At 52.6% G+C, this 57671-nt stretch carries 50 protein-coding genes, 1 tRNA gene and 2 pseudogenes (1 of these 53 running past the window's edge); 32 read left to right on the plus strand and 21 right to left on the minus strand.

Going from position 1 to position 57671, the window contains the following annotated elements; translation table 11 throughout:
- Both QZ303_RS01930 and QZ303_RS01935 read right to left on the minus strand, forming a co-directional pair.
- A partial coding sequence (locus QZ303_RS01930) for a MotA/TolQ/ExbB proton channel family protein (RefSeq protein ID WP_295728337.1) occupies positions 1 to 741 on the minus strand: 741 nt, incomplete at its 3' end.
- Positions 742 to 1147: 406 nt separating this feature from the next.
- Entirely contained in the window at positions 1148 to 2626 is a 1479-nt protein-coding gene (locus tag QZ303_RS01935; protein ID WP_295728338.1) for a potassium/proton antiporter, read from the minus strand.
- A 172-nt stretch (positions 2627 to 2798) separates the two neighbouring features.
- Here QZ303_RS01935 and QZ303_RS01940 point away from each other — a divergent pair, with 172 nt between their 5' ends.
- The 9 genes from QZ303_RS01940 to QZ303_RS01980 all read left to right on the plus strand — a co-directional run bounded on the left by QZ303_RS01940 (position 2799) and on the right by QZ303_RS01980 (position 11083).
- Entirely contained in the window at positions 2799 to 4145 is a 1347-nt protein-coding gene (locus QZ303_RS01940; RefSeq protein WP_295728340.1) for a Na(+)-translocating NADH-quinone reductase subunit A, read from the plus strand.
- An 8-nt stretch (positions 4146 to 4153) separates the two neighbouring features.
- Positions 4154 to 5362 carry an NADH:ubiquinone reductase (Na(+)-transporting) subunit B gene (locus tag QZ303_RS01945; protein WP_295728342.1) on the plus strand — a complete coding sequence of 403 codons (1209 nt, stop codon included), beginning with the start codon at positions 4154 to 4156 and terminating at the stop codon, positions 5360 to 5362.
- A 5-nt stretch (positions 5363 to 5367) separates the two neighbouring features.
- Positions 5368 to 6081: an NADH:ubiquinone reductase (Na(+)-transporting) subunit C gene (gene nqrC / locus QZ303_RS01950; RefSeq protein ID WP_295728343.1), complete on the plus strand. Its 714-nt coding sequence runs from the start codon at positions 5368 to 5370 to the stop codon at positions 6079 to 6081.
- 3 nt (positions 6082 to 6084) lie between these two features.
- Positions 6085 to 6708 carry an NADH:ubiquinone reductase (Na(+)-transporting) subunit D gene (locus QZ303_RS01955; protein WP_295728345.1) on the plus strand — a complete coding sequence of 208 codons (624 nt, stop codon included), beginning with the start codon at positions 6085 to 6087 and terminating at the stop codon, positions 6706 to 6708.
- A gap of 27 nt (positions 6709 to 6735) precedes the next feature.
- Positions 6736 to 7353, plus strand: a complete 618-nt coding sequence (nqrE, locus tag QZ303_RS01960) for an NADH:ubiquinone reductase (Na(+)-transporting) subunit E (RefSeq protein ID WP_295728347.1) — start codon at positions 6736 to 6738, stop codon at positions 7351 to 7353.
- Between the two features lie 7 nt (positions 7354 to 7360).
- Entirely contained in the window at positions 7361 to 8665 is a 1305-nt protein-coding gene (gene nqrF / locus QZ303_RS01965) for an NADH:ubiquinone reductase (Na(+)-transporting) subunit F (RefSeq protein WP_295728349.1), read from the plus strand.
- A gap of 243 nt (positions 8666 to 8908) precedes the next feature.
- Positions 8909 to 9229 carry a hypothetical protein gene (locus QZ303_RS01970; protein WP_295728350.1) on the plus strand — a complete coding sequence of 107 codons (321 nt, stop codon included), beginning with the start codon at positions 8909 to 8911 and terminating at the stop codon, positions 9227 to 9229.
- A 4-nt stretch (positions 9230 to 9233) separates the two neighbouring features.
- A complete protein-coding gene (locus tag QZ303_RS01975) occupies positions 9234 to 9986 on the plus strand; it encodes an OmpA family protein (RefSeq protein WP_295728351.1) in 753 nt (250 codons plus the stop codon).
- A gap of 38 nt (positions 9987 to 10024) precedes the next feature.
- On the plus strand, positions 10025 to 11083 hold the full coding sequence (locus tag QZ303_RS01980) for a TlpA disulfide reductase family protein (RefSeq protein ID WP_295728353.1): 1059 nt from the start codon (positions 10025 to 10027) through the stop codon (positions 11081 to 11083).
- Here QZ303_RS01980 and QZ303_RS01985 read toward each other — a convergent pair.
- The 6 genes from QZ303_RS01985 to QZ303_RS02010 all read right to left on the minus strand — a co-directional run bounded on the left by QZ303_RS01985 (position 11049) and on the right by QZ303_RS02010 (position 14838).
- Positions 11049 to 11486, minus strand: a complete 438-nt coding sequence (locus tag QZ303_RS01985) for a VanZ family protein (RefSeq protein WP_295728355.1) — start codon at positions 11484 to 11486, stop codon at positions 11049 to 11051. The genes QZ303_RS01980 and QZ303_RS01985 overlap by 35 nt on opposite strands.
- Entirely contained in the window at positions 11471 to 12028 is a 558-nt protein-coding gene (locus QZ303_RS01990; RefSeq protein WP_295728356.1) for an NUDIX domain-containing protein, read from the minus strand. The genes QZ303_RS01985 and QZ303_RS01990 overlap by 16 nt, the downstream gene beginning before the upstream one ends.
- A 128-nt stretch (positions 12029 to 12156) precedes the next feature.
- Positions 12157 to 13116, minus strand: coding sequence for a TIGR01212 family radical SAM protein (locus QZ303_RS01995; protein WP_295728358.1), 960 nt, complete (start codon positions 13114 to 13116; stop codon positions 12157 to 12159).
- Positions 13082 to 14173 (minus strand): chorismate synthase, encoded by a 1092-nt coding sequence (aroC, locus tag QZ303_RS02000; RefSeq protein ID WP_295728359.1) that lies wholly within the window; start codon positions 14171 to 14173, stop codon positions 13082 to 13084. The genes QZ303_RS01995 and aroC overlap by 35 nt, the downstream gene beginning before the upstream one ends.
- Positions 14174 to 14185: 12 nt before the next feature.
- Positions 14186 to 14686 carry a Cys-tRNA(Pro) deacylase gene (ybaK, locus tag QZ303_RS02005; RefSeq protein ID WP_295728361.1) on the minus strand — a complete coding sequence of 167 codons (501 nt, stop codon included), beginning with the start codon at positions 14684 to 14686 and terminating at the stop codon, positions 14186 to 14188.
- A gap of 81 nt (positions 14687 to 14767) precedes the next feature.
- Positions 14768 to 14838: transfer RNA gene (locus tag QZ303_RS02010), tRNA-Cys, on the minus strand.
- A 243-nt stretch (positions 14839 to 15081) separates the two neighbouring features.
- Here QZ303_RS02010 and QZ303_RS02015 point away from each other — a divergent pair.
- Genes QZ303_RS02015 through QZ303_RS02025 form a run of 3 tightly spaced genes read left to right on the plus strand, consistent with a single transcriptional unit; the run spans position 15082 to position 19476 of the window.
- A complete protein-coding gene (locus QZ303_RS02015; protein WP_295728503.1) occupies positions 15082 to 17013 on the plus strand; it encodes a glycoside hydrolase family 97 protein in 1932 nt (643 codons plus the stop codon).
- A 60-nt stretch (positions 17014 to 17073) separates the two neighbouring features.
- The gene (locus tag QZ303_RS02020) at positions 17074 to 18243 is read left to right on the plus strand and encodes a glycoside hydrolase family 88 protein (protein ID WP_295728506.1); all 1170 of its coding nucleotides are present in this window, start codon (positions 17074 to 17076) and stop codon (positions 18241 to 18243) included.
- A gap of 12 nt (positions 18244 to 18255) precedes the next feature.
- Complete coding sequence (locus QZ303_RS02025) at positions 18256 to 19476, plus strand: hypothetical protein (RefSeq protein ID WP_295728363.1); 1221 nt, start codon at positions 18256 to 18258, stop codon at positions 19474 to 19476.
- Between the two features lie 89 nt (positions 19477 to 19565).
- Here QZ303_RS02025 and QZ303_RS02030 read toward each other — a convergent pair whose 3' ends face one another.
- Positions 19566 to 20372, minus strand: a complete 807-nt coding sequence (locus QZ303_RS02030) for a M48 family metallopeptidase (RefSeq protein ID WP_295728366.1) — start codon at positions 20370 to 20372, stop codon at positions 19566 to 19568.
- A gap of 184 nt (positions 20373 to 20556) precedes the next feature.
- Here QZ303_RS02030 and QZ303_RS02035 point away from each other — a divergent pair, with 184 nt between their 5' ends.
- The 16 genes from QZ303_RS02035 (at position 20557) to QZ303_RS02110 (ending at position 32655) form a co-directional block, all read left to right on the plus strand.
- Entirely contained in the window at positions 20557 to 21189 is a 633-nt protein-coding gene (locus QZ303_RS02035) for a hypothetical protein (RefSeq protein WP_295728369.1), read from the plus strand.
- Positions 21190 to 21375: 186 nt separating this feature from the next.
- Positions 21376 to 22020: a 50S ribosomal protein L25 gene (locus QZ303_RS02040; protein WP_295728371.1), complete on the plus strand. Its 645-nt coding sequence runs from the start codon at positions 21376 to 21378 to the stop codon at positions 22018 to 22020.
- A gap of 17 nt (positions 22021 to 22037) precedes the next feature.
- On the plus strand, positions 22038 to 22655 hold the full coding sequence (pth, locus tag QZ303_RS02045) for an aminoacyl-tRNA hydrolase (RefSeq protein ID WP_295728375.1): 618 nt from the start codon (positions 22038 to 22040) through the stop codon (positions 22653 to 22655).
- On the plus strand, positions 22636 to 23058 hold the full coding sequence (locus tag QZ303_RS02050) for an RNA-binding S4 domain-containing protein (protein ID WP_295728509.1): 423 nt from the start codon (positions 22636 to 22638) through the stop codon (positions 23056 to 23058). The genes pth and QZ303_RS02050 overlap by 20 nt, the downstream gene beginning before the upstream one ends.
- 6 nt (positions 23059 to 23064) lie before the next feature.
- A complete protein-coding gene (locus QZ303_RS02055; RefSeq protein WP_295728377.1) occupies positions 23065 to 23730 on the plus strand; it encodes a SprT-like domain-containing protein in 666 nt (221 codons plus the stop codon).
- A gap of 50 nt (positions 23731 to 23780) precedes the next feature.
- On the plus strand, positions 23781 to 24809 hold the full coding sequence (locus QZ303_RS02060; RefSeq protein WP_295728379.1) for a hypothetical protein: 1029 nt from the start codon (positions 23781 to 23783) through the stop codon (positions 24807 to 24809).
- Between the two features lie 75 nt (positions 24810 to 24884).
- The gene (locus tag QZ303_RS02065; RefSeq protein ID WP_295728382.1) at positions 24885 to 25421 is read left to right on the plus strand and encodes a nitroreductase family protein; all 537 of its coding nucleotides are present in this window, start codon (positions 24885 to 24887) and stop codon (positions 25419 to 25421) included.
- Positions 25406 to 26197 carry a DUF2520 domain-containing protein gene (locus QZ303_RS02070; RefSeq protein WP_295728384.1) on the plus strand — a complete coding sequence of 264 codons (792 nt, stop codon included), beginning with the start codon at positions 25406 to 25408 and terminating at the stop codon, positions 26195 to 26197. Before QZ303_RS02065 ends, QZ303_RS02070 begins: the two co-directional genes overlap by 16 nt.
- Positions 26194 to 26718 carry an HAD family hydrolase gene (locus QZ303_RS02075; RefSeq protein ID WP_295728386.1) on the plus strand — a complete coding sequence of 175 codons (525 nt, stop codon included), beginning with the start codon at positions 26194 to 26196 and terminating at the stop codon, positions 26716 to 26718. Before QZ303_RS02070 ends, QZ303_RS02075 begins: the two co-directional genes overlap by 4 nt.
- A gap of 66 nt (positions 26719 to 26784) precedes the next feature.
- A complete protein-coding gene (locus QZ303_RS02080; RefSeq protein ID WP_295728388.1) occupies positions 26785 to 29337 on the plus strand; it encodes a beta-N-acetylglucosaminidase domain-containing protein in 2553 nt (850 codons plus the stop codon).
- Between the two features lie 349 nt (positions 29338 to 29686).
- Positions 29687 to 30331, plus strand: a complete 645-nt coding sequence (locus QZ303_RS02085; protein WP_295728390.1) for an HAD family hydrolase — start codon at positions 29687 to 29689, stop codon at positions 30329 to 30331.
- 244 nt (positions 30332 to 30575) lie between these two features.
- On the plus strand, positions 30576 to 30878 hold the full coding sequence (locus tag QZ303_RS02090) for a nucleotidyltransferase domain-containing protein (protein WP_295728393.1): 303 nt from the start codon (positions 30576 to 30578) through the stop codon (positions 30876 to 30878).
- The gene (locus tag QZ303_RS02095) at positions 30871 to 31212 is read left to right on the plus strand and encodes a HepT-like ribonuclease domain-containing protein (RefSeq protein WP_295728396.1); all 342 of its coding nucleotides are present in this window, start codon (positions 30871 to 30873) and stop codon (positions 31210 to 31212) included. The genes QZ303_RS02090 and QZ303_RS02095 overlap by 8 nt, the downstream gene beginning before the upstream one ends.
- A gap of 129 nt (positions 31213 to 31341) precedes the next feature.
- Positions 31342 to 31650 carry a nucleotidyltransferase domain-containing protein gene (locus QZ303_RS02100; RefSeq protein WP_295728399.1) on the plus strand — a complete coding sequence of 103 codons (309 nt, stop codon included), beginning with the start codon at positions 31342 to 31344 and terminating at the stop codon, positions 31648 to 31650.
- On the plus strand, positions 31640 to 32023 hold the full coding sequence (locus QZ303_RS02105; RefSeq protein ID WP_295728402.1) for a HepT-like ribonuclease domain-containing protein: 384 nt from the start codon (positions 31640 to 31642) through the stop codon (positions 32021 to 32023). The genes QZ303_RS02100 and QZ303_RS02105 overlap by 11 nt, the downstream gene beginning before the upstream one ends.
- Before the next feature lie 23 nt (positions 32024 to 32046).
- Entirely contained in the window at positions 32047 to 32655 is a 609-nt protein-coding gene (locus QZ303_RS02110) for a Maf family nucleotide pyrophosphatase (protein WP_295728405.1), read from the plus strand.
- Between the two features lie 218 nt (positions 32656 to 32873).
- On the opposite strand, the gene QZ303_RS02115 is transcribed toward QZ303_RS02110, so the two are convergent.
- The 11 genes and pseudogenes from QZ303_RS02115 to QZ303_RS02165 all read right to left on the minus strand — a co-directional run bounded on the left by QZ303_RS02115 (position 32874) and on the right by QZ303_RS02165 (position 52125).
- The gene (locus tag QZ303_RS02115; RefSeq protein WP_295728408.1) at positions 32874 to 35378 is read right to left on the minus strand and encodes a glycoside hydrolase family 2 TIM barrel-domain containing protein; all 2505 of its coding nucleotides are present in this window, start codon (positions 35376 to 35378) and stop codon (positions 32874 to 32876) included.
- Between the two features lie 44 nt (positions 35379 to 35422).
- Positions 35423 to 37303 carry a hypothetical protein gene (locus QZ303_RS02120; RefSeq protein WP_295728411.1) on the minus strand — a complete coding sequence of 627 codons (1881 nt, stop codon included), beginning with the start codon at positions 37301 to 37303 and terminating at the stop codon, positions 35423 to 35425.
- 142 nt (positions 37304 to 37445) lie between these two features.
- Positions 37446 to 39899 (minus strand): glycoside hydrolase family 3 C-terminal domain-containing protein, encoded by a 2454-nt coding sequence (locus tag QZ303_RS02125; RefSeq protein WP_295728414.1) that lies wholly within the window; start codon positions 39897 to 39899, stop codon positions 37446 to 37448.
- 21 nt (positions 39900 to 39920) lie between these two features.
- Positions 39921 to 42038: pseudogene (locus QZ303_RS02130) on the minus strand (glycoside hydrolase family 3 N-terminal domain-containing protein); the annotation flags it as partial.
- Between the two features lie 66 nt (positions 42039 to 42104).
- Positions 42105 to 42893, minus strand: a pseudogene (locus QZ303_RS02135) (DUF4886 domain-containing protein); the annotation flags it as partial.
- A gap of 53 nt (positions 42894 to 42946) precedes the next feature.
- The gene (locus tag QZ303_RS02140) at positions 42947 to 44752 is read right to left on the minus strand and encodes a glycoside hydrolase family 2 protein (RefSeq protein WP_295728417.1); all 1806 of its coding nucleotides are present in this window, start codon (positions 44750 to 44752) and stop codon (positions 42947 to 42949) included.
- Positions 44753 to 44786: 34 nt separating this feature from the next.
- Entirely contained in the window at positions 44787 to 46844 is a 2058-nt protein-coding gene (locus QZ303_RS02145) for an alpha-galactosidase (RefSeq protein ID WP_295728420.1), read from the minus strand.
- A 52-nt stretch (positions 46845 to 46896) separates the two neighbouring features.
- Positions 46897 to 48762, minus strand: coding sequence for an FAD-dependent oxidoreductase (locus QZ303_RS02150; RefSeq protein WP_295728422.1), 1866 nt, complete (start codon positions 48760 to 48762; stop codon positions 46897 to 46899).
- A gap of 37 nt (positions 48763 to 48799) precedes the next feature.
- Positions 48800 to 50305, minus strand: coding sequence for a DUF4832 domain-containing protein (locus QZ303_RS02155; protein ID WP_295728425.1), 1506 nt, complete (start codon positions 50303 to 50305; stop codon positions 48800 to 48802).
- A 168-nt stretch (positions 50306 to 50473) separates the two neighbouring features.
- The gene (locus tag QZ303_RS02160) at positions 50474 to 51421 is read right to left on the minus strand and encodes a FecR family protein (protein ID WP_295728428.1); all 948 of its coding nucleotides are present in this window, start codon (positions 51419 to 51421) and stop codon (positions 50474 to 50476) included.
- Positions 51422 to 51585: 164 nt separating this feature from the next.
- On the minus strand, positions 51586 to 52125 hold the full coding sequence (locus QZ303_RS02165; RefSeq protein ID WP_295728431.1) for a sigma-70 family RNA polymerase sigma factor: 540 nt from the start codon (positions 52123 to 52125) through the stop codon (positions 51586 to 51588).
- Between the two features lie 255 nt (positions 52126 to 52380).
- On the opposite strand from QZ303_RS02165, the gene QZ303_RS02170 reads away from it, so the two are divergent.
- The 4 genes from QZ303_RS02170 to QZ303_RS02185 all read left to right on the plus strand — a co-directional run bounded on the left by QZ303_RS02170 (position 52381) and on the right by QZ303_RS02185 (position 56370).
- Positions 52381 to 53781 carry a sodium:alanine symporter family protein gene (locus tag QZ303_RS02170; protein ID WP_295728434.1) on the plus strand — a complete coding sequence of 467 codons (1401 nt, stop codon included), beginning with the start codon at positions 52381 to 52383 and terminating at the stop codon, positions 53779 to 53781.
- A 330-nt stretch (positions 53782 to 54111) separates the two neighbouring features.
- Entirely contained in the window at positions 54112 to 54933 is an 822-nt protein-coding gene (locus QZ303_RS02175) for a hypothetical protein (RefSeq protein WP_295728437.1), read from the plus strand.
- 70 nt (positions 54934 to 55003) lie between these two features.
- Entirely contained in the window at positions 55004 to 55447 is a 444-nt protein-coding gene (locus tag QZ303_RS02180) for a T9SS type A sorting domain-containing protein (RefSeq protein ID WP_295728440.1), read from the plus strand.
- Complete coding sequence (locus tag QZ303_RS02185; RefSeq protein ID WP_295728441.1) at positions 55444 to 56370, plus strand: hypothetical protein; 927 nt, start codon at positions 55444 to 55446, stop codon at positions 56368 to 56370. The genes QZ303_RS02180 and QZ303_RS02185 overlap by 4 nt, the downstream gene beginning before the upstream one ends.
- A gap of 219 nt (positions 56371 to 56589) precedes the next feature.
- Here QZ303_RS02185 and QZ303_RS02190 read toward each other — a convergent pair whose 3' ends face one another.
- Positions 56590 to 57671, minus strand: the 3' portion of a protein-coding gene (locus QZ303_RS02190; protein ID WP_295728444.1) for a choice-of-anchor J domain-containing protein. Its footprint extends 3139 nt past the window's final position; 1082 of the gene's 4221 nt are visible here — the last part of the coding sequence; its start codon lies beyond the right edge, outside the window — the gene reads right to left on this strand; the stop codon is at positions 56590 to 56592.

Consider the following 57671-nt stretch of genomic DNA (forward strand, 5'->3'; position numbering starts at 1 on the left):
GATTACAGCGAATGCACCGGTGGCGATACCGAAGGCGGTGTTGATAAGGGCCTCCGAGATACCGGTCGAAAGTTCCGTCGAGTCAGGAGCACCGGAAGCGGCAAGAGCCTGGAACGACTTGATCATACCCATCACAGTTCCGAGAAGTCCGACAAGAGTACCGAGAGTGGTAAGAGTAGCGACAATCGGGAGATTCTGCTGGAGGGCGGGCATCTCGAGGGCGGTAGCCTCTTCTACTTCCTTCTGGAGGTTGGCGATCTTCTGCTCCTTGGTGAGGACGGTGTTCTTATCCATCTCCTCGTAGCGAACGAGAGCTGCGCTTACGACTGCGGCAACAGAACCCTTCTGGTTAGCGCAGAGTTTCTGGGCACCGGCGATGTCACCCTTCTTGAGGCAAGCCTTCACACCGGCAACGAACTTTGTGATAGAACCTTTGCCCTTAGCGGAAGAGAGGGCGATCCAACGCTCTACAGAGAGCACGATAACGGTAAGGAAGAGGGTCTGGAGGATAGGCACGATGAAACCGCCTTTGTATACTGTACCCCAAAGATCCTGAGGATGTCCGGCCTCGTCAAAGTGGCTGTCGGCACCGAACCAGAAGATGAAGAGACAGATTGCCACGATAAAGCAGGCAACAATCACGAGGAAAGCGTTCTTGATACCGCGAACGTTCGAACCGCTGTCGTGGAGATTCTGAGTTTTGGCAGGGGCTGCACCTGCATTAGGCTTTTGAGCTTCCATAATTTTTTGTAAGAAAGTTTTTTTGATTAGTTAACTATTATAGATATTGTTGGTTTTGATTTTGGTTTATGCGGCTTGAAACATTGGTGACAGACATACCTGTACTATTGACTCACGGTTTAGCCAAGGTCAGAATGGTCAGAATGCGGACTGCACTGTCAACGTCCCTCCGGTATAGACTCTTCAAATATCATATCCGGCATCATTCAAAATGTCTAAAGCCGGATTAGGATATGCAAATTTATTATTAGTTTTCTTATCCCGCAAATTTTATCTATCTATTTTTTCATTCGAAAGGCCATTCAGAGCGTTCTTAGCATTAATATATGTTCCATAGCATATTTTTAGAAAACAATTCCCGAAATAGGCATACAATCGTATGTAAACCGAAACGAATGGCGGCTGATTAAGCGCCTTCGCCATCGCCGGCGGTGCTCACAAGCAGCAACACATCGCCCATATAAAGACGTGTGTCGCCCTTCGGCACTATGTAGCTGTCGTCACGACGCACCATCACGGCAAGCACATCAGCCGGCAGCCCGATTTCCTTTAGAGTGTTCCCGTCGGCAAGCATTCCCGAGGTGATTTCAAGTTCCCTCGTGGTAGCCGCTATATCATCGGATATATCTATGCCGTTGAATGCCCGCTCCTTCACAGGGACACTAAGTCCGAGCCAACGGGCCATCGCATTGACGGTAGTGCCCTGTAGCAGCAACGACAGTATCGTGATGAAGAACACTATATTGAATATGAACGACGACGACTCCACTCCTGGCGACACTACAGCATAGGTGGCGAAGATAATCGGCACCGCACCGCGCAGCCCCACCCATGCCACATACGCACGCCCCTTGAGCGTGTAACCACGGAACGGAATAAAAGAAACGAACACCGCCGCCGGACGAGCCACAAGCATTATGAACAGACCCAGCGCGATGCCAGGCACCACCACCTGGAGCAATTCATGAGGATTGACCAGCAGTCCGAGCGTGAGGAACATTATTATCTGAACGAGCCATGTGAACCCGCCGAAGAAGGTGGTTATAGTGCGACGCACCGCCAATCGCTTGTTGCCGACCACCAGACCTGCCATATAAACGGCAAGGTAGCTGTTGCCGCCTATAAGCTCCGTAAGCGTAAACGTAAAGAACACGCACGAAATCACCATCACCGGATAAAGGAACTCATTGTCTACACGCAGGCGGTTGATTACCCACACTGTAAGATAGCCGGAGCACAGTCCTCCAAGAGCGCCGAACAGGAGCTGCACCACGAGAGTCACCGACGAGTGCAGCAAAAGATCGCCTGTCGTCTCATGATGTCCGTTACCCTCCATTATCCCTATCAGAATAACCACCAGAAGGTAGGCCATCGGATCGTTCGAGCCGCTTTCTAGCTCGAGGGTAGGACGCAGACGCTGTTTAAGCCCCAGCTTGGCCGAATCGAATATCGAAAAAACCGAGGCCGAATCGGTCGACGACATTATGGCCGCTATAAGCATAGATTCAATCCATCCGAACGAATGCTCAGGTACAAGCCAGTGAAACACGTAATATATGAACACTCCGGTTATCCCGGTAGTCAGCAACACGCCCACGGTAGCCAGCACGAGTCCGGGCACCAGCACAGGACGTATGTCGGAAAAGCGTGTCTCCAGACCTCCGGTAAACAGGATTATAGACAACGCGATCATGCCGACAAACTGTGCGGAGAAGGCCGAATCGAAATGCAGCCCGAACCCGTCGACGCCGGCCAGCATACCCACACCGAGGAACAACAACAGGGCAGGCATGCCGAAACGGCTGCCGGCCTTGCCCACCAGAACGCTCATCATAAGCATCGCAGCTACCACGAGCATTATATTGCTGCTTGTAATCTCAATCATCGGCTGCAAAGATACGGCTTTTTGCCTTACCTCGCGCCCGATACATGCATCTAATTCCAATCATGATAAAATAGCAACTATAGATTTCATTATTTTTTACTATATATTAAGAGGCTTAACGATAAATTAACTACCTTTGCACGAAATTTTTCCCGTCAACATAATTATGGTTATGGCAATATCTATAAACCTAAGGAAAGGACTCGACATAAACATACGTGGAGCAGCCGCGGTGTCACAGCCGGTGTCCCGCATGCCCGACAGATGTGCCGTCATTCCCGACGATTATCCCGGCATTACGCCGAAAGTAGATGTCAAGGAGGGAGATAAGGTTCTTGCAGGCACTCCGTTGTTCCACGACAAGCAATTCACGGATGTCAAGGTAGTGTCGCCGGTGGCAGGCACAGTCGAGGCAGTAGTGCGCGGCGAGCGCCGCAAACTTGAACGCATCGTAATCGTTCCGGATGCTACCGGCGCGGACGCATGCGTCCAGCTGACGACTCCCGTCGCCGACAGCACGACGGCACAGCAGCTGCTGCTCGACTCCGGCCTGTGGGCGCAGATGCGCCAGCGTCCTTACGGCATCGTGCCCCGGCCCGGCACAGCGCCCCGCGACATCTTCGTCACCACTTTCGACTCCGCCCCATTGGCGCCCGACATGGCGGCATTCGCCGGTGACAAACTTGCTGAGCTGAATGCCGGCGTAGCTATGCTCAAACGCCTGACTGACGGCGACGTATATGTCGGAGTCCGTCCCGGAAGTCCGTTAAGCGCCATAGAGGGCGCAACCATCGTCACTGTCAGCGGCCCTCATCCCGCAGGCAATGCCGGAGTGCAGATAGCCAACGTCAAACCGGTCGACAAAGGAGACATCGTATGGGCTCTCGACCTCCCCACCCTGCTCCGCATAGGCGTCCTCGCCCTACATGGCAAGCTATGTTCCGACACCATCGTGGCCCTGACCGGCTGCGAGGTCACCGAGCCTAAGTACGTCCTCACAAAGCAGGGCGCCGACATGGCCACCCTCATGAAAGGCGAGATAAACGACGACGCCATCCATCATCGTGTGATTTCCGGCAACGTGCTCACCGGCATACCGGTATCGTCAGAAGAAGGGTTCCTGCGCTATCCCTACAACCTCGTGACCGTGATCGCTGAAGGCGATGACGTGGCCGACTTCCTCGGATGGGCGTCACTTTCGCCGCAGAAGATGAGCGTCAGCCGTTCGTTCCCGGGCCATTTCATCAAGAAAGCGTTCTGCCCGGACGCACGCATCCTCGGCGGACGCCGCGCGATGATCATGTCGGGCGTCTACGACAAGGTGCTCCCGATGGACATACTGCCTGAATACCTCATCAAGGCATGCATCGCACGCGACATCGACCGCATGGAACAGCTCGGCATATACGAAATCGTGCCCGAGGATCTGGCACTGTGCGAGTATGTCGATCCCTCGAAACTCGAGCTGCAGAAGATCCTTTCCGAGGCGCTCGACTATATGTTTAAGGAACTCAACTGATTTCTATCGTGAAAGCTTTAAGAAAATATCTCGACCGTATCAAGCCTCAATTCCGCCCCGGCGGCCGCCTGCACGCCTTCGAGTCGGTGTTCGACGGATTTGAGACGTTTCTGTTCACGCCGACGACGACATCACGTTCCGGCTGCAACATCCACGACAGCCTCGACTCAAAGAGGGTGATGATCATAGTGGTGCTGGCACTCGTTCCGTGTCTGCTGTTCGGTATGTTCAACATCGGCTACCAGCACTGGATGGCCATAGGCGACATGAGTTTCCCATTCTGGGAGATGTTTGCCTACGGATTCCTGGCACTCCTGCCAAAGCTTGTGGTATCATACGTGGTCGGCCTCGGCATCGAATTCGCCGTGGCCCAATGGCGCAAGGAGGAGATTCAGGAAGGATTCCTCGTGTCAGGCATCCTGATTCCGCTTATATGCCCTGTCGACACCCCACTATGGATGATGGCAGTAGCCACCGCATTCTCCGTGATATTCGTAAAAGAGATCTTCGGAGGTACAGGCTACAATATCTTCAACGTGGCGCTTGTGACCCGCGCATTCCTATTCTTCGCATATCCGTCGAAAATGAGCGGTGACGGCGTTTTCGTGTCGACCGGAAGCATCTGCGGCCTTGGCGAAGGCACTGTCGTAGACGGATTCTCGGGAGCCACACCTCTGGGGCAGGTCGCCACCAACGTAGGCGACAAGCTGATGCTCACCGACGTCACCGGACGTGCATTGAGCTACTGGGACATGTTCCTCGGCCTGATACCCGGCTCCGTAGGCGAGACCTCAACGCTGTGCATCCTCATAGGCGCCGTCATCCTGCTCGCCACAGGCATAGCCAGCTGGCGAATAATCCTGTCGGTATTTGCCGGAGGTTTCCTGATGGGCCTCATAGCCCACAGCTTCCCCACCGAGCTTTATCCGGCCACTATGCTCACCCCTCTTGAGCAGATCACACTTGGCGGATTCGCCTTCGCGGCGGTATTCATGGCCACCGACCCCGTCACGGCTGCCCGTACCGACAAAGGCAAATATATCTACGGATTCCTTATCGGCGTGATAGCCGTCATCATCCGCACCTACAACAACGGATACCCGGAAGGTGCAATGCTGGCAGTGCTACTGATGAACGCGTTGGCTCCGCTGATCGACTACTGTGTGGTGGAGGGCAACATACGCCGTCGCATGCGCCGTCTTAACTCAAAAGCGTGAATGTCATGAATAAGCAAAGCAACGTTTACACCATTATCTATATAATAGTGATGGTGGTGGTAGTGGGTGCGGCACTCGCTTTCACTGCACTGGGACTGAAGAGCCGCCAACAGGAGAATATCAATGCCGACAAGATGAAGCAGATTCTCGCATCAGTGCACATAACTCCTGCAAAAGATTCCGTGACTGTCGATTTCGACCGCTACATCACGCGCTCTTTGATAGTGAACTCACTCGGCGAGGAGCTCCCCGGCAACGCTTTCGATATAAACACGGCCGAAGAAGCAAAAAAGCCTGTCGACCAACGTGCCCTTCCTGTCTATGAATGCACTCTGGCACCGGGCGACGTAAAATACATAGTCCCTGTCAACGGTGCAGGACTATGGGGTCCGATATGGGGGTACGTAGCCATCGATTCCGACGGTTCGACCGTCTATGGCGCATACTTCGCCCATCAGGGCGAGACTCCCGGCCTTGGTGCGGAAATCGAGAAGCCCGCATTCTCCGACCAGTTTGAAGGAAAGCACATGTTCAAGGATGACAAATTCCTGCCGGTCGCCGTAATGAAGGCCGGACAAGTGCCGACCAACGGCGAGGACTATGTAGACGGCATTTCGGGAGGCACCATCACCTCGAAAGGTGTCGGTTCGATGATCGACAACTGCATCGGCGCATACTCGATGTTCCTTAAGACACTCTCAGAAAATCAAACACGGTAAGTCATGGCTACAGAAAACAAAAATCTGAGCACATTGCTCAACCCGTTGTCGAAAGACAACCCCGTGATTGTCCAGATTCTCGGCATATGCTCATGTCTGGCAGTCACCGCCAAGCTCGAACCGGCATGCGTCATGGGCATATCAGTGATTGCCGTGCTCGCATTCTCCAATGTGATAATCTCATTGATCCGCAACACCATCCCCACAAACATACGAATAATCGTGCAACTCGTGGTGGTGGCAGGTCTGGTAGTAATCGTCAACCAGCTCCTGATAGCCTACCAGTACGATGTCAGCAAGCAGCTGTCGGTGTTCGTGAGCCTGATAGTCACGAACTGTATTCTCATGGGGCGTCTTGAAGCGTTCGCCATGGGCAACAAGCCATGGCCGTCGTTCCTCGACGGTGTGGGCAACGGCGCAGGCTACGCCATAATACTGATAATAGTGGCTTTCTTCCGCGAACTTCTCGGAAGCGGCACACTGTGGGGCGTGCAGGTGATACCGCAAATATGCTATGACCACGGATATGCCAACAACGGTCTGATGATCCTGCCGCCGATGGCACTCATCGTCACCGGATGCATCATCTGGGTGCATCGTTCAGTGAATAAAGACCTTCAGGAATAACAACACATACATACACAAGTAGCAACAATGGAGAATTTCAATATTTTCATCAGGTCGATTTTCGTCGACAACATGATTTTCGCCTACTTTCTGGGTATGTGCTCGTTTCTTGCCGTATCCAAGAAAGTAAAGACAGCACTCGGTCTGGGTGCCGCAGTCACATTCATGCTCGTAGTATCGCTCCCGATCAACTATCTGCTTGAAAACTACGTGCTGCGTGCCGGCGCATTGCAATGGCTCGGCCCGGAATATGCCGACGTGGATCTGAGTTTCCTGTCGCTGATAATGTTCATCGCGGTCATTGCCTCGCTGACGCAGCTGGTGGAGATGGCCGTCGAAAAGTTCAGCCCTTCGCTCTACGCTTCCCTGGGCATCTTCCTGCCGCTGATAGCGGTGAACTGCGCCATCCTCGGCGGTTCGCTTTTCATGCAGCAGAGAGACTTCCCCAACGTCTGGACCGCGACATGCGCAGGTGCGGGATGGGGTCTCGGATGGCTTCTCGCCATTGTGGCGATAGCTGCCATACGTGAGCGCCTCCAGGAGTACAGCAACATACCCAAGCCCCTGCGCGGAGTAGGCATAACATTCATAATCACCGGTCTTATGGGCATCGCGTTCATGAGCTTCCTCGGAATAAAACTCTGACATATCGATGAATACTCTATCATTGACCATACTTGCCACTACCGGCTCTCTCACCGTGATTTCCGGAGTGGTGATATTTCTGATAATAACCCTCCTGCTGGTGACGATGCTTCTTGTTGCAAAGAAGTTTCTCGTAAAGACCGGTCAGGTACGCATCAACATCAACAACGACAAGGACGTATTCGCCCAGTCGGGCAAAACGTTGCTGTCGACTCTTGCCGACCAGAATGTATTCCTCTCCTCCGCATGCGGTGGAAAAGGAAGCTGCGGACAGTGCAAGGTGCAGGTATTCGAGGGCGGAGGCAACATCCTCCCCACCGAGACAGTACACTTCACACGCAAGCAGATGAAGGACCGTTGGCGTCTCGGATGCCAGGTAAAGGTGAAGGACGACATGAAGATCGGAGTGCCCGCATCGGTTCTCGACGTAAAAGAGTGGGAATGCGAGGTGATCTCCAACAAGAATGTCGCCACGTTCATCAAGGAATTCATCGTGGCTCTTCCTCCGGGCGAGCATATGAACTTCCTCCCCGGCTCGTACGCACAGATAAAGATTCCTGCCTACGATATGGACTACGACAAGGATATCGACAAGTCGCTCATTGGCGAGGAATACCTGCCGGCTTGGGAAAAATTCGGACTCTTCTCCTTGAAATGCCGCAACACCGTGCCTACGGTAAGAGCCTACTCCATGGCCAACTATCCTGAAGAAGGCGACCGTATCATGCTTACGGTGCGCATAGCCACTCCACCATTCAAGCCGAAACCCCAGGTAGGATTCCAGGATGTGATGCCGGGAATAGCCTCAAGCTACATATTTACCCTCAAACCTGGCGACAAGGTGGTGATGAGCGGCCCTTACGGTGACTTCCACCCCATATTCGACTCGAAGAACGAGATGATGTGGGTAGGCGGCGGTGCCGGCATGGCCCCCCTGCGCGCCCAGATCATGTATATGACGCGCACGCTCAACACCACCGACCGTGTGATGAACTACTTCTACGGTGCACGTGCGCTCAACGAGGTGTTCTATCTCCAGGACTTCCTGCAACTCGAGAAGGACTTCCCCAACTTCAAGTTCCATCTCGCCCTCGACCGGCCGGATCCGGCAGCAGATGCAGCCGGCGTGAAGTACACACCGGGATTCGTCCACCAGGTAATCTACGAGACATACCTGAAGAACCATCCCGCACCGGAGGATATCGAATACTACATGTGCGGACCGGGCCCTATGAGCAAAGCCGTGGAAAAAATGCTTTGGGATCTCGGTGTTCCTTCGGAGAATCTCATGTACGACAACTTCGGCGGATAAAACAAGAACTCCAATCACAACATCGGCGGTGTGCGTTTGACACACCGCCGTTTTTGTGTCCCGGCCGGAGGACTGGAACATCATCGATACGTCACCCGACTGACTCCGGCGCGTCAGTGCGGAGGAGGAAATCCATGGATTAAAATTCCTATAATTCTTGTGAAATTTTGTAACGCCGGCATGTCTTTCCGCATCTTTTCATTAACTTAGCGCTATAATAACCCTCATAGCCAATATTTCAATATGTCTGAAAATAATATGTTTGACGAAAACGATGCCATAAAATTCATCCGCGCTTACATGCCGGAGGAGATAGCCATGAAATATAGCGATGACGAGATCCTCAACATCATCGACATGATATGGGATTTTTATGAGGACAACGGCTTTCTGGAACTTCCGTCGGACGATGACGATCTTACAGAGCCTGAACTCCCTCAGATCATGGAATACGTCAACAAGATGCTCGCCAAGGACAAACTCGCTGTGGTCGACAAGGCCGACGTGCACTACATTGTAGAGGGCGAAATCGCCTACGAGAAAACGCTCGAAACAGAGATATGATGCCATGTCAAGGATTTTACTCGTCATATTATCCCTATGCATCCTGTCCGGAACAGACAGCACCTCTGCCCGAGCCGAGAATATCTTCCAGAAAATAGCACGCATTGGCGCCAATCCCGACAAACATAAGGGTGACAGCATCGCGCCTCCAAAATCCATTACACTGGAAAAAAAATCAAAGAAAAAAGATTATACCGAATCGACCGACCCTCTCGAACTGTCGCTTGACGAAAACCTGGCTGTTCCTCATATCGGCGACAAGCAGAAACAGGCTGTCACCGGCTACATGAATGAAGTAGCCAAAAAACTGGCGCAACGCAAAATAGCCCGGATAGAGACCATGCGGTCGGGTGAAGTGGTCGTTGCTACAATTGGCACAGATCTGCTCTTCGCGCCAAACGACACGGTGCTGCGCTCAACCGCACCTGAAATCCTCTCCCCCTACAGGTCTTTGCTCAGCCGCGGCATATATAAATTCGTGATCACATGCCATACCGATGACACCGGTTCAACCTCATATACCGACCGGCTCAGCGAAGCGCGTGTCAATGCCATCGACATTTGGCTGTCGCGCAACCTCCCTTCGGAAACGGTCGTAGTGCCATATGCGCTCGGCGCTACCGAACCGATGTATCTAAACGACTCGCAGTCGCACCGCGCATCCAACCGCCGCATCGAGATTTTCATAGTCCCGGACGAGCGGCTTATCGACCTCGCCAAATCCGGTAAACTATCCGATAACGGAATATCGAAATAAGCATATTTCTTCACCATACAGCAATACGCCCACACACAATGAAACCTATCCTCTACAGTGCCGTGCTCATCGCCATGTCGATGTCTGTGGCTTGTACCACCTCACACGCTTCCACTCCGAATTTCTCAGTGACTACAACCATACCTCCCGAAGGGAAAAACAAGATGACATATCTGGTCAACAGGGAGACAGGCGACAAGGTTGACAGCCTGCTTGTAACGGACGGTGCAGTCAAATTCTCCGGGACAGTAGCCGACCCGTATTACGCACGCATACTTGTCGGCGACAAGCGTGGTCCGTCATTCATAGTCGAGCCGGGAGATATCGTAATCGACCAGGATGGTGCATGCACATCCACCCCTCTCAACAAGGAGATGAAAGCATTTACTGACCGTTACCGCGAGATTGCAGGTTCGCTCCAGACGCTTCCCTCGGATTCACTGCGCCAAGAGGCGATTGACAGATTCCAGGTCTCTGCCGACTCAATCATGAATGCGCATCTGTCAGATCCCATCGGGCGCATTTTATTCCTCGACAAAGCATCGGAATGCCGCTCGACTGCCGAACTTGAGTCACTGTTGAAAAAATACCCCATGTTCCGTGAAAACAAAAACGTGGCCGACCTCGCCAAAAGTCTCCACAACGCGGAAATAACCTCTCCCGGCCATAAGTTTACCGACTTCTCCGTCGACTACAACGGCAAGACTCAGAAGCTAAGCGACTATGCCGGTAAAGGCAAATGGCTGCTCGTTGATTTCTGGGCAAGCTGGTGCGGACCGTGCCGTCGTGCCATGCCGCTTCTGAAAGAACTTTACGGACAATATAAGGACAAGGGGCTTGAAGTACTCGGGGTTGCCGTATGGGACGAACCCGCCGACTCCGAACGTGCCGCCAAACAGATGCAGTTGCCATGGCCTCAGATTATCGACGCCCAAAAGATTCCTACAGATCTCTACGGCATATACGGCATACCGCATCTGATGCTTATATCGCCTGACGGTACTATTGTGGCCCGTGGAATCGAAGGGGAGGAATTACGCAAAGCTATCGCCGACTCATTTGCTACTCCTGCTCAGGAAACATCCATCGGACAGTAGCGCTCCAAGCCAAAAGGCATATTACCCATCCGACTGCCGCACCGACAGCGTCGGCACCGAAATCGGCCCAATCCTCACCACGGCCAAGACCCATAGCGCCTTGCAGCAGTTCGATTGCTCCGCCGAAAAGCACGACAATAAGCATATACACAGTCAACAACCCCTTAGGCGCGCGCACCGAATCATCAAAACGGTGCGCCGCTTTTTTTCTCAAAGCATCAAGACCCATGCACAGCATCATGCCCATCATCATGATTGCGTGCACCACCTTGTCTGCGCCCTCGAAAAGCTCGATCCTGCGTCCCTGTAGCGGATCGGGCCATAAAGTCAGATATGCTATCGCAAGAAAGCATACAATACTCAGCGTCCACGCCGGTAATCCTCGTATCAGCAGTCTGAACATGGCTTGATATTTTTTACAGTCACTCCCGGAAGTCCGCGTCGCAGACGTTCGCAGAAAATGGTCGTCAAAGCATTGCTCGTGCTGCCGTTACCGGCCGGATGCACCATCGTAAGCGCCTTCTCGGCAGGCTGCCATTCGGCGGAATCAACCTCTACCGACAATTTAAGCTCCTGCCCCGGCACGGCGCGGGCAAGAAAACCGATCATAAGCAACCCCTTGCGGCTGAACCACCATGTGCCCGCAAGTTCAAGGGCCTCGATGTCAAGTCCCGTTTCCTCCTTTATCTCCCGCAAAGCGGCCTCCTCCGCCCTCTCGCCCGGAGTCATATAGCCCGACACGAGATTGCAGTATTTAGTGCTTATATACGCCTGACGCTGCAACAGCACTTCGTCGCGTTCGTTCGCCACAAGTGCGATCACACACGTTGAAAACATATCGAACCACGGCTTTCCGCACTTGTCGCACCAGGGCACCAAGCCTTCGTCGCCAAGTTCACGGGCATCCAGCAAACTGCCGCAATCCGGACAATAAGTAAATCTCATAGAAAACTTTTTACCGATTAAATAGCTGAAACAATACGGTCATACCGACCTTTTCAATCTATAACGCGCCAAGCGGTCTTTTTTGTTTAAGAGGCTGTTTAAAAACGGCCCTCCTGCCTAAGAGCTTCTTATGAAAGACATCCTTGAATTATGCCACGCGCATTGAGCAGGCGTTCAAGCTTATGGACGAACTCATGGTTTTTCAGCCCCCAGCGTGGACTTATAAGCATGTCACCCGGCGACTGGCTCGTGAATCGCTCTATCGCTATAGCCGGATTCAGCCGGGCAACCAGATCGCAACACAGATCGAGATAGCCGTCGACCGACAAGGATTGCACCGACTCTTTCCCCTCGGCCACGTCATCGGCAAGGCGGGTGCCTCCTACGACCTGCAACTGATGAAACTTCACTGTGTCCGGACAGAGCAGATTCAACGCAGCGACAGTCTGTAGCATCATGGTACGGCTCTCACCGGGAAGTCCCATTATCAGATGAACGCCCGTAAAAAGCCCTTCTTTCCGTGCCATATTAACGGCAAAGACTGTATCGGCCCACCTATGACATCTGTTCACACGCCTCAGAGTCATGTCATGAGCGCTCTCCGCACCGAATTCCATCATCACAAACCGGCCTTCGCGCAACAGACCGCCGAGAAAACGTGCCGTCGGCCTGTCGAAACAATCAGGGCGCGTGCCCACAACTATTCCATCGATATCATCCACGGCAAGGGCCTCCTCACATGCCTCCTTGAAACGCCCGAGGCTGCCGTGTGTCGATGTGTACGATTGGAAATAGGCAAGGTAGCGCATATCATTATATTTCCTGGAGAAAAATCGCCTACCCTTGTCAAGTTGCACGGCAATACTGTCCGTAGCAAGGCAATAAGCGGGTGTAAACGCCATGTTATTGCAGTAGGAACAACCTCCGTGACCGATAGTACCGTCACGGTTGGGACAGCTGTTTCCGGTATTCACCGAGAGCTTCTGCATTTTCCCATCGAAATGCTCCCCCAGGAAATCAGCGTAATCTCGATAATGCTTCTCCATCACCACCTCATATCCTGGCCGCACGATTGAGCAGGGCGGCATCGAGCAATGTCATTGCAGCCATCGCCTCGACTATCGGCACAGCACGTGGCAGCACACACGGGTCATGGCGACCACGCGCATGCAATACGGCATCAGCACCCGAGTCATCTACAGTTGCCACCTCACTCAAAAGAGTCGCTACCGGCTTGAACGCAACGCGCATTACGATATCCTCTCCATTGGAGATACCACCCTGAATTCCCCCGGAATTGTTCGAAAGGAAACGCGGGCGTTCACCCGTCCCACGACTCTCCATACTATCTATCATCTCCGAGCCGCGCCGGCAGCAGCCAGCGAAGCCCATTCCATACTCAAACCCCTTGGCGGCATTTATGCTCAGCATGGCGGCGGCAAGCATCGCGTGAAGCTTGCCGAACACCGGCTCGCCAAGGCCTGCCGGAATACCGCGCACCACGGCAGTAACAATCCCTCCTACCGTATCACCCTGCTTTTTCACATCCAGTATCAACCGCCTCATATCCTCGGCGGCTACCGAATCCGGACAACGCACGTCGTTGGAATCTATAAGGTCAAGGCCGTACCATGCTCCGTCTCCATTCATGGCCACATCCCCTACACGCGAGGTGTAAGCCGAAACAGCCACTCCGGGATAGATCGCATGAAGCGCCTGCATGGCTACAGCACCCCCTACCACGCGGGCTATTGTCTCGCGGGCCGACGAACGACCTCCGCCCCGGTGATCGCGGAGTCCGTATTTATTATTATAAGTATAGTCTGCATGGGATGGGCGGAACACATGACGCATATTCTCATAGTCACTCGAATGATGATCCGCATTCCTCACGACGAAACCAATAGGCGTTCCGGTAGTGACACCATCCATTATGCCGCTGAGGAACTCCACGCGGTCAGTCTCCGAACGGGCCGTGGTTATCGCCGACTGCCCGGGACGCCGTCTGTCAAGCTGACGTTGTATGGCATCGGTGTCGAGCGCGACGCCCGACGGCATCCCGTCTATGACTCCGCCTATCGCAACACCGTGAGACTCTCCAAAGGATGTCAGACGGTATATATTGCCAAATGTGTTGATACTCATATATTTCAGTGCTCAGGATTGTAATGTTGCTATATCGGCTACGACACCGCCAGTGTAGGCTATGAGGTCAGATGGTGCTATACGAAACTGTAGTCCACGCATGCCGGCACTCACATACACATGGTCGTAGTCATTTATCGTAGAGTGGAAAAAGGTGGGAAAAGGCTTCTTCATGCCTATCGGCGAACAACCGCCACGGATATAGCCAGTAAGGGGCAACAGTTCCTTCATCGGAATCAAATCCGCCTTCTTGGCGCCGGCCACACGTGCCGCGGCCTTGAGTTCGACCTCCATATTGCCGGGAATCACACACACGAAATGTCCCGATCGTTCTCCGTTCAGGACAAGCGTCTTGAACACCCGATTGATATCCTCCCCAAGCTCTTCCGCCACATGATCGGCCGCAAGATTATCCTCATCCACCTCATAGGGGATCAGTTCATATTTTATACCGGCCTTGTCAAGCAGACGTGCGGCGTTCGTCTTGGCCGTGCCTTTCGCATTCTTTCCCATAAGACAACATATAGCGAAGTGTATAAATAGACAAAAATGAGAGTGTGCGTCATATGATGACGAATACTCTCATTCCTTAAGAGGTCCCAAGCAGAATCGAACTGCTGTGCACGGTTTTGCAGACCGTTGCCTAACCACTCGGCCATGGAACCATTGTTTTGACGGTTGACGGATGCAAAGGTACGGTCTATTAAGTTAATATGCAAATTTTATCGCAGCAATTTTCACGTTGCCGATACCACGGAGAGCCGAACCGGTTAGAAATCAATGCATAGCAATCCCTATATTTTTTATCGTTACAGCCATCTGACAATCTTTTTAATATCCGGTTAGGTAATCCGGACGCATAGCGCGCATTATCAGATGAAAGAACAATCATCATGCACAAGCCATACATGACATCCATGATCGCCGCCATGGCTGCAAATATCGCCATGGCAGCCTCCGCCCCACAATTGCACCTCCTATCACCGGGAGGCATCAACGGAATATCCTTCCGTCTCGCAGAAGATAAGGTGGCAGAAGAAGCAGGACTGCGCTACGACGTGACCTACAAAGGACGTCCGGTAGTTACAGACTCTCGCGCAGGGCTCGACCTCGACAACCGTGTCTGGGAGATGGCTCTCGGCATGCGATCACTGCCGCAGTACGACTGTTGGATGGAGGCATTCACGGTCGATTCGGTAAGTCCTGTCACATCCAACTCGGGGGAATGGACACCACTCTACGGCGAGCGCTCCAAGGTTGCCGACAACTATAACGCCGCCACAATCTATCTCTCGAAAAAAGACAACAGCGACTACCGCCTCAATGTCGAGGCACGCGCCTACGACGAAGGAGTGGCGTTCCGCTACTTCCTTCCCGAACATCCGAAAGCGGTGTTCCACAAAGTCACCGCCGACCTTACCGAATATACCTTCCCGGAGGGAGTGATGGCATGGAGCGAACAGTGGGCACAGGCCCCGTTCGAACGGCTCGCTATCGACAGCATCGCCCATCCGGTAGAAAGGGCGCTGACAATAGAATACCCTGATGGTTACTGGGCAGCCATCACCGACGCGGATGTAGACGACTGGTGTCTGACCAAGCTCGACCGCAATCCGCGACGCGCCAACACTCTGTCATCGGTGATGTACTCCCCCGTAGACGTGGTCACCTACTATGCCACTCCTTGGAAAGTGATCATCACGGCAGACACCCCCGGCGGTTTGCTTGAGAACAACGACATAATCCTCAACCTCAATCCGCCATGCGAGATAGCCGACGCCGCGCAATGGGTGAGGCCAGGGACTATAATGCGAGAGACCACCATCTCGACCGAGGGAGCCATCGCCACGATCGACTTCTGTGCCGAACACAATATACCTTACATGCTCTTCGACTGGAAATGGTATGAACCGTGTACATCCCACGACGGCGACGCCCGCATTGTCGTCGACAAGCTCGACATGCCGCGCGTAGTAGCCTACGGAAAGGAAAAAGGCGTGGGGATATGGGTATATGTCAATCAGCATGCCCTCCAGAAACAGATGCGCGAGATTTTCCCGATGCTCCACCGATGGGGCATAGTAGGCGTGAAGTCGGGATTCGTGCAATACGCATCCCACCGTTGGGCCACATGGCTTCACGATATGGTACGCCTTGCCGCCGAAAACCATCTCCTCATCAACATACATGACGAATTCCGGCCGTCCGGTTTCTCACGCACATATCCCAACCTGCTCACGCAGGAGGGCATACACGGCAATGAAGAATGGCCCGACGCCACCCATAATGTGACACTACCCTTCACCCGCATGATCAACGGAGCCGCCGACTACACCATATGCTACTACGACCGCCGACTGCGCAACACCCACGCCCATCAGCTTGCAGCGTCGCTCGTGATGTACTCGCCGCTTCAGACCATATTATGGTACGACACCCCGTCGCGCTCCCACGGCGAGCCGGAGCTGGCATGGTTCGAAGGGTTAAAAACAGTGTGGGACGAGTCGCACGTGCTCGACGGTTATCCCGGAAAAGGGATAACGATGGCACGCCGCAACGGCGATGAATGGTGGATAGGCGCCATGACCAACAACGACGGCGACACTCGCAGCATAGACCTTTCATTCCTCGAACCGGACACTAAATACGTGGCCGAGACATACACCGACGACCCCACAGTCGACACGGCTACAAAGGTAAGATGCGGAAAATGGCTCGTCAGCGCATCCGACAAAATGCAGTTCAATCTCTCTCCACGAGGTGGAGCGGCAATCCATCTACGCCCCGCGCTTCCGTCCGATGCAAAAAAGACAAAGAAATATAACGGGAAAACTCTTTGATCACCATAACCTATGAAACCTACAATATTTCTCACCGCAACAGCATCGATCCTCTCGGCAATGGCCTTATCGATGGGATGCGCATCCGTATCACACGAAGTAAACGTCGACACCGACCTCGAATATTGCAACACACAGATAATGCGCACGCTTTCTTCCCTGCGCACCGACTCGGGCACCATCGACTACTCCATGATTCCACGCAACATAGCCGACTCTGCTTCCACATGGGAGTGTCGCAACGTATGCCCCGAAGAGTGGTGCGACGGATTCTGGCCCGGCGTACTGTGGTATAACTACGAGAACACCGGCGACACCCTCCTTCGCCGGGAGGCCCTGCGCTTCACGGAGTCCCTGAAATCCATAGTCTACTCGCCCGTGTACGACCACGATCTCGGTTTCCTCATATTCTGCAGCTACGGCAACGCATATCGCCTCACCGCCGACAAAGCGTGCAAGCAAGTCATACTCGATGCCGCCGACTCCCTCGCCACGCTCTACAATCCGCGCGTAGGCACGCTCCTGTCATGGCCGCGCAATGTCGGTATGTTCGGAGGCCACAACACCATCATGGACAACATGATAAACCTTGAAATGCTATTCTGGGCCTCGAAAAACGGCGGACGTAAAGAGCTGTACGACATAGCGTTCAAACATGCCGAAACTACCATGAACAATCATTTCCGACCCGACGGGTCATGCTACCATGTAGCCGTGTACGATCCAGAGTCGGGAGAATTCATCCGCGGATGCAACCATCAGGGATATGATGACGACAGCATGTGGGCGCGCGGACAGGCCTGGGCCATCTACGGCTACACCATGGTCTACCGCGAGACACGCGACCCGCGCTTCCTGGCATTCGCGCAGAAAGTGACCGACGTGTACCTGTCATCCCTCCCTGCCGACGGCATCCCCTACTGGGACTTCCGCGATCCGGGCATACCGGAAGTACCACGCGACGCCTCTGCGGCATGTGTCGTGGCGTCGGCCCTTATCGAGCTTAGCGACTATGTCGATGCCTCCACGTCGCGCCGCTATCTCGACGCATCGAAAAAGATGCTCGCAACACTCGCGTCCGAACACTACCGTTGCGGCGATGCGAAGCCGGCATTCCTGAGCCACAGTGTAGGCAATATGCCAGCCAACTCCGAAATCGACGCCTCGATCATATATGCCGACTACTACTACATCGAAGCGCTCACACGCCTGCGCAACCATCAGGCATAGCCACTATATCACATGAAAAAGGCATTGATTACATCGCTGTTGACGGTGGTCGCCGTCATGGCCGCGACAGCCTCATCCGTTACGTTCGACTACGTGTCGGGCATCGAAGGACAACGCGCATGCCTGCGCCTACCCAATGGCGACAAAGAGGTAAAGGCCCTGCTCTATTGCCATCAGAACATGACGGAAGAAGTGCTGTTCCGCTCCGAACGCTTCACGGCGGCGATGGACACGCTCGGAGTGGCTATGGCATTCATACAGCAAGGCTCACAGGACTGGGATGTAAAGAAAGGCTGCCAGGAGCGGTTCGAAACTATTGTCACTGATTTCGCCCGCGCCACCGACCACCCCGAATTGGCCGAGGCTCCCGTGATTCCGTTCGGACACTCGGCACAGGCCACCTTCCCGTGGAACTTCGCTGCATGGAATCCCGAACGCACGCTATGCATAATATCGTTTCACGGCGATGCTCCGCGCACCAATCTTTGTGGCTACGGAAGAGAGAACATCGAATGGGGACGCACGCGCAACATCGACCGCATACCCGGACTGATGGTTGAAGGTGAATACGAATGGTGGGAAGCCCGCGTGCGTCCGGCCCTCGCATTCCGCATGATGTACCCCGAAAGCCGCATATCTTTTCTTTGCGACGCAGGCAAGGGACATTTCGATCTCTGTGAGGAAACGCAGGACTATATCGCCCGCTTCATAGCAAAATCGTTGGCCGACCCGCGCCCGGAAGGTGGATGCCACTACCCGAGATGGTCGGAGGACGGGACTGAGAGCACCGATCCGCACGACATGTTCTGGTATCACGATGAAGAGATGGTGGCCTTGACCCGTGCCCGCTATGAGGAGTCGCGCGGCAAGGAGATGCAATACCTGTCCGCACGCGTAAACGGTGACACCATACATTACAACGCCGACAGCCACATAAAACTGAACGCGACAATCGATCCGGATGCCGAATTTACTGTCGAACCGATTTTCGTCGATGAGACACGCGCCACGGAATGCGACGCGCACGCTCGGGTAAGGCCACGTGTGGTGATAGTGTCGGGACCGGTCATACGCACAGGGGACTACACGTTCCGCTACGATCCGGAATATTTCGGAGCAGATCCCAAGCGCCTGTGGAGCGGCATCACCCTCAGCATAGAAGCCGATGGCGACTCCACTTACAAATCGGCGGTACAGGAACTGAACCTGCGGTTGCAGAGAAATCCTCGCTAATCTCCGATATACGATATACACACAGGGGGCGGCATGAATGCCGCCCCCTGTGTGTATATCGTATATGAACTATTTTTCAAGGAAATTCCTTATTTCTTCTCCTCGACAACCGGGCGCTTGAAGCCATCCTTCTGGCAACGCTTGGTCATGTTGTCGATGCGCGCCTGGGTCTCGGGATGGGAAGAAAACATCTTGGTCACATACGACGACTTGCCGCCATTCTCGCCCTCCATCTTTTGGAACTTCTCGAACGCCATCACCATGCCCCAGGGATTCTTCCCTTTGGCCACAAGAAAATCATAGCCGCAGTTGTCAGCCTCATTCTCCTGCTTCTGAGAGAACTTGGCATTGACAAGCGAAGAACCGAGATCCCCGAGCTGCGACTCTGTAAGCGCCGCCGCCTTGCCGCCGGTCGAGGCTATGCCGTCCTTCAGCGCGTCGGTGAGAAGCTGGGTGCGGAAAGCGTTCTTGGAATGGTGCTTCATGACATGTCCAATCTCATGGCCTATGATGCCGAGCAGCTCATCGTCGCCCATTATGTCCATCAGCGAGGAGAACACGCGCACACTGCCGTCGGGGCAAGCGAACGCATTGACGTCAATCACGTCATATACCTTGAAATTCAAAGGAATCCCATCGGCGTCGGTTATGCCGTCGGTAAGTTTCTTCAGACGGATGGTATAGGGATTGTCATCGGGGAGCACGGGATTGTTCTTGTCCATCCAGTCGACGGACTCCTTAACGTAGGCTGCCATCTGCTCATCGGTGAGCGTAGCTGCCTGTACGGCCTTCGCCGCACCACCTAATGCTTTCTTAAAATTGAACTGAGCCGTTGCAGGCATCATGGTAGCCATGCACACAAAAGATAATAAAATTCTGATTGCCGTTCTTTTCATCTCAAAAAAGTTTTAATTTTGTAGCAAAGATACGAATAAGTCGAGAGAAAAGTACAAGCTCGCTTGTACTTTTCCGAGCGTGAGTATCTAAGACTTAGTCAAAGATACGGATAAGTCGAGTGCAAAAGCAAATTTATTTGGGGTTTGCCGGGCGAAAGTATCCAATTTCATTCATCCATGCATCATGAGCAAACACAAGACACGCAACTTCATCAGATATACCCTTATCGCGCTGCTCGTGCTCCTTACGATGGCATCCTACGGCGCATCGATGGGATTCTACGGCATGACGGTGATCAATCCATGGATTCCCGGCGTGGCATCGCTTATAATAGCGCTGCTTATAGGCAGCCGCATATGGCGTTTATGGCAATTCATCACCGGAAGCGACAATATGTGGATCAATCTTTTCATCCATACCGTTGTCATCACCGGCGTTGTGATGGGAGCGTTCTATACGTGCAATTATCTTTTTGCCGACGATTCTTCGCTGCATAAAGAGACGGCTGTGGTTGAGCGCCGATATAAAGAGACACGCCACCGCTCCAAACGCGTCGGACGCCGGACCTACACACGCGGAGAACCCTATAACGTCTACTTCATAGAAGTACGCATATTGAGTACAGGCGCATTGAAATCGCTCTCGGCAAAGCAGAGTCAATACTCGCGCATACATAAGGGCGACACCCTCCGACTCGACACCGAGACCGGCCTCTTCGGCTTCCCTGTGATACTGCGCAAAGCCCCCAACATCGAAATCCCGCCCTCCGACCACCGCTTCCCCTCACCGCACCGACACCTCGAACCCCGCAGATAACTTCCACTAAAACCAGCGGTGGATCGATTTATTGAGAGTAGTGCATAATTTTTTCACGGATTTTTCATGAAAGAATGTTTGGATAAACGGGGGAAAAGCGCTACCTTTGCACCGCTTTTTAGCATCCCCGTGTGATGGGAAATTAGAAAGCTTCTAATTTTGAGTAACACAATTAATTCCAACAAAATGAAAACTTACAACCTTGCTGCACAGCCCCGCACCGACCTCGGCAAGAAGGCTGCCAAGACCCTCCGCGCAGAGGGCCTCATTCCCGTCGTCCTCAACGGCGGCGAAATCGTCACCCTCCCCTACACCACCGCCCTCAAGCCCGGTGAAAAGCTCGTGGAGATCGGCAACGGCAAAGGCATCATCACGACCGACCTCGTGGTAAAGACCGACGACGTGCGCAAGCTCCTCTATACCCCCGACGTGTTCGCTATCGAACTCGACCTCAACGGCGAGAAGCGCAACGCAGTGCTCCGCGAAGTGCAGTTCCACCCCGTAAAAGACACCGTGCTCCACATCGACCTCCTCGAAGTCAACGAAAATAAGCCCGTAGTGGTAGAAGTCCCCGTCAAGCTCGAAGGCCATGCAGAAGGTGTGAAGGCCGGTGGTAAGCTCCAGCTCTCCATGAAGAAGCTGAAGGTGAAGGCTCCCTACACCCAGATTCCCGAACGCGTAGTCATCAACATCGACCACCTCGGCCTCGGCAAGACCCTCCAGGTAGGCGACCTCCACTACGAGGGCCTCGAACTGGTCAACGCCAAGAACGCCGTAGTCTGCGCCGTACAGCTCACCCGCGCCGCACGTGGCGCCGCTGCCAAGGCATAATCATCAGATAACTGCCAATGAAATACCTGATTGTAGGGCTGGGCAACATCGGCGACGAATACCGTGGAACCCGCCACAACATAGGATTTATGATATTGGATGCCTTTGCCGAGGCATCCAATATTTCTTTTACCACCGACCGCTACGGCGACGTGGCCCACATGCGCCTGAAAAACAAGTTACTCACGCTGGTCAAGCCCTCGACCTACATGAACCTGTCGGGCAATGCCGTGCGCTACTGGAAAGAGAAGGAAGGCGTAGACAACAACCATATCCTCGTGCTTGTCGACGACATCGCCCTGCCGTTCGGCGCCATACGCCTCAAGCCGTCAGGCTCCGACGCAGGCCACAACGGGCTTAAGAACATCGCCCAGATGCTCGGCACCGCCGCATATCCGCGCCTGCGCTTCGGCATAGGCAACGACTTCCCGCGCGGATGCCAGATAGACTACGTGCTCGGACGGTTCACGCCCGCACAGCAAGAAGAACTACCCGCACGGATAGCCGTGGCGTGCGATGCCATCAAGGCATTCTGCCTCAGTGGCATACAGTTTGCCATGTGCAACTTCAACAACAACAATCCCACCACCGCCAAACCCGCCGACGACCATGCCACTGACAGAGGAACGAATTGACAAATGGATGTGGGCCGTGCGCATATTCAAGACACGCACCATCGCGACCGACGCCTGCAAGAAGGGGCGAGTGCTCATGGATGGAGTCACCGTGAAGCCCTCGCGCACCATAAAAGCAGGCGACGTAATCAATGTGCGCAAACCGCCGGTCACCTATTCATTCCGCGTGAAATCGCTTACCGCCAACCGCCTGGGAGCAAAACTCGTGCCTGACTACATGGAAAATGTCACGCCACAGTCGGAGCTCGACCTGCTCGAAGTGGTCAAAATAAGCGGATTCATCGACAGGCGCAAAGGCCTCGGACGCCCCACCAAACGCGAGGGGCGCGAGTTGTCGCGCTTCAAGGAGGAGGCAATGGACGACGGATGGGACTTCGATTTCGACTTCGACACCGACGACTAATAGCCCATGACCATCACTCTCCCTTTGCTCGCCGACCGTTTCAACCGATTCAACGCCCTGATATTCGGAGAGCGCCTACCACGGATTCCGCTGAGGATAAGCAATGCCGCCACGCGTGCCGGAAGCTTCTCCCACCGCACACTCCGATCCGCGCGCGGTGAAGTAGTGCATCGCCGCGCCATCTCCATCAGCCGGGCATTCGACCTCGACCCGGACGCCCTCGAAGATGTTGTCATACACGAGATGATCCACTATTGGATTGACCTCTACGGTCCTAAAGAGCAACCGCACGGTCCGGCATTCCGCGCGATGATGGCTGAAATCAATCGTACACACCACCGCCACATCACCGTCACCGTAGCCGCAACACCAAAGAGCGCCTCAAAAATCCACATAGTCTGCGTGGCCATACTCTCCGACGGACGCACAGGCATAGTGCTCCCGGCACGCTCACGCCTTATGCAGATGTATCGCGACATACCGCGCCTGTTCAATACAAGCGGTTGCCGATGGTATGCCACCACCCATCCTTACTTCTCCCGTTTTCCGAAAGCTATAAGGCCAAAACTGTATCTCCCCGAACCCGTGGCTTTGGATTCGGCCATTTCCGACGCTCGCGAAATCGACCTTTCATCGGGAAAGGTGCGTTATTTGACAAAATCCCTGTCATAAAAGTGGCGTGCCGTTTTTGAAAAATGGTGTGAAGTGATTAACTTTGCGTAGTGATATCGATAATCGAGCATATTGAATATCTTGTGCTCCGGCATGACTGCGTGGTCATTCCGGGTCTTGGTGCGCTCATAGCACACCATACCCCCGCATATTTCGACGCGGAGCTGGGATGCATGTTCCCCCCGCGACGCTCGATGACGTTCAATCCCGAACTGACCCACAACGACGGACTGTTGGTGAACTCGGTGGCACGCCGCCATATGCTCACTTACGACCAGGCGGTCCAAGTGGTGATGGACTGCGTCAATGCCATGCGCTACCAGTTGCGCCAGGAAGGGGAGACCGGTATCGGACATCTCGGTGTGCTGTCGCTTTCCGAGGAGGGAGTCCCGTCATTCGAGCCTTTTGAAAGCGCTTCGATAGCGCCTCGCTATCTCGGCCTATGCGCTGTCAAGGCTGTACCGCTGAGCCTAAGGCAGCAGGTCCAAAACCCTGTAGCCGAAACAACGCAGCCCGACCCTGCGGCCATCACAGAGACGCATGCCTCTGTCAAGCGGAACATAATGCAGGTGGCAGCCGCTATGGCAGCCCTCGTGATGCTCGGCCTCATGCTCTCGACTCCTATCATCGACAACAGAGCCATACGCGCCTCCATGGCCCCAGCCATAGAGCACGTAACACAAACCGATGACACCATCATGGATGGCATCTCCACTCACGAGCTTGTAGAGACCGCGAGCAACATATCGCTCATAATCGCAGCCCCCGACTCATTGAAAGGCTCGGCGTATGCATCAGCGCGCATATCCTCGCCTGCCGAAAACGAGCGTGCAACGGAGACAATGCGTTGTGACGCCTCCGACCCATATTTCCTGGTAGTAGCCTCGCTCCCTTCAGCCTACAAGGCATCGGAATACATAGCCGAACATCCCTACGGAAGCGAGATGCACCTGCTCGAATGCGACGGGCGTTACCGCATCTATGTCGCCACCGGAAAAACTTTTGCCGCCGCGCAACGCCCCATGCTCCGCGAAGGATTCTCCGAAAGATATCCACAGGCCTGGGTATGCCGTCCGTAAAACATTTACGGCATACGTTTTAAGGCAGATCATACCTATTCCTGTCAAACAGAACATACACTTTACCCATATAAGATGACATCATTTCATGACCTCATAACCAATCGACGTAGCATACGCCGCTACACCGACGAAGAGATTTCCGCAGAAGATGTAAAGACAATCATGGAAGCCGCCCTGATGGCTCCCACGAGCAAAAGCAGCCGTCCATGGCAGTTCGTAATCGTGGAGGATTCAGCCCGGCTCGAAGCCTTAAGCAAATGCAAGGAAGCCGGAGCGATGCCTATCGCCAAGGCTCCGCTGGCCATAGTGGTGGCCGTCGATGTGGAAGCAAGCGACCCGTGGATAGAGGATGCCTCCATTGCGGCGACCTACATACAGCTTCAGGCCCAGGACCTCGGGCTCGGCTCGTGCTGGATACAGATACGCGGACGCTACACCGACAACGACCTCGAATCGGAGACTTACGTGCAGAACGTGCTCGACATGCCCGACACAATCCTGCCGGTAGCCATCATCACGATAGGACATCCTGCCGAGGAGAAGAAACCGCAGAATCTCGAGAAGCTGCTCTGGGAGAAAGTCCATATCAACGAATGGAAGGAACGCTAAGGCCCGATGCGGCATGCGCACCCGGGCGCATAGTCATGCTCGGGTCGGGCAACGTGGCCACACACCTGGCCAAGGCATTAGGGCCAAGGTTGGTACAAGTATGGTCGCGCAACTACGACAACGCGCGATCACTTGCCGAGGCTACAGGTGCCGAGGCTATCGAGAATCTCGACGACATAGCCACCGATGCCGACCTGTATATATTGTCGGTAAGCGACGATGCCATAGCGCCACTTGCCTCCCGCCTGAAAGGACGGCACGGGGTATGGGCGCACACCTCCGGCTCAATCGCAGCCGACGCGCTCGACGGCGTAGGAGACGCACATGGTGTGTTCTACCCTTTGCAGACATTCTCGCGCAACGTCGATGTCGACATGTCGCAGGTACCGTTGTTTGTCGAGGCTACCACCCCCGAGGCAACAATAATGCTCGAAAACACGGCGGCAATCTTCACAAACCATATCTACCGGGCCGACTCCGAACGTCGACGCAAACTGCATATCGCAGCGGTGTTCGCATGTAATTTCGCCAACTATATGTGGCTGAAAGCCGACAGCCTGCTGGCCGAAGAAGGACTCGACATACGTGTGTTCGCACCGTTGATCGAAGCGACCTTGACCAAGGCGATGACCACAGGTCCGGAAGCCGGGCAGACAGGCCCTGCGCGACGCGGCGACCGCTCCGTTATTGCATCCCACGAGGCAATGCTCGGCGATGACGACCGCGAGATATACTCGATGCTCTCATCATCAATCTTAAAACATTTCCACCAGTGAGCAAAATAGACTACGACCTGCGACTCATCCGCGGCATCGCCTTCGATGTCGACGGCGTTTTGTCGCCATCATGCATACCCCTCGGGGCCGACGGAATGCCGCAACGAATGGTCAACATAAAGGACGGCTACGCCATACAGCTCGCCGTAAAATGCGGCTACCATATCGCGATAATCACCGGCGGAGACTCACAGGCAATCCACGACCGTTTCAGCGGCCTTGGAGTCAAGGACATATACATGAAAGCCGGCGTGAAGATAAAAGTGCTCCATGACTGGATGTCACTGCACGGACTGCGCCCGGAAGAAGTGGCCTATGCCGGCGACGACATTCCCGACTATGAAGTGATGAAGCATGTAGGCCTTCCGGTAGCACCGCGCGACGCAGCCTGCGAGATCAAAGAGGCGGCACGCTACATATCCCCATATGACGGAGGACAGGGCGTGGGCCGCGACCTGCTCGAAGAGGTCATGCGTGCACAAGGCCACTGGATGAACGACGCCAAGGCCTTCGGATGGTGAGACCGGTATGCACATATTTACACGAATTTTCATATTAACCAATTTACAACCAAACATTCCCTTAAAATGAGACTAAGGAAAACTATTATCTCGACTGCACTCGTCACTGCCGTCTGCACCACCGCTCCGACAGCCGCAAAGGCCGATGACGGATTCGACCTTTCATCGCAGCGCTCCGAGGTGCAGCACCTCAATCCCGTACCGGGGAAGAAAATCGACCATCACGGTCTTGTAATCAATCCCACTCCCCACAAGATCGACATCGACCGTTCCGCCACATATGCCCTGCCGTCGACTAAGAAGGTAAAGGACGTGAAGAAGAAATTCGATGACGCCATTTCGCGCACAGTGCCAGGAGGCATCGACCTCGTAATCGACTTCGGAGAAAAAGCGGCGAAGAAGCAAGGAGTGGAGCAACGCCCGGAAGCCTACAAGCTCACCGTCGACAAGAACGGAGTGACCATCACAGGCTATGACGAAGCCGGGGCATTCTATGGATTGCAGACATTGCGCCAGATTCTCGCCTCCGACATCGCGGCCTCAGACACCATCCCATACATGACCATCAACGATTGGCCGTCGCTGTCACGCCGAGGTGTAATCGAAGGGTTCTACGGCGAGCCGTGGAGCCATGAGGTGCGTCTGTCGCTAATCGACTATTACGGCAAGAACAAACTCAACACCTACTTCTTCGGGCCTAAGGACGACCCCTACCACAGCACTCCCCACTGGCGCCAGCCTTATCCGGAGGCAGAAGCAAAGAAAATCAAGGAACTCGTGGAGGCCTCCAACCGCAACCATGTCGATTTCGTCTGGGCCATACATCCCGGAGGCGACATCCGCTGGAACGAGGCCGACTACGACAGCCTTGTCAACAAACTCGACATGATGTATGACCTCGGCGTGCGCGCGTTCGCCCTCTTCTTCGACGACATCGACGGTGAAGGCCGTAATCCGGTAAAGCAGGTCGACCTGTTCAACCGCCTCCACCGGGAGTTCGTAAAGAAGAAGGGCGATGTGAGCAACCTCGTCGTATGCCCCACCGACTACTCCCGCCTCTGGGCCAAGACAGACTCCGCAGGCGCGCTCGCAACGTATGGACGCTCGCTCGACAAGTCGATCGAGGTGTTCTACACCGGCGATGTCGTGTGCAGCGACCTTACGCACGAAACCATGGATTTCTTCAACGGGCTTATAAAGCGTCCGGGATTCTGGTGGTGGAACTACCCCGTGTCGGACTACTGCCGCAACTACATCCTGCAAGGCCCGGTCTACGGACTTGACACGACGATTACCGAGAACGACGTGGTAGGCTTCGGCTCTAATCCCATGGAACATGGCGAGGCATCCAAACTGGCGCTTTACGGAGTGGCCGACTACACATGGAACACCCCCGCCTACAACGCCATCGACAACTGGGAGCGCGCGCTCGTCGATCTCGCGCCCGAAGTCAGCGATGCATATCGCACTTTCGCCATACATTCAGCCGACACCGAGACAGGCTACCGCCGCGACGAATCGTGGGAAACCCATACATTCACTGTCGACGAGTACACCCCCGAAAAGAGCGCGGCTCTCCTGGCCGAATTCAAGAAGATTTCGGATGTGCCCTCTATAATGGAGTCGAAGTGCGACAACGCCCTGCTCATGAAAGAGCTGAAGCCCTGGCTCACAGAGTTCGGGAAGCTCGGCAAGCGCGGAATAGAAGCTATCGGCCTTATCGACCTGTATCGCGCTGGCAACGACTCCCTCTTCTGGGCCGGGTATGTCGACGCCATCATGACTCCGGAGGAGCGCAAGGCCTACGAGGCACACAAGTCAGGCTCATTGAAGCTGCAGCCGTTTATCGAGGATGCGCTCGACGACATGGCAATGGGATTCTACCATAAACTCTCGGGCAACGTCCCGGACATGTACATCCCCACCGGAACCTACCCTACCCTTTCTACACGCCAGGCTCGGCTGATGCTGGACTGCGACACCACCAACCACTACACGTCAGGCGAAGCCCAGAAGGCCGGCGACTGGATAGGTCTCGACCTCGGAGCATTGCGCAAAGTCAACGAGATCATCGTGTACCAAGGCCGCAACTCGACTTCCGACTGCGACTTTTTCGACAACGTGGTCCTTCAGGCATCCCCCGACGGTAAGGAGTGGATCGATCTCACCGCACCGTTGAAGGACACCTACGACATCATCTGGACGGACAATGATGGCGTGGACGCCCGCTACGTCCGCATCAAGCGTCTCGACTCTGACCGTACAAACTGGACTACCGTGCGTGAGTTCTACGTCAACCCCATGACAGCCGAACGCCTGCCATATAATGCCGAGGCTTCCGACAAGACATCGATGTTCAACGCATTCGACCGCAATCCGACCACCATTGCAACGCTATCCGGCACCTGGAGCATTACACCCGGCAAGGATGCACGCTCCCTGGTAGTCCTGAGCGACGGCAACGGCAAGATTACCGTGACCCAGACCGATGCAAAGGACAATACAACGGCTACAGACACCGTCGCCACACCATGGCGCAATGTCACCCTCGCTCCCGCCACGGAGAAAGTGACACTATCATCTCCGCATGCCGGCATCTACGAGATAATCGTCAAATGACACCCCATAAACCACCACAACAGGGTGAATAAACCTGTGAATAAACCACCACAGGGTGAGGCCTCCAAAGCCTCACCCCGCTCATATAATCGCCTTACCCCTGTTCATCTAACCGTCTCTCCCTGCTCATCTAATTGATGATTTCATGGTTCAAGTCCACATTTAATCATTGGTCGCTTATATACTGCTTTTGCTACCAGACCAAACGGTTTGTTTAAACGTAATAGCAATTACATAAAAAGTAATTTGTTACAATCCTAAGATGAAGATTTGAGGTGTAGAATGATAGGCTATGAAAAAATACATAACTTTGTAAGCGAATTTCTAAGAATTAAACCTTCATTATCATATGACAAGATTAGCAATTTTCGATTTCGACGGCACATTGGCTGATACCCAGCGTAATATTGTGGTGACATTCCAAGATACTATGCGAAAACTCGGTTTACCTGTTGCCGAAACTGATGTTTGTGCCGCGACAATCGGATTACCTTTAAGCGAAGGGTTTCTCAAAATCTATCCAAGTATGTCACCTGAACTCGTAGAACGATGTGCGGAAACTTATCTCGAATTGTTTGAGGTTAATAAGAAAATAATCAAACCACAATTGTTTCCATATGTCCTTAACTCACTTTCCCGGCTGAAAGAGCGAGGTGTCAGAATGAGCATAGCATCATCACGAAATAAAACCTCTCTCGAAGAATTTGCGAGGGACATGGAACTTGCTCCATTCATGGATTATATATTAAGCGCTGATGATGTTGTTAAAGCAAAACCGAATCCGGAACCGGTACTGAAAACGCTCGAAGCCTTGAATGAGAGTCCGGAAAATACCATTGTCGTAGGTGATATGGACGTTGATATATTGATGGGCAACCGTGCCGGGTGCAAAACCATTGGGGTGACTTATGGCAATGGCAGTAAAAGTGAACTTGAAACATCCAATGCCGATTTCATTATAGACTCTTTCAATCAGATAACCGATATTATATAATTGTAGCATCGTTATTATACGAAGAACGCTATATACAGATTCGCAAATAACCCGCCCTCAATCAACTTTTAAGAAAAGACAGCATCCGATTACCAATCCCGGATGCTGTCTTTTTATTTCTGCATGCTTTTCTATTGCTTTCATGCCGTTTTTGTCGTCTGCGCGGTTTCCCAACGATTTTCAAGGTTGAAACGTTTATACATCGGAAAGAATCGTTATATTTGCGGTTGTAACACAACAGTCTATGAAGTTGATTGAACTGAATATGCAACGAATCATCGACCTTTGCCGCAAGCACAAGGTCAAGACTTTGGCCGTCTTTGGCTCTATCCTCACGGATAGATTCAATGACCAAAGCGATGTGGACTTGCTTGTGGATTTTGATGAAGAAATAACATATCATAACTACGCAGATAACTTCTTTTCTTTATATTATGCTCTACGCAACCTTTTCGGCAGAGAAGTTGATCTGGTTGATGCTTCATCAGTAAAGAATCCTTATTTCAAGGAAGAACTTGATGAGACAAAACATATGATTTATGGATAGAAAGACGCTTAAATATCTGAACGACATATATTCGGCTATTCTTGAAATTGAATCGTTCATGGAAAGTCGGCCTAAAGAATATGCGACATTCTGCAATGACACGCTTTTTCGACGTGGAGTAGAACGAAACATTGAGATAATGGGCGAGGCCATGAATCAAATTCTAAAAGTTGTACCCGATATTCCAATCACCTCATCCCGCAAAATTGTGGACACCCGCAATTTCGTGATACATGCCTACGATTCTTTACGTCCCGATATTCTATGGAGCATTGTTATAAACAACCTCCCGCTTCTGAAAAAGGAGATAATACAACTTCTTGATGCAAAATAGTGATATTTACACAAAGTTGGCGGCTCAATCTATAGATGTATAGGAGGTGCAGGCACCAACGATTTTCATGGTTGAAACGTTTATACATCGGAAAGAATCGTTATATTTGCGGTTGTAACACAACAGTCTATGAAGTTGATTGAACTGAATATGCAACGAATCATCGACCTTTGCCGCAAGCACAAGGTCAAGACTTTGGCCGTCTTTGGCTCTATCCTCACGGATAGATTCAATGACCAAAGCGATGTGGACTTGCTTGTCAATTTTGACACTACCGACCATGAAAAGTGGGATTACGTCACAAACTACTTCGATTTCCGTGACGCATTGGAGGGCCTTTTCGGTAGAAAGGTGGATTTGATTGAGGAGAAAGGCCTGCGCAACAAATACTTTATTGCCAATGTCAACCGCACAAAACAGATGATTTATGGCTATTGAGGAAGTTCTGACTTATCTCCAAGACGTATTGGATGCAATTAACGATTTACAGAGTTGCTTCGTTGACTTTCCCAACAGATATGATTTGTTTGAGAAAGACATCATGCGTAAATGTGTTGTTGAGCGTAAGACAGAGATAATGGGAGAAGCAATAAACAGAATAAGGAAGGTAGATCCATCCATAGAGATTCCAAATGCAAGAGCCATAATTGACACACGCAACCGAATCATACACGCCTACGATAATGTTCAACCGACATTTCTTTGGGGATTGGTAGTACGGCATATCCCTGAGCTTAAAAAAGACATCGAGCGAATCATTGCTGAATATGAGGAACAGTACAATCGCGAAAACAATCTAAATTCCGATTGAAAGGCCCTTAATCAAAGCTTCTTATGACAAATCACGAACCGTCGCCCATCGATTTCCTACACGGGCGTTCACTGCTCCTTGCGAGCCATTCACCACGCCGCCGCGAACTGTTGGCCATGCTCGACTTTCCCTTCGAGATTGCAGAAAGCATCGAGGTCGACGAGACCTACAGCCCCGAAATGCCGGTCGAAGAAGTACCGGCATACCTGTCCCAGAAGAAAGGGGATGCATATTGCAGCCATCTAAAAGATGGCGAGATAGTAATCACCGCCGACACGGTAGTGATTATCGACGGCATGATACTCGGAAAACCGAAAGATGATGCGGATGCCATCGCGATGCTACATACGCTCCAAGGCAAGACCCAGACCGTGGTGACCGGTGTAAGCCTGACCGACAGCACACACCGCCGGACATTTTCAGTGAGCACGGAGGTCACGTTCGCCCCCCTGACCGACGAGGAAATCTCATATTACGTCAGCCGTTACCGTCCTCTCGACAAAGCTGGCGCATATGGCATCCAGGAATGGATCGGCGCCATAGGCATCGAAGGGATACGCGGAAGTTTCTACAACGTCATGGGCCTCCCCGTCCACCGGCTCTACGAAGAGCTGAAAGCCTTCATCAGATAAAACCCGTTCCCCGACATTGACAAATATCGGGGAACGAGGTCTAAAACGGAACTATTCAGCCGATAGAAACGCTTGATTACTACCGGATTGTAGGGACGTACCCGGTGCGTCCACCTTAATACAAAGGAATTTTAATTGAATCCGGATGCACCGGGGTACGTCTTTACGCTGATAATCAATCTCTTGTGGCAGTTTTTTTGCTGAACAGTTACCTAAAACTATCTTACGGGCAGAGTGATTGAGGCCGGCTTTAGTCCCGGAGCGGTAGCGGTCAGGGTGACGGATCCACAAGGATTGCCGGCTTCAGAAGCGGGGATACCCTCGATGATAGCCGTACAACGTCCCGAGAACAGATGCATGCGCGGTTGCTGCAATGGATCAAGCGAAGTGGCGTCGCCATTGGCGGCAGCCCGGAAAGCGCCCTGCCCCTTTACCTTGAAGTTGACAAGACGAGCGTCGGCGGGACACAGATTCCCATCACGGTCGACAGCGCTCACAGTGACATAGGCAAGCGGACGATCGGCATAGACCGGAGCATCCAGAGTCGGCACAGCTGACGTGAGCTGCAAAGCATAAGGTTTCCCGGCAGTACGCACGGTTTCCTCCATCGCAGGATTTCCCTTGCTGTCATAGGCCACAACACGGATTTCACCCGGGGCATACACCACGTCGTCCCACACCAACCGGTAACGGCGTATCAATGCCAAAGGGTCGGTGCTTCCAAGACTGTCGACCTCGGCAGCCGTCAGCTTGCGCCTGCGTCCCATGCTAACGCCATTGACCCACAGCTCACCTTCCGGCAGGTCGGTGTAGGCGATTACAGGGGTAATCTCGCCCTCACGCCCGGGATGGGTCCAATGCGGAGCGACATGGAGCGTATGGTCATCCTTGCGCCACTGTGAACGGTAGAGCCAATATCTGTCTTTCGGAATCGACGCAAGGTCGATTATGCCGAACAGCGAGCTATGGCTCGGCCATGCGTCGGTATTGTATGGAGACGGCTCGCCGAGGTAATCGAATCCTGTCCACACGAATTGCCCTATGGTCCACGGGTAATCGTCGGCAAGAGCGAAATCGACTTCAGGGATATTGGCCCATGCACAGGATTCGACCTCGTAGGCATTGCTCTGGTGATCGGCATACGTCGCAGTGCCTGAAATCGCCACAGGCCATTTGTAGACACCACGCGAGCTTACAGCAGAGGCGGTCTCCGAACCGAGCACGAGGCGTTGAGGCAACGACTCATAAGCCTCCTGATAACGATGCGTGCGGTAGTTGAGTCCTGGCACATCGAGGGCGGCGGCAAAGCCGTTTTCAAGCGTACACGCCACCTGATCCATGCCTGCCGTCACCGGACGTGTCGGGTCCTCGCGATGACATATGTCACGCAACCAGGCGGCCACGTTAGCTCCGTCGTCAGAACATTGTGTCGGCACTTCGTTGCCCACCGACCACATCACAACGGACGGATTGTTGCGGTAATGCCTCAGCATGGCCACCATGTCGCGTTCGGCCCACTCGTCCCAGAAACGATGGTAGCCGTTCTTGCACTTGGCAATCTCCCACTCGTCAAACGGTTCTATCATCATCATGAACCCCATCTCGTCACAAAGTTCCACAAGCTGCGGATCCGGCATGTTATGGGAAGTGCGCACGGCATCGCATCCCATCTCTTTCAACAGCAATAACTGATGGCGCAGTGCATTGCGGTTTACAGCAGCTCCGAGAGGCCCGAGATCATGATGGTTACACACCCCCCGGAACTTCCTCTTCTTCCCGTTGAGGAAAAAACCGCGCTCCGGTATCAGCTCTATCTTGCGTATGCCGAAACGTGTAGACAGCGAGTCAAGCATTTCTCCTGATTCACCATACACACGCGTCACTGCCGTATAAAGCTCGGGCGACTCCGGCGACCATAACTTCGGCGAAAGAATCTCGATATTCTGTTCCATCACTGCCGTAGAATCAAGACGCGCCACAGGATTGACCATCCGTCCCACTCCGGCACCTTCCGGATCTATTATCTCGGTATCCACACGCACCTTCTGCGCCGGAGATTCGGCATCTACCGTAGTACGGATATTGACAGTGGCAAAGTCATCATGCACATGCGGCGTGGTTATATGGACACCCCACACCGGGACACGCACAGCCCCGGTGGTGAGCAGATGGACGTTGCGATATAGGCCGGCACCGGGATACCAGCGCGAACTGAAAGGAAGGTTCTCCAGACGAACCATCACGACATTATCCTTTCCGTCGGGATTGAGATATGATGTCACATCGAAATGAAACGATGCATATCCATACGGCCATTCACCTACCTTATGCCCGTTGACCCAGACCTTAGCCTCGCTCATGGCCCCGTCAAACACCAGGGTAGCCATCCGGCCCGGCTCAACGTCAAACGAACGTCTGTACCACCCTACACCCATGTAAGGGAGGCCGCCCGTACGACCCGTCTTTAATGTAGGCCGGGTCTCTCCGTCCTGCACCACCTGCACGGTCTGTAGATCGTTATTGACGTCGAACGGTTTGTCTATAGCCCAGTCATGCGGCACTGTGACACTCTTCCATCCTGCCGATTTACCGGCATCAGGACCGACATTTTCAATGTCGCCCAAATGGAATTCCCAACCATTCCTCAAAGTAATCTGATCACGTGCCGCCATGGAGCATAATCCCATGGCGGCACATAAGAGCGTGCAAAGGCTTGATTTCATAATTAAATCATAAAATTTAGAGGTCGTTGTTTAAAAGCAACCTATTATTCTATACGGACCTTATGCCCGTCAATTATATATATGCCTGGAGCCAGCGAGGAGGTCTCTGCCTTGGAAACACCGCGCATCACACATATACCCTGAAGGTTATACACGTCAACCGTCCCTGTCGAATCATCATCCACGGAAGCTATACCCGAAGTACCGTCGGAAATCTCGACAGCAGTATCGCCATCCACAACAAAGACATAAGAGCCGTCGGAAGCGATATCAATGGCCACTCCATTGCACTTGACCCCAATCGCAGTTTGACTTCCAGCGGGGATTACCGATACCTCAGTACCGCGATATACCGTAATCTGATTTGACAAATCATTCACAGACGTAATACGATCCTTCAATACATTTACGGAAACACCGGCAGCTACATCAAACGTAACATCGCATACATCAGGATCCGATGCCGCAAAAACCTTTATGACACTTCCTTCGGAAAGTCTCGGCAAATCATAGCTTTTGCCACCTGCATATATCGGAGACAGGACCGTGCCATCTACAAATACGCTATTATACGTGGCGGCACCGGCATACCATGACAAAGTCGCGGGATTGTCGATCTCCGGATCAATCAAGAACTCGTTATAGCCGCTGACAATCTTGTCACCAAGATTGGTACGGAATTCATATTCTCCGAGATTGAATGTAAAGGACGCGCCTGTGCAGTCATCCACCCACAACACAATCCTGTCGTCGCGAACGAAAGGAGCGGTAGTGACTGTCAGTGTCATGCCATCAAGGAGCTGGATAAGATTGTACTCCCCCGGCTCATATGAGGTTGTTCCGTCGCTTATTCCAGTCACACGACCCTTCAATGAATGGCACACAGCGATTCTTGCACTTCTGGCAGGCATCGAAATCTCATTTTTCCCCGGCTTCAACGATATGACCTTATTATTGAAAGCATACCCTTCATATACGATTGCGTTTTCCGGATCGTCAACATCTATCCAGGCCGTAATATCTCCATAGCTGCTTGCGGATATGTGCACTGTGGTCGCTTCCCGTGCATAAAATGAGAATGACGACTTCTCTTCGCGAAGCGTACCGTTGAGAGTAATCCCCTTTATGAGGAAATCCTCATCATTGAGCCTGACAAACACCTCACCCCCGGCCTTAACGCTTATGCTTTTACCGTCAAAATCAGTCATAGGGACATTGTCCACAGTCACTGACGACACAACTTTTTCAGCACCTTCATCATATGTGAACGTTATAGGAAGATCCACATCAGGAAAATCGGCTGCCACGTTCACGACATCACCATCGGCAGGAATCACCACATACTCGCCATACCTGTCGGCAATAATCTCTTTCCCGTTATGCTCAACCTTATATATAGGCTTATAGTAACTCGTCGGCTTGATGCTGATACTGTTTTTCTCATCAGGAATGAAGGCCAGAATGTTTTCTCCATCCACAAGAGAGTAGTCAAGCGAGGTCATTACTTCCTTGACCGACACCTTCGATGGGTTGTCTATATTAAGAGTCATCTTCCCCGTTCTCGCCTTGACGACATCAATAGTGTTTATGTTCCATGTAACGCCATTATCGCTCGGCTGCATATAGAGATTCAGATAATAGCTGCCCACATATGGAGCGGTTCCTCCAGCGGTTTGGGTTATATTTCCGAATATGTATCCATCGTTCAACTCAACCATAGCCACGACACCCAACGGATGCTTGTCATCAAGTTCATATTCAATGACATTACTCTCCTTTATAGGTGTAATTGCCTTGAAATCAACTTGGAATTTCTTGATAGCCTCGACATTGTCGAAATTGAAAGTCACCCTGACGGTCTCTGCGGCATATGAGCATAAAACACCTACGATGCCCAGCAATAACAGTACTAAACTCTTCTTCATTTGTTGAAATTATTTGATTTATATAAACCCATGAGTGATATGCCGAATAACATATCGGCATATCCCCCATATGGCAAAGTTACATATATAAATCGAATTTCAAAATTTACGTTAATTTAAATTAAGCGCTGCTAATTGCATGTCATTCAATAATCACTGTCGCTGATAAAGGACGATCTGCGGAGGAGTGACCCACACTGACCGTGAAGTCGCCAGGCTCAACGCGGAAATCCTTACAATCCATATCATAGAATGCGAAAGCCTCTTTGTCGAGCATTACAGTCACGTGGCGCTTCTCACCGGGCTTAAGGAATACCTTGGCATAGCCTTTCAGCTCCTTTTCCGGACGAGCCACCGAGCATACCGGATCCGACACATACACCTGAGCAACTTCAGACGAAGCCATCCGACCCGTATTCCTTATATCGAACTCCACCTTGACGCTGTCGGCGCCAACACGGTCAAGGGTCAAATCGGAGTATTCAAACGTGGTATAGCTGAGTCCATCGCCGAATGGGAACAGAGGTTTCACCCCGTTACGGTCATATCCACGGTAGCCGGTGAATATGCCTTCACCGTAGTCAATACGGGCCGACTCCCAACGCGGGCTGGATGTGGCATGGTAATATGCCGACGCCGGGTTGTCATTCTCAACCTCCTCGATGCTTATAGGCAGACGTCCCGAAGGAGAGAGTTTGCCGGTAAGTATTTCGGCTAATGCCGTCCCCCCTTCCTGACCGGAATGCCATGCCATTACGACAGCCGGAACACAATCAATCCATGATGCCATCTCCACAGCACCTCCGGAGTTGACCACTACTACGGTTTTCGGATTAAGCGCAGCCACTTTTTTCAAGAACTGCACCTTGTATTCAGGCATGGCAAACGGACGGTCGAATCCTTCGCCCTCGGTATCGCTGTCGAAGCCTGTGCACACCACGACATTATCAGCGCGACGCACCTCTTTCTCAAGAAGCTCCTCGTCAAGCACCGAAAGGGAGAAATCAATCTTTGCCGAAGAGATATTATCGAAATACTCTATGACGAGGTCAAGCGTTTCACCCGCTTCGACAGGGAGCTGGATCTCACGCATCGAATAGGAATGGTTGCCCCAGTCGCCGGCCACCTTACGGCCGTTCACGAATACACGGTATCCGTCATCACCACCTATAGTGAGTTTCATCTGTCTTTGACGGTCAGACGGCTCCACCCATCCTTTCCACCTTGCAGAGAAATGATCGTCGGGGATTCCGGCACAAGGCGACTTGTAGTCCCAGTCGAATTTTACCACGGAGTCGTTACGTACCATCATAGGCTTGCCCTCAAAGTTCTGATTGGCAAAATACTCACCGATGAACCCTCGTGTCTTGCATGTGGAATCGGTCCACACGCATTTCCCGACAATGTCATTGAAGAGTATGCTGTCTGAAAGCACCACATTCTTTCGATTCATTTTTTTCATCGCATCGCCCAAGGTAACGGCATGGAACGGGCTTACAAACCCGCTGCCACCTCCGGTAGTGACCTTGTCGGCATGAGGGCCAACCACTACTGTACGACCTTTCAATGGAAGCACATTGCCATCATTCTTCAAAAGCACGATTCCACCACGGGCGGCATCCAATGCCGTCTGTGCCGAGACTGCACAATCAAGGGCTATCGTAGAGTCACGCTGCTCACGGTCGAGAAGCCCGAAACGCGAATAAGTACGGAGCAATCGCACGACCTTATCATCGACAACAGCCTGCGACACGCGTCCCGACTCAATTGCTGCCTTAAGCTTATCGGGCGTGAACCATACGGCCTTTGGCATTTCCAGGTCAAGCCCGGCGTTGGCAGCCCCGACAGTAGAGTAGACCGATGTCCAGTCGCTCATGAGTATGCCGTCGAAGCCCCATTCACCCTTAAGAATCTCATTGTTGAGCCACGCATTCTCAGTGGCATGCACTCCGTTCAAGGGGTTATAACTGTTCATCACCGCACCTACACCGGCCTTAACGGCCTTACGGAAGGCAGGGAAATATATTTCATGAAGCGTGCGCTCATCGACTTCGCTCGAAGCGTGATGGCGGCTCCACTCCTGGTTGTTTGCGGCGAAATGCTTGACGGTCGACATGACACCACGCGACTGCATGCCGTTTATATATGCTACCGCCGTCTCCGAAGCAAGATATGGATCCTCACCCATATACTCGTAGTTGCGTCCGCAAAGCGGCGAGCGATATATGTTGACACCCGGCCCAAGCATTATGCCTACGCCACGTGCACGGGCGTCATCGCCTATGCTCTCTCCTATGCGGCGCGCAACGTCGCGATCCCACGATGCCGCAGTAAGTATGCCGCACGGATAGAGGGTGGAATGAGGTGCATGGTTGCGCACGCCTTGAGGGCCATCGGCAAGGAGCACACGCGGTATGCCAAGCCGGGGTATCGCACGGATTGAGAATGAGGTCTCTCCCGAAAGCAGGGAAATCTTCTCGTCAAGAGTCATTTGTCCCGCAAGTTCCCGGGCACGCTTGTCGTGGTTGTCGGCATAAACCGATACGACCGCCATGGCTGCGATGAGCATCGCAGCACATCTTCTATATATATTCATGATAATTTAATCTGCTAAAATTTATTCCATTACAAGATTGACGGTATGAGGCCCGACCGTCACTTTGAAGTCTCCGGGTTCAAGATGCATGTTTCCGTCACCGTCAGGGAACGACAGGTGTTTGACAGGATCGATCTTGAATGTGAACACGACTGTCTCCCCGGGATTTATCTCCTTTTTCTCGAAATGTTTGAGTTCCATCAATGGACGGGTGATTGATGCCACAGGATCTGATGTATACCACATCACCGTCTCTGCCCCGGCACGCGACCCGGTATTGGTCACCGGCACTGTCACGGTAATCTTGTCACCCTTCTTGAAGGTCGTGGTGCTCACCGTAGGTTCGCCATAGGCAAACGTGGTATAGCTCAATCCATGGCCGAAAGGATATAGCGGCGTGGAAGGTATATCCTGATAGAAACCCTGGTAACGACGTGCGGCACCGCGACGGTTGTAGTATATGGGTATCTGTCCTGTAGAGCGCGGGAAAGTCATCGCGAGCTTGCCGGAGGGATTGATATCACCTGCAAGGATCTCGGCTACGGCCGTACCGCCTGTAGTGCCGGGCTGCCATATCTCAAGTATGGCGTTGGCAAGCGGTTCCATCTGCGATATGTCGAGCGGGCGTCCGCTGCTCAGGAGCATAACCACAGGTTTGCCTGTAGCTGCGATTTCACGGGCGAGCTGCAGCTGCGCGTCGGGAAGGGCTATGGTGCTGCGCGAAGCATTCTCACCGCTCCACCGCTGCTGCTCGCCGAGACAAAGTATAACTACGTCGGCCCAGCGGGCGGTGTCTATTGCCTTTGCAAGCTCTTCGGGAACAATCTTGTCGAAGCTGCATCCCTCGGCGCAACGGATTTCGGACTCCGTAGCAAAACGGTCGGTGATACCCTGCAGCACAGTCACTACCTCATCGAAACGACCACGGCCAAACCAACTTCCGAGAAGCGAAGCGCTGCTCTTCGACAGCGGGCCTACAACAGCTATGCGCTTTACACCTGAGAGGGGCAGAAGATTGGTGGAATCATTTTTCAGAAGCACCATCGACTCGGCGGCAAGCTGCTTTGCGGTAGCCATGGCTCCCGGACGGTTGTAACGTCCCGGGAATTCGGGGGTGTACGGATTCTCAAACAGGCCGAGCATCATCTTCACACGGAGCACGCGGCGCACGGATTCGTCAAGCCGGGCGGGATCTACCTTGCCCTCATCGATAAGTTCGGCAAGATACTTGTCGTAGGAATGATTCATCATGTCCATGTCGAGACCGGCGTTGAAAGAGTGCAGCCCGGCCTCCTTCTTGTCGGCGGCATTGCCTTGGTTGACAAGCTGCTCGATAGCACCCCAATCGCTCACGACAAACCCCTTGTGTTTCCAGCGGTTACGGAGAATCTCGGTCATCGTATAGTGGTTGGCAGAGCCGGGAATACCGCTGATATCGTTGAACGAACTCATCAGAGTCACGGCACCAGCATCGACACATGCCTTATAAGGTGGCAGATAGGTGTCCCAGAGAGTCTGGGGAGAAATTTCGGTATATACGTAGTCGCGACCGGCTTCTGAGGCACCGTAGCCTACGAAATGCTTCAGACATGCAGCAATCGTGGTGGAATCGGCAAGAGACTCGCCCTGATAACCACGCACGGTAGCAGCACCGAAAGCAGCGTTGGCATAAGGATCCTCGCCGTAACCTTCCGACACACGCCCCCAGCGAGGATCATGAGCCACGTCAATCATGGGTGAGAATGTCCAGTCGACACCGGTCATACGCCCCTCGGCGGCGGCGTACGATGTCATGCGTTCTACAAGCGGGATGTTCCATGAGCATGCCTGAGCCAAGGATATGGGATAAATAGTGCGGTAGCCGTGAATCATGTCGTAACCGAAAATACAAGGAATTCCGAGGCGCGACTCCTCCATACAGCGGCGCTGGAACGCGTTGCGCAGCACGGCATCGTCGCCAAAATAGATTACCGATCCAAGTTCGGCGGGGAGCTGGCCCACGACTTTGCCGACATTGTTCTCATTGTTATTTCTACCGAGAGTATACTGGTTGAGCTGCATTACCTTCTCCTCCACGGTCATACGTCCGAGGAGGTCATCGATACGTATCTCCATGGGCACCGACGGATCCTTATAAAGAACCGTTGACGGACGGATGTCCGACAGATCCGTCACCTGCGACGGACGCTTCGCGGCTGCCTGGCCGGCACTCTTGGCCACCAGGACAAGATCCGGGTTCATGTTCTCCGGATTATAGCCGTTCGCGGTGACATCACGACCGGTAAGAGCCGCATACCATGCGCACGCCGCCGTAAAACGGCCGAAACCGAGGTCAAGATGATAGCCGTCGCGATTTAGGTGATCTCCGGCAAAAGTGGTGCGTGCATTCTGTATGGCGGTGCCGGAAGGCATTACAAGCTTTATCTTACGCTGACGCGCGGTCCTGTCGACCGCATCCACTATGCTGCGGTACATCGAATCCTGGTCACACCCGTAATTCTTAAACCCGGAGTGGGACGAATCCTTGGAATATGCCCACGTCTGATGCAGCATAAGCTTCGCATGCTTCGGCAGACGCCCCTTGACGTATCCCTGAAGCTCCGGAATCCATGCCGACCATGTGGCATAAAGCCCCGACATCGGGCTCGCCTGCTGAAGGCTTACATAGTCCCACGGCTCGTCGGCAAGCGCTTTGTCGAGAGTCATCCCTTTTGTCTCCACACGCTTCCCGTCAGCTCCGACCTTACGGTAGACATAATCGGAATTGCCAGTCCGGGAATTCTTTACATGGCGTTCAAGCGAACATCCGGGGATGAACATATTGCCTACAATCATCGTATCCCCGTCGGCAAGGGCGAGTTCATGGAGATGTTGCTCTATGGCGTCACGTGAAAAACTGTTGCCTATCGCAAGGACACGCAACGTTCGTGCTGTCATCGGCGCGACGGCAAGGATAAATATAAAAACCGAGATTAGAATGTGCCTTTTAGTCATGGCAGGTCAGAATGTATTTGATTGGTTGTACTTTGATTGATTTTTCTAAATTGTCATTTCTGTCGCTTCTTCGACATGTAGAAATCGTGCATCACATTCCACGCTTTCTTTCGGTCGCCCCGGTCACCGACAAGTCCCTTTCTGTTCCATCCCTCCTGGTTGACAGGATGGAAGCGGAACGGCGAACGGAAGTCGTAAAGCACCCATGGCGATACCCCTGCGAGATTCGGTATGCGGCTGAACATGTCAAGATTGTCGAGGTAAAGCTTCTCCTGATAGTCCTCGCTCCATGAACTTGCCGTGTCGGAGCTACCATGTTGCCCATACAATGCCTCGCCCCCGAATTCGGATATTATCAGCGGTTTGTCGGGAGCAAAATTCCATATACATTTATCAGGAGCAAGCGGCCAGGGTGCATACCATCCCATGTATTTGTTGACGGCCACTACATCGAGCAGCGCGGGAATATTGTCACTGCCGGTAAATGTGCCGGAAGCCTTGTCATAACCGACATTGTCGAACGCGGCTGTGACGAGCCTTGACGAATCAAGCGAGCGCACGGTATCTATCAGCGACTTGACGAAACGATCCCGTTCAGGCGAAGGACGCGTCTCGTTGGCTACGCTCCAGAACGCCACGGCACACCGGTTCTTATCACGAGCGATCATCTCGGTCATCATTCGCTGCGCCTTGGCAAGTGTGGCACTGTCGGTAAAGCTGATACCCTGCCACACCGGAATCTCCTCCCAAAGCACTATGCCGCGCTCTTCGGCGAGCCTCACAATATGCTCGTTCTGCGGATAGTGGGCCGTACGCACCATGTTGACACCCAGCGCCTCAGCTTCATTAATAAGCTGCTCGGCATCCTGAACCGAACATGCGCGTCCCATGCGTTGGGGTATCTCCTCGTGGAACGATACACTGCGCATGAATTCGGGCTTGCCGTTGAAAAGTATCTTTGTGCCATCGACACCAAGCGTGCGAAAACCTATCCGTTCTGTGACAGTGTCAGATGGAGTGCGAACCACCACGTCGTAAAGCGAAGGTGCACCCGGCTCCCATAACTTCAGATTCTTCACACGGAACGATCCGGTGGCACGTCCGCCGGCATCAGTGGTAAGGCGGATACCATTTTTAAGTGCTGGTATCGCAACCTCGACCTCCACGCCTTCTTCAGGCTGCGAGAGAAGAACCTCGGCCTCCACCGTATCGGTGCTTCCTCCGGCAAGACGTACCGTATAGTCGGCCACATGCTGCTCAGGAAGATCAAGGAGAAGCACGTCACGGGTTATGCCGCCATAGTTCCACCAGTCGAAAGCCTCGGCGGGGATAGCGTCGGACGTGCGCCGGTTATTCGCCTCCACGACAAGCAGATTCTCTCCGTCGGGGGCAAGCATGTCGGTGACATCCACCTCGAACGGCGTAAAGCTCCCCTCATGTGAAGCGATTTCGCGGCCATTGAGATAGACCGTAGCACGATAACTCACACCGGCGAAATGAATCACCCGGCGACGTCCGGCCACTTGCTTGGCATGGAACGGACGGGCATACCACACTGTTCCCTCATAGTACTTAAGCTCGGGCGACTGGGAGTTCCAATCGCCGGGAACATTAAGGCGCATACAACCCGGGCCGAACGAATACTCGTAGAAATCCGTCTTGCCTTGAGGCGTACGGTTTTTGTAGATTTCCATACGCCGGCCTTGGTCGTACAGGTCGGGAATAGCGCTCCACTTGCCGTTGAGCGACACATGATCACGTCCGTATGCGTTGACCGTAAGTCCCGTTGACGCCAATACGCCTGAGGGGGCAAATAGAGAGAGGAGAACCTGCAAGATGATAATGCGTGGAAACTTCATATGTTGATTTCGATAAACTTTAAATAGGTAATGGTCATCTGTCGATACTATATCGATACATGGCGAATGTATTCGGCTTGTCAAGGGATACTTTTATCCGGCCTTTTTCGGCCACGTCAAACCTCATTGCCTTGGCATCGCCGAGGACAGGCGTAAGAACCACTCGCGCCCCCGCCGGAAGCCATGTGTCGATGACAGCGGCTTTATCGGGAGTGTTTTCTCTATAAAGCAACAGTAATCCGCTGTCGGGAGAAATGACCGACTGAAATCCGGTGAACGATCGTCCCGAAGGCTCGTCACCTACGGGAAGTATGGTACCGGAATGGAAATCATGCTGTATCTCCCGGTATTTCCTGATCAGTTCTCCAGTAGAAAAAGCTTCTTCAGGAAGATTGGCGGCTTCCATCCATGCCAGAGGCTGTGCGGCCATGGTAATGGCAAACATATAGTCGAATGAGTAATTCGATGGCGCGAACGGATCATCGGAGGGATACTTGCCGGTATTGCGCCATTTGTTCAGGAACTCTACCTGAAGGCATTCTGCCGGGACATAGCGAGAAAGCATCCATAGATTGCGCAGTGTATGGTAAGGGTAATAATTCCCCCAGTCTGTGTAACGGTTCTCAAGGAATATGTTGCCGTAACGGTTCAACATATGATATCCGCCACGGCGTCCTGCCGTAGCATCGAGATTGAACACGACTTCATTGCCGGTCTCGGCCATTACCCTGTCGAAAAGGGAACGCAAACGCTCCTCGCCGAGCTTCGACGTGATGGCCAGCCCGTCGATCTTGAACATCCTTATGCCATAATCACGATAGAGTCCCACAAGAGTGGCGGCATCCTTCTCCCAGTCGACGAAATCATGCTGCACCGACGGATTGAACCACAAGCCGACCTCTATTCCGAGCCTACGCCCGCAATCCACCACCGGCTTTAATCCGCGTGGATACTTCACAGTGTCCGGTTTCCAATAGTCGACGTTACGCCATATATCCTTGAACGATCCTTTTGCCACTGCCGAATTAGGACTTTTCCCGAACTGCCAGCCGTCATCAATCTGGAAGTGTGACACACCGAGCCTTGCGGCACGCTGCAGCTCGGAGAGGCAGAACGACTCGTTGACCTTGGCATCCTGTGAGCGGTCGCCCCAGGTGTTCATCATCACCATCTCGTCGCGTCCGGCATCAAGGATACGCCTTGACTTCTGGTAAGCACGCAAAGCACACAACGCGTCAAACTCGCCACCTGCGTATGGAATCAGTACCGTAGAATATGCCTGGGTCCATTTATCCGAAGTGACATCCGCCGGAACCAGCCCTGTCCCCGTCACGGAGAAGTCACCGAAATCAGAAAAGAAATCGGCATTCCCATAAGCGAGTTGCGATGACGACGAAGGAGCCTCCTTGAGCATGATGAATCCGGTATCTTCATCGGCACCGTTGCTCACGATGAGTATGTTACCCCGATGCGGAGTGCGCCGATAAGAGATGAAATCACGCTCCTGCACGAGATTATTGTTCCAGTCGGTCACGTCCCAGAACTCGACGGCACGTCCATGCCAATGAGCGCCCGTCATGTGCATGCGGTCGAGCACCGATGTCACAGGCTTCACTTTCATGGCCTCGGTGGTCTCTATATTAGTGCGGTCGGCGGCATTGTCATCATGGCTGCGGACGGTATCGACGAGCGTGCCGCGCAGATAAGTGTCGCATGCCACGGCAGCGATGCCGGGAGTCAGCCTATACACGCGACGGACATCCAGATTGCCGCACCGGTATGAAACGGTGGCCAGAAACTGTTCATGGCTGATACCGTCGGATGCGACAGTCACGGTGTCGAGACGCGCGTCCGACGGCACGGCGCGGTTAACCACAAAATCAGGTACCGACGGATCCGCCACCAGAGCCCGGGCATTCTTGCACCCCAGGCGTACGGTGGAAAGAGCGCCGTCATTCCACACGAACACACGCTCCACGACTGAGTTTCCAATGCGCAATGTATCGCCATCGAGGGAGGCATAGCACTCCGAGGAGACAGCCTCCAATGAGGACAATGACAAAAACAGTATCGGTAAAATAAAACGTGACATGACGGTTTTTAGCAAAATTCATATTACGGCCTCCTGTCAGACCGCTCCATTATTATTTGTCATCACAGGACTGCAACGCACGGGGAGCCGGCAAAAGTTTGCCCGAGAGATTGAACTTCTGGTTGTCGGGCAACTCGTCGGCGGGGCGTCCGGCACCTTGCGTCATCAACTGCTTGAGTTCGGGAAGATGGCGCTGGTATACTCCACGGGGAGTGGTGGCGTTGCGATGGCATATTCCGGCAGCCATTCCGACCACTTCACCCATCATGCCTGTCGTACGCATCACCCTGACCGTGCCAAGAGCCACGTGGCTTACACTGATGCATCGTCCGGCCATGAAAAGATTGTCGATGTTGCGTGAATACAGGCAGCGGTAAGGCACTGCATATGGATGGATATAAACATGGTTGGTGGCTGCCTTGAATTCACGTCCCGGGAAATGGCGCGCATTCTCCGGATCGGGGAAATGCAGGTCGATGCTCCAGGATGTGGTGAATGATGCATCCTCATGGGTGACACCCTTGTCTATGTCATCCTGCTTAAGTATGTAGTCGCCAAGCAGACGTCGGCTCTCACGCTTTCCGTTGACATATGCCACCCATTCGAGCGAACGGTCGCGGAATTTTGCATTGTCGGCAAGTCGGTTCTTGAGATAGCTCCAGTTGGCATACACCACAAGCATGCCGTAGTCACGGATCTTCTCGGCATCCTTTACGGGGTCGAGGCGCATACCGGTCTCCCATTTCCATTCACCCATAGTAAGACGCTGGCATGTAGAGTCGGAGAATGTAATGCCGTAGTCGAAAACCGGGAATGAAGTCCTGCGGTCATCTTTTTTACTGTACCACTGCACGGAAGCGCCCATTATGAGCGAATCGGCAGTCACAGGCGCGAGCGGCTCGCCATAGGTATCACGCGACTCGCGGCCCACCGTCCAGTCAGCGCCGGCCCAACAGCCTATAGAGCCGTCGCCGGTGCAATCGGCAAACAGCGGGGCTGCAAGCCTCACTTTCTCGCCCGTGGAAGTCTCACATATCGTGACACCCTTTATGCTGTTGCCGGCAGTATCGACCGATACGGCATGATACGGGGCAAACAGCGTGACAAGCTTTTCAGCACGTATGAATGAGTCTTTTTTTTCATCCTCATAATATGACGCCGGCCTTGCATTTCCTTGACGGCTATGGCCGAACTCGCGTATCATGCGTCCCAAGGCCGGATACAGCCCGATTTCGGAATGTCCGCCGAGATGCACACGCACCTCCGAGGAGTTGCATCCGCCAAGCACCGGGCGGTCGTTGACAAGCGCGGTACGTAGTCCCTGACGTGCCGCAGAGACGGCGGCACACATGCCTGCTATACCACCCCCGACCACCACGAAGTCGAACTGCTGTGTGACAGGCATTTCAAGAGTAGCGGTTTCAGTATATGAATCTGTCGGCACGAATCCGGGAGTAGAGCTTAGAAGCAGGGCGTCGCATCTGCCGTCGAAGCCTGTAAGATCATGCAAGGTGACACGGGCACTACCTTTCTTCAGAGAAACCTCCCCGGCACGCTGCCATTCCCATGCCGAACCGGTGTCACCGACCGTAGAGGCCAGCCGGCGGCCGTTGACGCTTACCATGAATGCTCCGGGACCTTTGCGCTGCGGTTCCCATGGCGAAGTCCAGTTGTAAGTGCGCACCCATGCCGTATAACGTCCGTCCTCGGGAATGTCGACCGTCGTGGATGCATCCTCCACAGGCTTTCCAAGGCCATGTGCTATCAGATAAGGCGAACCCATATGATCCATGAACTGCTGGTCGAGACTCCATCCGCCATGCGAATCAAAAGCCTCCGCCTGCACAAGGACCTCCGTCGCAGACGCACCGCAGACAGCCAACATGAATGATAATGCCGAAATAGTGTTGCGAATCATGTCAATAGATGTAAAGTGTTGTTAGAAAATCATTGGTCTACTTTACACTGACGCTGCTGAGAGCCACCCACCCTAAGGGCGTGACATTGTCTTTTGCTGCTATGCGGAGGCCTACCCGGCAATCGTTTCTGACATCGACGAGCGCCACACCCCACACATAGTTGCCGGGAGCCACACCTTCGATATTGAAACGGGAAGTATAGGAAACAGGCTCACCTTTAAGCCACAGATCCAGACGTGTGTCATTGTCCGCCCATACTTTCACAGGCTCCAGAGTAGCAGTGTCAAGCAATGCGAATCCCACCTTATAGCACTGGTTCCATTGGGGAATGTTGGTCGGGCAATATCCCCAGCCAATATTATTCCACCTATGGGTTATGGTTACCGGCTCGCCTGCCTTGAACTCGGAAGGGAGCGACAATGAATCGGGATAAAGCCTGTATCCGCCATGCGCCACAAAACTCTTCACCAACGGGAAAGCCTCCTCAAACCATGAGCGCGTTTCGTCGTTGATACGTAAGTCCATCATATTCACACGTGCCTCACGTGACGCCTTGTACTCGCCAAGCCTTACGTCTGCGGCATGCCCCTCGCGATATTCCCCTGAAGGATCGCGCCAATAACGATGGTGCGCGCCGGTAATCCAACCGCCTTCCATTATGATGGGACGTCGGAAATTCCACTTACGCGCCTGCTCTTTCTCCCAATCTTCATAATAGCCTGTCATGCCGAAAGCATCGTGGCGCAGGGAAAAGCCGAGGTCAACGGCCTTGCCGATGAGCTTCTCCGCATTCTCCGGCACGGCACCCCATCCGTCGTCGGTGGGATCACCGAGCATGCGGTGATAGTGCACCAGCATGGGCACCCGCTTGAAACAAGAGGTGGCAAGCGAAGTCACCCAGTCGAACACCGGCTCCTTGTTGGCATTATCCTTGTATATCATGGAATGGCTCTCCCCCCACTTTCCCAAAGAATACGCATCGATGAACTCGACTTTTTCAGGATCATCGAACTCCTCGGCCATGGCATGGAAGAATTTCTCGTACTTTTCCTGAAAAACAGGATCATCGGGATATGGGGAATAATTTTGCCCGGGATTCTTAGGGTCATAATATCCTTCGGCCCCGGCATCAAACACATATTGAGGGGTGTTCTGTCCTTGGTCACGTCCGTCAATCACCACTCTGAAAGCTATACGCATGCCCCTGTCCCAGACCGAGCGTATCAGACGCATCAAACGCGAATCGGGGTCATTCCAGGCATACTTTCCCTCTTCCGGCTCGAAAGAAGCCCATGATGTGCGTATATAAGCGCATGAGGCGTAATCGCTTACGCGAACGGTGTCGCCGGTAGAGGTCAACATGGAGTCATAGCCACGTGTCTCCCAGAAATCAGAATCCCAGGTACGGCCCAGATACATCACCCAACCGGTGAGCGGGTTACGGAACACACTCACCGTGTCAGGAGCAATTGTCACGGAAGTCAATGCAGAAGCCGCATTCACGGGAATAGCCCCGAACATTACGGCGGCAACACCTGCCATTGATTTGCAAAATGATGATAATAGTTTCATTTATATTGTGTTATCGTGGTTTCCTGATAAGGATAAGAATCGCCCTCCGACAATATTCATCATCGGATAAATTACCATATCGCAATAATTTAGATATCGAGGGGGCTGCTACTATTTTCGCATGCCGCAGGAAGCCCGTCAGACCCCCTCTATAGGCCGCAATATTATATGCCGGCCACGGCGTTCCACATTCATTGGAACGATAGACTGGATAGAATTGATAACCTCGGTATGGCTACCCTTAAGATTGAGCTTACCGTAGACCTTTACACCGGCAAGAGCGGAATCGCAGGTGATGTCAAGATCATAGTAATCATTGATGCGCGATATTACAGAACGCATCGGCTCACCCTTGAAATACAGCATGCCGTTAATCCATGAAGTATAGAGCGACGTGTCCACGCTGCGCATGGAGGTTATGTTACCGTTGTGCAGATCCACACGGTCGTCAGGACTCATCCTGACGCACTCATGTGAGTCCGTATTTATTTCGACCGATCCCTCGACAAGCACTACATTGGCTGTCGAATCAGAGGAATTGCGTACATTGAATGTAGTTCCCAACACCTTCACGTCAAATCCCCTGCTCTCCACGACAAAGGGTCGTAAAGTATCCCTGGCAATACAGCAATACACCTCTCCATCGGCATATATACGCCGCTCCGATCCACGGAACTCTCCCGGATACTTCACGACAGTGCGCGCATTGGCTATAATGACAGAACCGTCAGGCAGGGAAATCTCACGGCATTCGCCGGCAGGAACATGCAAGGTGACATATCCGGCATCGGCAAGAAGAGACTCCGAAGCTTCCGATACGTTAAATGATGAAACCGGGTTAATGATCCATGTGGCGACACCGATAATGCATGCCACTACCGCAGCAGCCGCGACGCATGCAAACACCTTTCTACGCGTTTTCATACGTTCTCGCACCTGCTCCATTCGGATCTTGCTTCTTGAGAGCATCTTAATCCGTTCCAGATCGACATCATCGTCAGAACGAAAACCGTCGAGAAACAAATCGATACGGCGATCAATCTGGTCGCTGTTGTCTTTCGGGATATGTGGATTGTCGTGATTCATATTCATGTCTCTATAATAGCAGACGCAAACCGTCGACGAACATATAGGTCAAAAACGCTATTTTTTATACTTTTTTTGGTTAAGTCCGGAAAACAGTCACGATACAGCGCGCCGCCATATCCCAATGTATATTCCATTAACGTACTCACTATAAATAATGAATCCTACGACGGCGTTCTCAGCGCCCGGCGCAATGAATCCATCGCATATCCCACATGATAGTTGACCGTAGCCACTGTGATATCGAGCATGGCGGCAATCTCCTTGTATGAAATGCAATCTATCTTTGCAAGATAAAAAACGTGACGACACTTGTCGGGGAGCTGCCTGATGGCTTCATTGAGCCTTTCCCCTTCTTCACGCGATATGATATCTTCGTCGGGAGAAGGGATAGGGTCCATTATAAATTGCGCCACCTCGTCGAGCGACACGCCCTCGGGGCGCGAGGCGAGGTGGCGCAAGGCAGTAACTGCCTTGCGGTAGGTGACAGTGCGCAACCAGCTCTCGAGCGAAGCGATCTCAAGGAGTGAGCCACGCGACTTCCACACTTCAAGAAACACATCACTGACCACCTCTTCCGCAACCTCACTCGACCGAGTGATATTTAACGCATAACGATACAAACGTGCCGACCAGGCATCCATCATCCGGTCAAATGCGCGTTCATCGCCCTTTGTGATACGATAAATAATATTGGCTTCCATTTGCAGTGGTGGCCGATCAGCTTTTCTTTAAGGTATGTTATTTTTATGTCACACATTCACACGCCAAAGATAATGCTTTTTGGCGAATTGTGCGTGAAGCATCATTATGTTTTTTGAGGAAACGGAAAAAGAGTACCCTTACATTACCAACAGACGTATGCCCGGGAAAAATATATAGGTTCGTCACATCTTTTAACCATTTTTCCGAAAGTGAATCCACAACAGCGACACACATACCACCGTTTATAGTAATGTATGAACATAATCAATGCAATAAATGACTTTCTTTGGAGCTATCTGCTCATAGCCATACTGCTTGGGGCAGGATTATATTTCACACTGAAGCTCCGTGGGGTTCAGTTCCGTCTCATAGGCGAGATGGCGAGGTTGCTTGTACGTTCGGGTGAACGATGTGACGACACGCAATCCGGGCAACAGTCAAAGAAACGCATAAGCTCATTCCAGGCTTTCGCGATATCATTGGCCAGCCGTGTAGGCACGGGCAATATCGCCGGCGTAGGGATAGCCATAGCCATCGGCGGCCCGGGTGCGGTATTCTGGATGTGGGTAGTGGCACTGCTCAGTTCCGCTAACGCATTCGTGGAGTCGACATTGGCCCAGTTGTTCAAAGAAAAGGGAAAAGATTCCTACTGTGGAGGACCGGCCTACTACATACAGAAAGGAACCGGCCGCCGGTGGTGGGCTGTGACATTCGCGATTCTCATAACACTGACTTTCGCGTTCGCGTTCAACTCGGTACAGAGCAATACGATATCCTTAGCCTTACATAGCAGTTTCGGATTGAGCCGTGTATGGATCGGCGTAATCCTTACAGCATTGACCCTCGCGGTAATCTTCGGCGGCATCCGGCGCATAGCACGCATAAATGAAGTGCTCGTACCCGTGATGGCCATTCTTTACATCATGCTTGCCCTTTACGTAATAGCGATGCGTATCGGCTATTTCCCCCATGTGATGAAACTCATATTTGAGAATGCCTTTGGCATAAACCAGGCAGCCGGAGGCTCGCTCGGCATGGCGATGATCATGGGGGTGAAGCGCGGGCTGTTCAGCAACGAGGCCGGCGAGGGATCGACGCCCAACGCGGCCGCGACAGCTGCCGTGAGCCATCCCGCCAAACAAGGCCTGATTCAGACGCTCGGGGTATATGTAGACACCCTGTTAGTGTGTACGGCCACAGCCTTCATCATACTTTGCAGCGGCATGTTCGACAGCGGCCTTACCGGCATCGAACTTACACAGGCCGCGCTTTCCGACGAGGTTGGCGTGATAGCAACCGTATTTGTCGCTGCCGCGATAATGCTTTTCGGCTTCACGAGCATAATCGCCAACTACTACTACGGCGAAAACAACCTTGACTTCATACACCGCAGCAGCCGATTACGCATCGGACTAAGAATAGCAAGCGCCGCAATGGTAATGGCCGGCACTGTGGCGTCGCTCGACCTTGTATGGGCAATCGCCGACATAACAATGGCCCTGATGACGTTATGCAACATAATCGCCATACTCGTTCTCGGGCGATATGCAGCAATATGCCTCAACGACTATATGAAGCAGAGACGCCAAGGCAAAGATCCGGTCTACCGCAAAGAAACCATCCCTGAAATTGCCGACCGCACGGAATGCTGGTAAAAATAACACTGAGTGTGCATGACAATTAGAAGTTTTTTTGTTAAAAAAGCCATAAAATAGTTTAGCAATTCTAATATTTCCGTACCTTTACAACCGGATACACGTCCGGTGTGGCAAATTTATGAAATCCGGGTTGCCTCCCTCATGTGTAGCCGGATAAATCCTGCATTGTTGCTTCTGCTACCGATTCTACAGGTTTTACTTCGAGTTTGTTGTCCTCCCGGATTTTTTATCGTTTTTTAATTCATTTATCACATGATTAAGGCTTTTGCAAAAATCCTGCTTGGAACGAGCATGGTATTTTTGCCTGCTTATGCCCATGCCCAAAGTATGACGTTACACGTCTTTAACGGAGAGCCTGTGACCTTGCAGACAAATCAAATCGAGAGCATCACATTCACTGACAACATCAATGACGACTATGTCTCTCCTAAAGTAGGTGACTTTTATTATGCTGACGGTACATGGTCATCTGAAATCGACTACAACAAAAATCCTATCGGTGTAATATTTTACACAGGCGATCCCACAGCCGAGGACGCCGTGCTTAAAGCCGACCATCCGGGATGCACTCACGGACTTGTAATATCGGCTTTTGGAGACCAGACCGGCTGCATCTGGCAAAACGACTTCAGAAGCTATGGTTCTGCTATCAGCAAATGGGTGACGGCAAATCTGCCGGAATATGTATCTACCGAATCAAATTACGGACAAGACGAAATCCGTAATAAATCCCTCGGATACAACAACACAAAAGCTATCACCGCCTTCAACAAGGCCAATTCAGGCTATACAGTGGTGCCGGTTGAGAAACTCGATGACTTCCAGACAAAATACCCGGCCCCGGCCTCTTCGTCAGGCTGGTACGTGCCAAGTGTCAAGGAACTCTTCATACTCATAAACGGAGTACCTGACCAGACCGAAATCCTTGACGCGACAAAGACACTTGCAACCAGGAATGTCGTCGATAATGCTTTGATCAACATATACGGTGCCAATCTGATATTTAACTCCCAGTGGGCTTACAACATCTGGACAAGCACTGAGTTCGGAGGATTCGCCTATACCGTATGCACATACGACGGCACCGTGGAAGGCAGCGTAAAAGATAATTTCTCAAACTTTCTGCCACGTTTTATATTGGCGTTCTAATCACATATAAAACTCAATATATAATATCTGAAAACGTATGATACATCTACGAACAATAACGGCTGTTTTAGTGACAATCTTGACAGCCACTCTACAATCCCGCGCAGAGGAGAAACTATCCGTCGAATACAATGACGGTCAAACGTTCAGCTATGTGCTGTCAAACAGACCCAAGGTCAAGTTTGTCGGAAATACAATGAATATAACCGCTCCCGAGATAGACGATATCCATCAGATGAGCGATGTAAAGCAATTCAGATTCTCCAAAACCAGTTCTATCGATGCCATCAATGCCGCCGAACACCGTATCACCTATACAGACAACGAAACCGTACGCCTTGACGGGTTCAAGCCGGGAGGTGACGTATCGGTATATAATACTAAAGGTTCAATAATGATACAAAGAACCATTGAAGCCGATGGATCAGCCGTCATACCGCTCGACGCACTGACATCCGGGACCTACATCATCTCTACAACCGAAGGTAAATCTTGCAAAATAATCAAACAATGAAAATTCCACGAAAATATACTCTCCTCCTCATGCTGATACTGACAAGCCTGTGTACATGGGCACAGAGCGGACTTATCATCAGCCTTAAAAACGGCCAGACGATGAAATTTGAAAGTTCATCAGTAGAATCCATAACATTTGACCCGGAGACCTCACCCATGCCCGAAGGCCCCTCAATCGGTGATTTCTACTATAGCGACGGCACCTGGTCCACTGAACTTGACAAATCCAAGACTCCCATAGCCGTAGTCTTTTATGTGGGCAATCCCTCCGTCGACGACGAAAAAATGCGCACCGAGCATCCCGAATGCACCCACGGGCTCGCCATCGCACTCAATGAAAAAACAGTGTCATGGCATGAAAAATACGAAACATACGGCACCGATAAGACTGTGAGCGACTGGCTGACGGCAAACGGATATCCTGCGGTGAAATCCACAAAAGACGACAACGCACCTGTCAACAAATGTGTCGGATATACTTACACTCAATATCTCAATGCATTCAATGAGGCGCCCGATAATACCCAATGGCCTGTAACAGCCATGACGGCCCTCGCCAGCTACCGCTCAGCGGTGCCAACTCCGGCAACCAGCTCCGGATGGTATATCGGTTCGGGCCGAGAAATGGTGCTTGCCTGCTTTGGAGACATCGAAGGCAACATAACAACCATGGGACGACAAGATCCAAAGGTGCGCGACCTGCTAAACGGCAGATTTGAGCTACTTCAACCATCGGATGTCACCCTTTTCGATACGACAGGCTATAGCTATTGGACATGCAACGAATACGGTGTCGAAACAGAAGGCATGTGGATAGACCGCGCCTGGAATGTATATTTCATGCTCGACCGCGTGGCCGTATCGGGCAGCTTTAAAAGCTGGGGTGAATATGTGGGCATACGTCCAATACTCGCATTCTGAGTCTAAAACAAGATAATTCAAGAATACACCCCATAAAAAAACATCAACAAACAAATTTTCTTTTTAATATACTAAAATGACAAAGCCCCGACTTTCATCTCGGGGCTTTGTCATATCGTAATACTTTAGTAGCTGAACGTTTTATAAATAACGTGAGTTCGATATAAGCAATCAGGACAAAATCAACTGCTTGTCACAAACAAACTCCAGATAAGACTGTCATTTGATACGTATCTTACGACCGCCCATTATGTAGACCCCGGCAGGAAGTCTGTCGAGATCATCCAATCCGCGGCCTACTTTGATGCCCGTCAACGAGAATATGTCGGCATCGGCTATCTTGTCACCGGACACAACGCCGTCAATGCCACTCGATGAAAGCACCACCTCATTTGATGCACCGGACTCTCCACGGTCGTAGCATACACCTACGAAATAGGTATGGTCACCATCCGCAGCAGCTCTGTCGATGAATGACGGCACGGCGGTATTGCCGACAAGTGCACCGTCACGATACACATTGTAGCTGCCAACCGTGGCCGAGGCGGACTCATAGGTGATGTCGTCGACGAACAACGCATAGCAATTGACCGAAACCACGTGTATCGCAAAATGCTGCGTGCCCTCAGGCAGATCAAACGTGTAGAGGGCCCAACCGGACCGGTCGGCAGTGCGACGGCCTAATGTCACATCGAAATCAGAGAGAGCGCTTCCCGCAGATGATGCAAGCACCTCAAAAGTTTCGGGTGTCATGTATGGGTCAAGGCTTCGGGCATAGAAGGACACTGTCTGAGCAGCACCCGACAATTGAGGCGATATCAGCCAGTCATCGTTCCTCACATCACCGACATTGGCAGGTTCTTCAGGATCCGCGTCGAAACATGCAAGGAACTGCGATCCTGAATGCGGCATGAACTCTTCCTCCTCACCGGTAAGCCCGGTGGCAAGAAGTGGGTTAAAGACGATGAACGCATGTGGCTCCATCTTTCCGGGCCACTCCACGTCATATATGCCGAACGTGCGGAATCCATCGGCATCGACAGTTGTCCAATCGCCGAGCGATGCCGTAGCCCATGGCTCACAGTGCTCGAACGACTCTGTGAACGTGCCGCCTTCGACATTAGCGGGAGCGCTCCATGACAGATGCACGTCATTGCCGGAGACAATAGCGGAAAGGTCATTGACAGCAGCAAGACCATCGACCGGGACTACCTCTATCATGGCCTGAGGAGTAACATCGTTGTCCGCCACCTCATCATTCTCGGAAACCACCGAGGTTACCACGGCCAAAGCATCGCCAT

Origin of the sequence: uncultured Muribaculum sp., assembly GCF_910583865.1 — a bacterium.
GTDB lineage: Bacteria > Bacteroidota > Bacteroidia > Bacteroidales > Muribaculaceae > Muribaculum.

Excerpts from the sequence above, each read along its gene's own strand:
- QZ303_RS01935 (WP_295728338.1), bottom strand. The coding sequence starts at position 2,626 with ATGATTGAGATTACAAGCAGCAATATAATGCTCGTGGTAGCTGCGATG.
- QZ303_RS01940 (WP_295728340.1), top strand. The coding sequence starts at position 2,799 with ATGGCAATATCTATAAACCTAAGGAAAGGACTCGACATAAACATACGT.
- nqrC (WP_295728343.1), top strand. The coding sequence starts at position 5,368 with ATGAATAAGCAAAGCAACGTTTACACCATTATCTATATAATAGTGATG.
- QZ303_RS01955 (WP_295728345.1), top strand. The coding sequence starts at position 6,085 with ATGGCTACAGAAAACAAAAATCTGAGCACATTGCTCAACCCGTTGTCG.
- nqrE (WP_295728347.1), top strand. The coding sequence starts at position 6,736 with ATGGAGAATTTCAATATTTTCATCAGGTCGATTTTCGTCGACAACATG.
- nqrF (WP_295728349.1), top strand. The coding sequence starts at position 7,361 with ATGAATACTCTATCATTGACCATACTTGCCACTACCGGCTCTCTCACC.
- QZ303_RS01970 (WP_295728350.1), top strand. The coding sequence starts at position 8,909 with ATGTCTGAAAATAATATGTTTGACGAAAACGATGCCATAAAATTCATC.
- QZ303_RS01975 (WP_295728351.1), top strand. The coding sequence starts at position 9,234 with ATGTCAAGGATTTTACTCGTCATATTATCCCTATGCATCCTGTCCGGA.
- QZ303_RS01980 (WP_295728353.1), top strand. The coding sequence starts at position 10,025 with ATGAAACCTATCCTCTACAGTGCCGTGCTCATCGCCATGTCGATGTCT.
- QZ303_RS01985 (WP_295728355.1), bottom strand. The coding sequence starts at position 11,486 with ATGTTCAGACTGCTGATACGAGGATTACCGGCGTGGACGCTGAGTATT.
- QZ303_RS01990 (WP_295728356.1), bottom strand. The coding sequence starts at position 12,028 with ATGAGATTTACTTATTGTCCGGATTGCGGCAGTTTGCTGGATGCCCGT.
- QZ303_RS01995 (WP_295728358.1), bottom strand. The coding sequence starts at position 13,116 with ATGCCGCCCTGCTCAATCGTGCGGCCAGGATATGAGGTGGTGATGGAG.
- aroC (WP_295728359.1), bottom strand. The coding sequence starts at position 14,173 with ATGAGTATCAACACATTTGGCAATATATACCGTCTGACATCCTTTGGA.
- ybaK (WP_295728361.1), bottom strand. The coding sequence starts at position 14,686 with ATGGGAAAGAATGCGAAAGGCACGGCCAAGACGAACGCCGCACGTCTG.
- QZ303_RS02015 (WP_295728503.1), top strand. The coding sequence starts at position 15,082 with ATGACATCCATGATCGCCGCCATGGCTGCAAATATCGCCATGGCAGCC.
- QZ303_RS02020 (WP_295728506.1), top strand. The coding sequence starts at position 17,074 with ATGGCCTTATCGATGGGATGCGCATCCGTATCACACGAAGTAAACGTC.
- QZ303_RS02025 (WP_295728363.1), top strand. The coding sequence starts at position 18,256 with ATGAAAAAGGCATTGATTACATCGCTGTTGACGGTGGTCGCCGTCATG.
- QZ303_RS02030 (WP_295728366.1), bottom strand. The coding sequence starts at position 20,372 with ATGAAAAGAACGGCAATCAGAATTTTATTATCTTTTGTGTGCATGGCT.
- QZ303_RS02035 (WP_295728369.1), top strand. The coding sequence starts at position 20,557 with ATGAGCAAACACAAGACACGCAACTTCATCAGATATACCCTTATCGCG.
- QZ303_RS02040 (WP_295728371.1), top strand. The coding sequence starts at position 21,376 with ATGAAAACTTACAACCTTGCTGCACAGCCCCGCACCGACCTCGGCAAG.
- pth (WP_295728375.1), top strand. The coding sequence starts at position 22,038 with ATGAAATACCTGATTGTAGGGCTGGGCAACATCGGCGACGAATACCGT.
- QZ303_RS02055 (WP_295728377.1), top strand. The coding sequence starts at position 23,065 with ATGACCATCACTCTCCCTTTGCTCGCCGACCGTTTCAACCGATTCAAC.
- QZ303_RS02065 (WP_295728382.1), top strand. The coding sequence starts at position 24,885 with ATGACATCATTTCATGACCTCATAACCAATCGACGTAGCATACGCCGC.
- QZ303_RS02070 (WP_295728384.1), top strand. The coding sequence starts at position 25,406 with ATGGAAGGAACGCTAAGGCCCGATGCGGCATGCGCACCCGGGCGCATA.
- QZ303_RS02080 (WP_295728388.1), top strand. The coding sequence starts at position 26,785 with ATGAGACTAAGGAAAACTATTATCTCGACTGCACTCGTCACTGCCGTC.
- QZ303_RS02085 (WP_295728390.1), top strand. The coding sequence starts at position 29,687 with ATGACAAGATTAGCAATTTTCGATTTCGACGGCACATTGGCTGATACC.
- QZ303_RS02090 (WP_295728393.1), top strand. The coding sequence starts at position 30,576 with ATGAAGTTGATTGAACTGAATATGCAACGAATCATCGACCTTTGCCGC.
- QZ303_RS02095 (WP_295728396.1), top strand. The coding sequence starts at position 30,871 with ATGGATAGAAAGACGCTTAAATATCTGAACGACATATATTCGGCTATT.
- QZ303_RS02100 (WP_295728399.1), top strand. The coding sequence starts at position 31,342 with ATGAAGTTGATTGAACTGAATATGCAACGAATCATCGACCTTTGCCGC.
- QZ303_RS02105 (WP_295728402.1), top strand. The coding sequence starts at position 31,640 with ATGGCTATTGAGGAAGTTCTGACTTATCTCCAAGACGTATTGGATGCA.
- QZ303_RS02110 (WP_295728405.1), top strand. The coding sequence starts at position 32,047 with ATGACAAATCACGAACCGTCGCCCATCGATTTCCTACACGGGCGTTCA.
- QZ303_RS02115 (WP_295728408.1), bottom strand. The coding sequence starts at position 35,378 with ATGAAATCAAGCCTTTGCACGCTCTTATGTGCCGCCATGGGATTATGC.
- QZ303_RS02120 (WP_295728411.1), bottom strand. The coding sequence starts at position 37,303 with ATGAAGAAGAGTTTAGTACTGTTATTGCTGGGCATCGTAGGTGTTTTA.
- QZ303_RS02125 (WP_295728414.1), bottom strand. The coding sequence starts at position 39,899 with ATGAATATATATAGAAGATGTGCTGCGATGCTCATCGCAGCCATGGCG.
- QZ303_RS02140 (WP_295728417.1), bottom strand. The coding sequence starts at position 44,752 with ATGAAGTTTCCACGCATTATCATCTTGCAGGTTCTCCTCTCTCTATTT.
- QZ303_RS02145 (WP_295728420.1), bottom strand. The coding sequence starts at position 46,844 with ATGTCACGTTTTATTTTACCGATACTGTTTTTGTCATTGTCCTCATTG.
- QZ303_RS02150 (WP_295728422.1), bottom strand. The coding sequence starts at position 48,762 with ATGATTCGCAACACTATTTCGGCATTATCATTCATGTTGGCTGTCTGC.
- QZ303_RS02155 (WP_295728425.1), bottom strand. The coding sequence starts at position 50,305 with ATGGCAGGTGTTGCCGCCGTAATGTTCGGGGCTATTCCCGTGAATGCG.
- QZ303_RS02160 (WP_295728428.1), bottom strand. The coding sequence starts at position 51,421 with ATGAATCACGACAATCCACATATCCCGAAAGACAACAGCGACCAGATT.
- QZ303_RS02165 (WP_295728431.1), bottom strand. The coding sequence starts at position 52,125 with ATGGAAGCCAATATTATTTATCGTATCACAAAGGGCGATGAACGCGCA.
- QZ303_RS02170 (WP_295728434.1), top strand. The coding sequence starts at position 52,381 with ATGAACATAATCAATGCAATAAATGACTTTCTTTGGAGCTATCTGCTC.
- QZ303_RS02175 (WP_295728437.1), top strand. The coding sequence starts at position 54,112 with ATGACGTTACACGTCTTTAACGGAGAGCCTGTGACCTTGCAGACAAAT.
- QZ303_RS02185 (WP_295728441.1), top strand. The coding sequence starts at position 55,444 with ATGAAAATTCCACGAAAATATACTCTCCTCCTCATGCTGATACTGACA.